Origin of the sequence: Pseudomonas sp. GL-B-19, from assembly GCF_019956415.1 — a bacterium.
GTDB lineage: Bacteria > Pseudomonadota > Gammaproteobacteria > Pseudomonadales > Pseudomonadaceae > Aquipseudomonas.
Window position 1 is genome coordinate 1 of sequence record NZ_JAHBDK010000046.1, and the last position, 43,204, is coordinate 43,204.

42 protein-coding genes and 2 pseudogenes are annotated in these 43,204 nt (G+C 60.4%); 18 read left to right on the plus strand and 26 right to left on the minus strand.

Going from position 1 to position 43,204, the window contains the following annotated elements; all coding sequences use genetic code 11:
- A partial coding sequence (locus tag KGB06_RS18985) for a transposase (RefSeq protein WP_317849395.1) occupies nt 1-200 on the minus strand: 200 nt, incomplete at its 3' end.
- A gap of 137 nt (nt 201-337) precedes the next feature.
- Complete coding sequence (locus KGB06_RS18990; RefSeq protein ID WP_223518502.1) at nt 338-1,087, minus strand: hypothetical protein; 750 nt, start codon at nt 1,085-1,087, stop codon at nt 338-340.
- A gap of 232 nt (nt 1,088-1,319) precedes the next feature.
- Between KGB06_RS18990 and KGB06_RS18995 the strand changes: the two genes are divergently transcribed.
- The gene (locus tag KGB06_RS18995; protein ID WP_223518503.1) at nt 1,320-2,141 is read left to right on the plus strand and encodes an aldo/keto reductase; all 822 of its coding nucleotides are present in this window, start codon (nt 1,320-1,322) and stop codon (nt 2,139-2,141) included.
- A 30-nt stretch (nt 2,142-2,171) separates the two neighbouring features.
- A complete protein-coding gene (locus KGB06_RS19000; protein ID WP_223518504.1) occupies nt 2,172-2,642 on the plus strand; it encodes a DUF1810 domain-containing protein in 471 nt (156 codons plus the stop codon).
- On the opposite strand, the gene KGB06_RS19005 is transcribed toward KGB06_RS19000, so the two are convergent.
- A complete protein-coding gene (locus KGB06_RS19005; protein ID WP_223518506.1) occupies nt 2,607-4,967 on the minus strand; it encodes a DNA polymerase II in 2,361 nt (786 codons plus the stop codon). The two genes, KGB06_RS19000 and KGB06_RS19005, sit on opposite strands and share 36 nt — an antisense overlap.
- 222 nt (nt 4,968-5,189) lie before the next feature.
- Here KGB06_RS19005 and KGB06_RS19010 point away from each other — a divergent pair, with 222 nt between their 5' ends.
- A complete protein-coding gene (locus tag KGB06_RS19010; protein ID WP_007944798.1) occupies nt 5,190-5,630 on the plus strand; it encodes a CBS domain-containing protein in 441 nt (146 codons plus the stop codon).
- Nucleotides 5,631-5,750: 120 nt separating this feature from the next.
- Here KGB06_RS19010 and KGB06_RS19015 read toward each other — a convergent pair whose 3' ends face one another.
- On the minus strand, nt 5,751-6,374 hold the full coding sequence (locus tag KGB06_RS19015) for a glutathione S-transferase (protein WP_223518508.1): 624 nt from the start codon (nt 6,372-6,374) through the stop codon (nt 5,751-5,753).
- Nucleotides 6,375-6,624: 250 nt separating this feature from the next.
- On the opposite strand from KGB06_RS19015, the gene KGB06_RS19020 reads away from it, so the two are divergent.
- Nucleotides 6,625-6,948: a hypothetical protein gene (locus tag KGB06_RS19020; RefSeq protein ID WP_223518510.1), complete on the plus strand. Its 324-nt coding sequence runs from the start codon at nt 6,625-6,627 to the stop codon at nt 6,946-6,948.
- Nucleotides 6,949-7,028: 80 nt separating this feature from the next.
- Here KGB06_RS19020 and KGB06_RS19025 read toward each other — a convergent pair whose 3' ends face one another.
- A complete protein-coding gene (locus KGB06_RS19025) occupies nt 7,029-8,123 on the minus strand; it encodes a DUF1615 domain-containing protein (protein WP_223518511.1) in 1,095 nt (364 codons plus the stop codon).
- A gap of 186 nt (nt 8,124-8,309) precedes the next feature.
- On the opposite strand from KGB06_RS19025, the gene KGB06_RS19030 reads away from it, so the two are divergent.
- The gene (locus tag KGB06_RS19030) at nt 8,310-9,845 is read left to right on the plus strand and encodes an FAD-dependent oxidoreductase (protein ID WP_223518512.1); all 1,536 of its coding nucleotides are present in this window, start codon (nt 8,310-8,312) and stop codon (nt 9,843-9,845) included.
- Nucleotides 9,846-9,967: 122 nt separating this feature from the next.
- Here KGB06_RS19030 and hemB read toward each other — a convergent pair whose 3' ends face one another.
- The 3 genes from hemB to KGB06_RS19045 all read right to left on the minus strand — a co-directional run bounded on the left by hemB (nt 9,968) and on the right by KGB06_RS19045 (nt 12,757).
- Nucleotides 9,968-10,942: a porphobilinogen synthase gene (gene hemB / locus KGB06_RS19035; RefSeq protein ID WP_223518514.1), complete on the minus strand. Its 975-nt coding sequence runs from the start codon at nt 10,940-10,942 to the stop codon at nt 9,968-9,970.
- Between the two features lie 249 nt (nt 10,943-11,191).
- Nucleotides 11,192-12,034, minus strand: a complete 843-nt coding sequence (locus KGB06_RS19040) for a PhzF family phenazine biosynthesis protein (RefSeq protein ID WP_223518515.1) — start codon at nt 12,032-12,034, stop codon at nt 11,192-11,194.
- 24 nt (nt 12,035-12,058) lie between these two features.
- A complete protein-coding gene (locus tag KGB06_RS19045; protein WP_223518516.1) occupies nt 12,059-12,757 on the minus strand; it encodes a glutathione binding-like protein in 699 nt (232 codons plus the stop codon).
- Between the two features lie 365 nt (nt 12,758-13,122).
- Between KGB06_RS19045 and KGB06_RS19050 the strand changes: the two genes are divergently transcribed.
- Nucleotides 13,123-13,797 (plus strand): histidine phosphatase family protein, encoded by a 675-nt coding sequence (locus tag KGB06_RS19050; protein WP_223518518.1) that lies wholly within the window; start codon nt 13,123-13,125, stop codon nt 13,795-13,797.
- 91 nt (nt 13,798-13,888) lie between these two features.
- The gene (locus KGB06_RS19055) at nt 13,889-14,944 is read left to right on the plus strand and encodes a permease (RefSeq protein ID WP_223518519.1); all 1,056 of its coding nucleotides are present in this window, start codon (nt 13,889-13,891) and stop codon (nt 14,942-14,944) included.
- A gap of 137 nt (nt 14,945-15,081) precedes the next feature.
- Here KGB06_RS19055 and mnmH read toward each other — a convergent pair whose 3' ends face one another.
- The 5 genes from mnmH to KGB06_RS19080 all read right to left on the minus strand — a co-directional run bounded on the left by mnmH (nt 15,082) and on the right by KGB06_RS19080 (nt 19,602).
- Complete coding sequence (gene mnmH, locus KGB06_RS19060; protein WP_223518520.1) at nt 15,082-16,185, minus strand: tRNA 2-selenouridine(34) synthase MnmH; 1,104 nt, start codon at nt 16,183-16,185, stop codon at nt 15,082-15,084.
- On the minus strand, nt 16,185-17,219 hold the full coding sequence (gene selD, locus KGB06_RS19065) for a selenide, water dikinase SelD (protein ID WP_223518521.1): 1,035 nt from the start codon (nt 17,217-17,219) through the stop codon (nt 16,185-16,187). The genes mnmH and selD overlap by 1 nt, the downstream gene beginning before the upstream one ends.
- A gap of 211 nt (nt 17,220-17,430) precedes the next feature.
- On the minus strand, nt 17,431-18,387 hold the full coding sequence (locus KGB06_RS19070) for a zinc-binding alcohol dehydrogenase family protein (protein WP_223518522.1): 957 nt from the start codon (nt 18,385-18,387) through the stop codon (nt 17,431-17,433).
- A gap of 28 nt (nt 18,388-18,415) precedes the next feature.
- Nucleotides 18,416-18,589 (minus strand): DUF1427 family protein, encoded by a 174-nt coding sequence (locus KGB06_RS19075; RefSeq protein WP_223518524.1) that lies wholly within the window; start codon nt 18,587-18,589, stop codon nt 18,416-18,418.
- A 233-nt stretch (nt 18,590-18,822) separates the two neighbouring features.
- A complete protein-coding gene (locus KGB06_RS19080; protein ID WP_223518525.1) occupies nt 18,823-19,602 on the minus strand; it encodes an AraC family transcriptional regulator in 780 nt (259 codons plus the stop codon).
- 146 nt (nt 19,603-19,748) lie between these two features.
- Here KGB06_RS19080 and KGB06_RS19085 point away from each other — a divergent pair, with 146 nt between their 5' ends.
- On the plus strand, nt 19,749-19,976 hold the full coding sequence (locus tag KGB06_RS19085) for a DUF6555 family protein (protein WP_223518526.1): 228 nt from the start codon (nt 19,749-19,751) through the stop codon (nt 19,974-19,976).
- 111 nt (nt 19,977-20,087) lie between these two features.
- On the opposite strand, the gene KGB06_RS19090 is transcribed toward KGB06_RS19085, so the two are convergent.
- The 3 genes and pseudogenes from KGB06_RS19090 to KGB06_RS19100 form a co-directional block, all read right to left on the minus strand.
- Entirely contained in the window at nt 20,088-20,255 is a 168-nt protein-coding gene (locus KGB06_RS19090; RefSeq protein WP_223518529.1) for a metallothionein, read from the minus strand.
- A 72-nt stretch (nt 20,256-20,327) separates the two neighbouring features.
- Nucleotides 20,328-20,447: pseudogene (locus KGB06_RS19095) on the minus strand (EamA-like transporter family protein); the annotation flags it as partial.
- 153 nt (nt 20,448-20,600) lie between these two features.
- Nucleotides 20,601-21,917, minus strand: coding sequence for a Na+/H+ antiporter family protein (locus tag KGB06_RS19100; protein ID WP_223518554.1), 1,317 nt, complete (start codon nt 21,915-21,917; stop codon nt 20,601-20,603).
- Nucleotides 21,918-23,408: 1,491 nt separating this feature from the next.
- Between KGB06_RS19100 and KGB06_RS30150 the strand changes: the two are divergent.
- Together KGB06_RS30150 and KGB06_RS30155 are read left to right on the plus strand one after the other, a co-directional pair.
- Nucleotides 23,409-23,555, plus strand: a pseudogene (locus KGB06_RS30150) (HAMP domain-containing protein); the annotation flags it as partial.
- Nucleotides 23,556-23,657: 102 nt separating this feature from the next.
- Nucleotides 23,658-24,413, plus strand: coding sequence for a methyl-accepting chemotaxis protein (locus KGB06_RS30155; RefSeq protein ID WP_411741858.1), 756 nt, complete (start codon nt 23,658-23,660; stop codon nt 24,411-24,413).
- Nucleotides 24,414-24,558: 145 nt separating this feature from the next.
- On the opposite strand, the gene KGB06_RS19110 is transcribed toward KGB06_RS30155, so the two are convergent.
- From KGB06_RS19110 to KGB06_RS19125, 4 genes are read right to left on the minus strand one after another with little or no spacing between them, the layout of a single operon-like run.
- Nucleotides 24,559-25,872, minus strand: coding sequence for a sensor histidine kinase (locus KGB06_RS19110; RefSeq protein ID WP_223518533.1), 1,314 nt, complete (start codon nt 25,870-25,872; stop codon nt 24,559-24,561).
- Nucleotides 25,869-26,537, minus strand: a complete 669-nt coding sequence (locus KGB06_RS19115) for a response regulator transcription factor (protein WP_223518535.1) — start codon at nt 26,535-26,537, stop codon at nt 25,869-25,871. The genes KGB06_RS19110 and KGB06_RS19115 overlap by 4 nt, the downstream gene beginning before the upstream one ends.
- 3 nt (nt 26,538-26,540) lie before the next feature.
- Complete coding sequence (locus KGB06_RS19120; protein WP_223518537.1) at nt 26,541-26,846, minus strand: PepSY domain-containing protein; 306 nt, start codon at nt 26,844-26,846, stop codon at nt 26,541-26,543.
- Entirely contained in the window at nt 26,846-27,154 is a 309-nt protein-coding gene (locus tag KGB06_RS19125; protein ID WP_223518538.1) for a PepSY domain-containing protein, read from the minus strand. The genes KGB06_RS19120 and KGB06_RS19125 overlap by 1 nt, the downstream gene beginning before the upstream one ends.
- 264 nt (nt 27,155-27,418) lie before the next feature.
- Here KGB06_RS19125 and KGB06_RS19130 point away from each other — a divergent pair, with 264 nt between their 5' ends.
- The 5 genes from KGB06_RS19130 (at nt 27,419) to codA (ending at nt 32,703) form a co-directional block, all read left to right on the plus strand.
- Nucleotides 27,419-28,498, plus strand: coding sequence for a patatin-like phospholipase family protein (locus KGB06_RS19130; protein ID WP_223518539.1), 1,080 nt, complete (start codon nt 27,419-27,421; stop codon nt 28,496-28,498).
- A gap of 84 nt (nt 28,499-28,582) precedes the next feature.
- The gene (gene queD, locus KGB06_RS19135; protein WP_095078867.1) at nt 28,583-28,939 is read left to right on the plus strand and encodes a 6-carboxytetrahydropterin synthase QueD; all 357 of its coding nucleotides are present in this window, start codon (nt 28,583-28,585) and stop codon (nt 28,937-28,939) included.
- Nucleotides 28,940-29,152: 213 nt separating this feature from the next.
- Nucleotides 29,153-29,983 carry an alpha/beta fold hydrolase gene (locus tag KGB06_RS19140; protein ID WP_223518540.1) on the plus strand — a complete coding sequence of 277 codons (831 nt, stop codon included), beginning with the start codon at nt 29,153-29,155 and terminating at the stop codon, nt 29,981-29,983.
- Between the two features lie 190 nt (nt 29,984-30,173).
- Complete coding sequence (gene codB / locus KGB06_RS19145; RefSeq protein WP_223518541.1) at nt 30,174-31,445, plus strand: cytosine permease; 1,272 nt, start codon at nt 30,174-30,176, stop codon at nt 31,443-31,445.
- Between the two features lie 13 nt (nt 31,446-31,458).
- Nucleotides 31,459-32,703, plus strand: coding sequence for a cytosine deaminase (gene codA, locus KGB06_RS19150; protein ID WP_223518542.1), 1,245 nt, complete (start codon nt 31,459-31,461; stop codon nt 32,701-32,703).
- Between the two features lie 111 nt (nt 32,704-32,814).
- Here codA and KGB06_RS19155 read toward each other — a convergent pair whose 3' ends face one another.
- Nucleotides 32,815-33,807 carry a diaminopimelate epimerase gene (locus KGB06_RS19155; protein WP_223518543.1) on the minus strand — a complete coding sequence of 331 codons (993 nt, stop codon included), beginning with the start codon at nt 33,805-33,807 and terminating at the stop codon, nt 32,815-32,817.
- Between the two features lie 165 nt (nt 33,808-33,972).
- Between KGB06_RS19155 and KGB06_RS19160 the strand changes: the two genes are divergently transcribed.
- The gene (locus tag KGB06_RS19160; RefSeq protein ID WP_223518544.1) at nt 33,973-35,124 is read left to right on the plus strand and encodes an MFS transporter; all 1,152 of its coding nucleotides are present in this window, start codon (nt 33,973-33,975) and stop codon (nt 35,122-35,124) included.
- A gap of 116 nt (nt 35,125-35,240) precedes the next feature.
- Here the strand turns inward: KGB06_RS19160 and KGB06_RS19165 are convergent, their stop codons facing one another.
- The 5 genes from KGB06_RS19165 to KGB06_RS19185 form a co-directional block, all read right to left on the minus strand.
- A complete protein-coding gene (locus KGB06_RS19165) occupies nt 35,241-37,664 on the minus strand; it encodes a TonB-dependent siderophore receptor (protein WP_223518545.1) in 2,424 nt (807 codons plus the stop codon).
- Between the two features lie 97 nt (nt 37,665-37,761).
- Complete coding sequence (locus tag KGB06_RS19170; protein WP_223518546.1) at nt 37,762-38,736, minus strand: FecR family protein; 975 nt, start codon at nt 38,734-38,736, stop codon at nt 37,762-37,764.
- Between the two features lie 40 nt (nt 38,737-38,776).
- Nucleotides 38,777-39,277, minus strand: coding sequence for a sigma-70 family RNA polymerase sigma factor (locus tag KGB06_RS19175; RefSeq protein WP_223518548.1), 501 nt, complete (start codon nt 39,275-39,277; stop codon nt 38,777-38,779).
- Between the two features lie 137 nt (nt 39,278-39,414).
- Nucleotides 39,415-40,905 (minus strand): aldehyde dehydrogenase family protein, encoded by a 1,491-nt coding sequence (locus KGB06_RS19180; protein WP_223518549.1) that lies wholly within the window; start codon nt 40,903-40,905, stop codon nt 39,415-39,417.
- Nucleotides 40,906-40,953: 48 nt separating this feature from the next.
- On the minus strand, nt 40,954-41,343 hold the full coding sequence (locus KGB06_RS19185) for a c-type cytochrome (RefSeq protein WP_223518551.1): 390 nt from the start codon (nt 41,341-41,343) through the stop codon (nt 40,954-40,956).
- 242 nt (nt 41,344-41,585) lie between these two features.
- Between KGB06_RS19185 and KGB06_RS19190 the strand changes: the two genes are divergently transcribed.
- Both KGB06_RS19190 and KGB06_RS19195 read left to right on the plus strand, forming a co-directional pair.
- Entirely contained in the window at nt 41,586-42,908 is a 1,323-nt protein-coding gene (locus KGB06_RS19190) for an alginate export family protein (protein WP_223518553.1), read from the plus strand.
- Nucleotides 42,909-43,037: 129 nt separating this feature from the next.
- The coding region (locus KGB06_RS19195) for a transposase (RefSeq protein WP_223511913.1) at nt 43,038-43,204 on the plus strand (167 nt) is incomplete at its 3' end.

Consider the following 43,204-nt stretch of genomic DNA (forward strand, 5'->3'; position numbering starts at 1 on the left):
CCCGCTAGCGTCGAGCCTGCACGTTCTTTCCTGACCTGCTCGACCCAGCGGCGCAACGCAGTAGGGCCGATATCGAAGTTGGCGCAGACCTCAAGAATGGGCTGGTCTTCATCAAGCACCATGCTTGCAGCATTGAGCTTGAACTCGCTGGAATAGGACTTTCGCATCATCATGCACACCTTAGATTTGGGCGCCATCATAGCGCCCTATTGATGTGTCCAATTTCATTAGGCCAGATCAAGCTTGCTCGCGATGGCGGACTGTGAGCCAACACATAGGTTGAATGCTATACCGCTATCGCGAGCAAGCTCGGCTCCTACAAGGTCTGCATTGGGGCTTATTGCACCGGCAGGAAGTTCAGGAACAGCAGGCTCTGCGCGTAGTTCAAGCCGATGCGTCGGTAGCGCTCGTCCAGCATCTGCGTCAGCAAGTCCAGCCGGGCAACGATTTTGCCGAATTCCACGGCAAAACTCAGGTTGCTGCCCTCCTCCGAGATCTCATTGGAGAACAGCAACGGTTCGCCTTGTTTGTTTTGCCGTTGACTGAGAATCCACGTGGCTATCTCGATGTTACGCGCGGCATTGCTGACGAACGTCGGGTTGAGCGCATCCGTCATGTAGAACTCCAGACGATTGCCGTGAGCGGTCACCAACATGCTACCGATGGCATAAATGAAGGCACCGACCCGGTCACCGAGAAACTCCGGGCTCATGGCATACCTGAGCGCCGCCAGGTCTTTTTTGCCGCCGAGGGTGGGCAGTGGCTGTTGCTCTTCGATGGCCATACGCACTTGCTTTCCGGCCGTTCGGGCGTCGAGGAAGCCGGATTTTTTCAGCTCATCGGGGTTGCGCAGGTAGAGCTTGCTCATCAGCAAGTAGAGGCTGTCGAGGTTGTCACGCATCGCCAGCGTGGCCATGCGATCAACGCTGGTCTGGAGAAATTCCTGGGGGCGGCCTTCGCGGAACTGGCTGACGATGTCGCTGCCCTGCTGCTGACTGCAACCGGTGACAAAGAGCATCGCCAGACAAGCCAGGAGCAAGCAACGGCGGAGAATCGGTGGGGGGATTCGGGGTAAAACTCGAGCCATGGGTTCTTGAACTTGGGCATGGGCCAACGGTGGGGATCGCCGCCGGCTGCCCAAGCATAGAGCCACCAAAGCCAAAAAAGTGCGGTGCCGGTGGTCCGTGAACACGCAGACCAAGCCCTGAAAGCTGATATTTTGTCTTGTTTGCTATCATCAGGTATCTGCCGCTCCGAGGAACAACGACGTAATTTTGCTGCCAATCCAGTATTCACCGAGTCACAGGGAGGAGGTTTGCATGCGCACGCTCGAATTGGCTGGCGTCACCGTACCGGTCATCGGCCAGGGCACTTGGCGTATGGGTGAGGATCCCTCGGCGTACGCGCGTGAAGTCTCGGCCCTGCGCCTTGGCATCGAGTTGGGCATGACGCTGATCGATACGGCTGAAATGTACGCAGAAGGCGGCGCCGAGGAAGTCGTCGCTGAAGCCATTACCGGTCTGCGCGACAAGGTCTTTCTGGTCAGCAAGGTCTACCCTCACAACGCCAGCTGCCAAGGTATTCCCCAGGCCTGCGAGCGCAGCCTTCGGCGTTTGAAGACCGATTACATCGATTTGTACCTGCTGCACTGGCGCGGCCAGTATCCCCTGGAGGAAACCATTGAAGCCTTCGAGCGCCTGCGTGAAGATGGCAAGATTGGCCGTTGGGGCGTGTCCAATTTTGATATGGACGACCTGCACGAACTGAACTCACCGGCCTGCGCCACCAATCAGGTGATGTATAACCTGGAAGAGCGCGGCATCGAATTTGATTTGCTGCCCTGGAGTCAACAGCATCGGCAGCCATTAATGGCGTATTGTCCAATCGGTCAGGGCGGAGAAATGCTCGCCCATCCAGCGCTTGAAAAGATTGCCGCCCGTCACGGGGTGACACCGGCTCAGGTCGCGCTGGCATGGATTCTGCGGCAGGCAGGTGTGATTGCCATCCCCAAAGCGGTCAAACCTGAACATCTACAATTGAATGCACAATCCCCGCAGCTGCAGCTCGATCCCGGGGATCTGGAGGCGCTGGACCACGCGTTTCACGCGCCACAACGCAAACAGCGATTGGCCATGGTCTGAGCCATCGCCGTATTGGCAGAGGGTTTCTGCATGAGAAGCACCGATCAGCTCGATGCTTTTAACTTGCCACGTTTCGTTCAGGCTCAAGAACCGGTCTTTGAGTGGGTCCAGGAAGAACTGATTGCCGGTAAAAAACGCCGCCACTGGATGTGGTTCATCTTTCCGCAACTCGCCGGCTTGGGCGGGAGCGAGATGTCCCGATACTTTGCCATACGCTCCAAAGAGGAAGCCGCGGCGTATCTGGAGCATCCGCTGCTGGGTCCACGGCTGCACACGTGCACGCAATTGGTCCTGAACGTCAAACAGCGCTCGATCGCCGAGATTTTCGGTCATCCCGATGACCTCAAGTTTCACTCGTCAATGACGCTGTTTGCCCAGGTCTCCCCCGAAAACAGCCTTTTCCATCGAGCCCTTGAGCAGTATTTCCACGGCATACGGGATGACTGGACGCTGTCGTTGCTGGACTTAAAACAGGCCCAATTGCCCACCAATCAGGGTTGAGAAATCGTCGTCCACAAACGGCAAGATCGCGTCCGCCACCGGTTGCAGTTGCCGGGTGACATAGTGGTCGTAGTCGATGGGGGCGCTGCGAATCTCCAGCGGCTCGGGGCCGGCGACGGTGATCACGTAGCTGATCCAGCCGCCGTTCTGGTACTGACGCGGACGGCCCTGCCGGTCGTTGAACTCATCGGCGATGCGCGCGGCACGCACGTGGGGCGGTACGTTGCGCTCGTAGTCGTCGAGGGTGCGGCGCAGACGCTTGCGGTAGATCAGACGGTCGTCGAACTCGCCGGCCAGGGTCTTTTGCACGTAATCGCGTACGTAATCCAGATAAGGCTTGCGGTGGAAGATCCGCGAGTACAGCTCTTGCTGAAATTGCCGGGCCAGCGGTGACCAATCGGTGCGCACGGTTTCCAGGCCTTTGTAGACCATTTCATCAGTGCCATCGGCGCGGGTGACCAGGCCGGCGTAACGCTTCTTGCTGCCCTCCTCCGCGCCACGGATGGTCGGCATCAGGAAGCGTTTGTAGTGGGTTTCGAACTGCAACTCCAAGGCGCTTTCCAGCCCGTATTCCTCTCGCACGTGTTCGCGCCACCATTGGTTGACGTGGTCCACCAATGCATGACCGATCCGCGCGGCCTCCTCTTGACCGTGGGCACGGCGCAGCCAGACGAACGTGGAGTCGGTATCGCCGTAAATCACCGTGTGGCCCTGGGCTTCGATCAGCTGTCGGGTGCGCAGCATGATTTCGTGGCCGCGCAAGGTGATGGACGATGCCAAACGTGTGTCGAAGAAACGACAGCCGCTGGAGCCAAGTACGCCGTAGAAGGCATTCATGATGATCTTCAGCGCCTGTGACAGCGGCGCGTTGTGTTCGCGCTTGGCGGTTTCGCGGCCTTCGGCGACCCGGGCGACAATGGCCGGCAGGCAATGCCGGGTTCTGGAAAAGCGTGCCCCGCGAAAACCCGGAACAGAGTCGCTGTCGTCGGGATGCTGCAAGCCTTCGATCAATCCCACCGGGTCGATCAGAAAGGTGCGGATGATCGAGGGATAAAGGCTTTTGTAGTCGAGTACCAGCACCGACTCGTACAGGCCCGGTTGCGAGTCCATGACAAACCCGCCGGGGCTGGCCTGCGGTGACTTGCCGCCCAGGTTCGGCGCCACAAAGCCCTGGCGGTGCATCAGCGGCATGTAAAGGTGGGTGAACGCCGCCACCGACCCACCGCTGCGATCCGCCGGTAAACCAGTGACGCTGGCGCGTTCCAGCAAAAATTTCAGCAGTTCGGTCTTGGCGAAAATCCGTGTCACCAGCTCGCAATCTTTGAGGTTGTACGTGGCGAGTGCCGGTTTGTCTTCGGCGAACATGCGGTTGATTTCGTCCATGCGCTGGTACGGCGTGCTGATGGCCTTGCCCTCGCCCAACAAGGTTTGCGCGACGTTTTCCAGACTGAACGAGGGAAAGTTCCAGGTCGCCGAACGCAAGGATTCAATGCCGTCGATGATCAATCGCCCCGCTGCGGCAGCGAAGTAATGAGTGCGGCTACCGTGTTCGCGCCACTGCATCTCTTCACCACCGCGCCCAAGCTTGAGCGGTACCGCCAGGCGCCGGGCGTGTTCATGCAGTACGCGCAGGTCGAACTGCACGACGTTCCAGCCGATGATCGCGTCGGGGTCGTGGCGGGCAAACCATTCGTTGAGTTTTTTCAGCAGCACGGTTCGCGAGTCGCAGTATTCGAGCTGGAAATCCACCTCGCTGGCGTCGCCATTGGGTGGCCCGAGCATGTACACCTGGCGCTCGCCGCAGCCTTCCAGGGCGATGGAGTACAACTCGCCCTGAGCGGTGGTTTCGATGTCCAGCGAGACCAGCCGCAGGTTGGGCCGATAGGCTGGATCGGGTTTCATCTGCGCGTCTAGCAGCAGCCCCTCGCCATTGGGCGTACCGCCAAAGATCACCGGCGCCGTGATGAACCGCTCCATCATGTAGCGCTCCGGTGGGCGAACGTCGCCCTCGAACATCTCGACCCCGGCCTTGCGCAGCGCGGTTTCCAGGCGCATCAACTGACCGTGCTGCTGGCAATACAGGCCGAGCACCGGGCGGTGCTCGAAATCCACAAGGGCCAAGGGCTTGAGCTCGACGTTTTTCTCGCCGTGCAACACCTGTTGCGCTTGCTCGCGCTGGACCGCCGGAATGAACGCCACCGACGGTTGATGAGGCAGGCGGATACGCCGGGGACCGGTGTCAGTCGCCAGCCAGAACTCGACTTCCGTACCGGCCGGGGTGTCGCGCCAATGCCGGGTCAGGACGAAGCCCTGCTGTAAATCCACCACTGCAACCTCACGTATTGATTCAGGCCGCAATTCTACGCGTCATCAAGGGTCAGCGGGTCATGCACGCCACTTTCGACTTCTCTGTGCGGTTTCCACGCGGTTTACTAAAGAAAAACCGCTGAATGGCGTTTTTTGAGTGTTATCTGCCGCTTTCTCCCTTGCCCTCAGCGCTTGGGTCTACGATTCTTCAAGAACAACGACAACACCCGAGAAGCCACCATGAAAACCGTCGCCCAACTGCTCAAGCTCAAAGATCAGAAGAATCAGGAAGTGCACCAGATCAAGCCTGATCACATGGTGCTGGAAGCGCTGATGAAGATGGCCGAGAAAAACGTCGGCGCCTTGCTGGTGGTGGAAAATGATGAAGTGCTGGGCATCATCAGTGAACGCGACTACGCACGCAAACTGGTGCTGCATGGCCGTTCTTCGGTGGGCACGCCCGTTCGCGACATCATGGTGTCCCCGGTCATCACCGTGGACACCCATCAAACCGTCGATACGTGCCTGGGCATCATGTCCGATCGCCGCCTGCGCCACCTGCCGGTGGTGGAAAACGGCAAGTTGATTGGCTTACTGTCCATCGGCGACCTGGTCAAGGAAGCCATTGCCGAACAGGCGGAATTGATTCGACAACTGGAGCAGTACATCCGCGGCGAATAACCCGTCCCCCCTGTAGGAGCCGGGCTTGCCCGCGATGGATTCAACTCGGTTCGACGTTTAACCGAGTCGCCTGCATCGCGGGCAAGCCCGGCTCCTACAAAAGCTTGTGATATTCGTTGTTCAGGCGGGCCAATGCCGGGCGAAGACCGGTGCCAATGTCGGGTGCCGGTCGATGCGTTCCAGCCACGCGAAAAAACCGGGTCGGGCGCTGCGTAAATGCTCCCGACTACCGGCCCATCTGGACACCACCGCCGCCAGCACATCCAGTGCGCCCGGCGCCTCATCGCCCAGATACAGCTCACCGGAAAACTGATCGGCAAACACCTCCCAGCTCCAGTGCAATCGCGCGCGGGCGCCGGCCATGAGATTTTGCCTGGAAACCTCATCTGTCTCGGCCAGCCAGCGTTCGGGGTAATCGATAATGCCGATGGCCACGTAGCAATTGCTGACGATGTACGCCAGGCCCCGGATCGCCTGATCGCGGTCAGCGGGCAGTTTCGGTAACAGATTCGACTTGGGAAAGGTCAACCCGAGATGAATCAGAATCGCCGCGCTTTCCGTGAGGACGCTGCCATCGGGCAGTTGCAGCGTCGGAATCTGCTTGAGCCGGTTGAGTTTCTCCAGTGTCTGGGCTGCCTCCGAGGACAACTCGACGTCGATAAAGCGGTAAGGGATGTCACACAGCTCCAGCGCCGCTTCTATCGCCGCCGCGCCAGAGTTCTGGTGTCCATAAAGCTGATACATGGTGCGGCCTCCTGGCGAGACAAGAATGGGGTCATTAGCGGCGTCATCTGCTGGTTACGCTCCCAGTGTAGAAGCGCCGGCTGACCCCATCCGTGCCATCCGACGACTGAACCATCACGCCCGCGTGGGGCAACTCACATCGTCTATCAATACCGTCGATGTTCACCATCACATCAATGAAGTTCTCATAAAAAATCCTCGGCGTAACATCCGCTCCATACCAACCCATAACACCCCGGAGCACACCATCATGAAACGCCAAACCCTTCTCAGCATTGCTTTCTCGGTTTTCGCAGTTAACGCTTTTGCCGCTACCTCTGCTCAGCCTGTGGTCGCTGAAGGCGGCTCGGATCGTCTGATTGAAAGCCGTGTGGCTGAAGGGGGTTCGGATCGTCTGATCGAGAATCGCGTAGCCGCTGATGGTTCCGACCGACTGATCGAAAACCGTGTCGCCGCTGATGGTTCCGACCGACTGATCGAAAACCGTGTAGCCGCTGATGGCTCTGACCGACTGATGCAGAACCGCGTTGCCGAAGGTGGCTCCGACCGTCTGATCGAAAGCCGCGCGGTATAAATGAAGGGTTCTACTGCAGTACTCAATGAAAAACCCGGCCTGACCCGCCGGGTTTTTTTATGCCTGTTTTTTGAATCGGGTCACTTGCCAGCCCGCACCATGCAACGCTGATAACGCTCATCGACCCGTTTGGCGAACCACGCGGTGGTGAGTTTGCGGGTGATTTTCGGGCTTTGCAGTTCGATTCCCGGCAACACTGCACGAGGCAATGGCCGGCCCTCGGCTTGATCGGCCAACGTGAACACTCGCTGGTAGAGCTCGGTCTCCTCGAACTTGAGACTTTTGCCCTCCTCCAATTGATTGCGAATGGTGATATTGCGCAGGCCCAGCTGCTTGCCAAGGCTTCGCACTGCCAGTTCGGTGGTGCCGGGCATAATCGAGTCATAGCGCACCAGATCGCCATCCAGCGCCAACGGAATGCCTGATACCCGACTCAGCGCATTCTGAAACGCCGCATTGCGGCTGGCATACCAACCGGCATTGAAATCAGCGAAGCGATACAGCGGTTCTGTGTAGCTCACCGGGTAACCGAGCAAGTGGGCAATGCCGAAGTACATGCCGCCGCGTCGAGTGAACACTTCATGACGGATTGAACCGTTCACCGGATACGGGTAACTGCGCGTTTGCAGTTCGGCAAAATCGATGCTGACCTGCATAGGCCCACCGGTGTGCACCGGGTTGAAGCCACCGAACAGGGTCTTGCCCATCGGCACCATGCCAATGAAGTCATCGAAAATCGCGCTGAGTTCCTTTTCGCTGCGCGCCGCATTGAGACGGTCGCTGTAACTTTTGCCATTGGGTGATTTCACCTGGAGCGCACCACTGATCAACAGGCTGGGGATGTGGACTTTCGCGGCACGGCGGTCGATTTCCTCCCGAGCGATCTTGCCCAGGCCCGCCACAGGTGGGTCGACCTGGAACGTGGATTCCTGCTCGGTAACGGCGAGTACCGAGCACAGGTTTTGCGTGGATGGGTAAATGTTCTGCGCGGCGAATGCGGCGTAGATGTCCGTGGCCCAGCCTTGGCGATCCGTGGTGTTGGCCGGCAGCAGGCGCACGATCTCGGCCTTGACCTCGGCGGGCTTGCGCTCGGGCGGTTCCTGCGTGCGCTGAGTGCCGCAACCGGCCAGCAGCAACAGCGCCGCGACGCCGGTGATCAATTGATTGGCTTGCATGGTGCTCCATCAAATCCGTTGAGCCGGGTTAACCATACGACCAATGGCATGGCGCAGGCTATGACTCCGGTCGCCGCGCCCTGTTCCATCATCCCGCCTGCCGGGTGCATTTTCCGTTGGGCAGTCAGCCTGCCTGTGCTTTGCGACTGGACCATACTTGAGCCAGGCACCGAGGAGGACAGGCTGATGAATCGAAGCGACGTACTGATCGTCGGCGCCGGCCCGACCGGGCTGGTACTGGCGCTGTGGTTGAGCAAACTGGGGATCCGCGTGCGGATTCTCGACAAGACCTCAGCCCCCGGCACCACCTCGCGGGCACTCGCGGTCCAGGCGCGGACGCTGGAGCTGTATCGCCAGCTCGACCTCAGCGAGGCCGTGGTGCAAAACGGTCATCGCGTGGCGGCGGCAAATTTCTGGGTCAAAGGCGAACCAGTGGCGCGTTTGCCCCTGAGCCGCATTGGCGAGGGTCTGACGCCTTACGCCTTCCTCGAAATCTACCCACAGGACGAGCACGAACGGCTGCTGATAACACGCCTTGAAGCGTTCGGCATCCATGTGGAGCGCAACACTGAGCTGGAGTATTTCGAAGACACCGGCGCTGGCATCACCGTCCAACTGCGCTTGCCCGACGGTCAACAGGAAATCTGCCAGACCTGCTACCTGGCGGGTTGCGACGGCGCCCGGTCAGTCGTGCGCAAGACACTGGACACCGGGTTCCCTGGTGGGACCTATCAGCAGATTTTCTATGTTGCCGACGTACAAGCCAGCGGGCCGACCTTCAATGGCGAATTGCACGTGGACCTTGATGAAGCAGACTTCCTCGCCGTGTTTCCACTCGGCGATACGGGCCGCGCCCGGTTGATCGGCACGGTGCGCGACGAGCGCGCAGACCAGGCTGAAACCCTGCGCTTTGAAGATGTCAGCAGCCGGGCCATTGAACACTTGAACGTGCAGATCGAACAGGTGAACTGGTTCTCGACCTATCGCGTGCATCACCGGGTCGCCGATCACTTTCGCACCGGGCGAGCATTTTTATTGGGCGACGCGGCGCACGTTCACAGCCCGGCCGGTGGTCAGGGCATGAACACCGGGATTGGTGACGCCATTAACCTTGCGTGGAAATTCGCGGCGGTGTTGAGTGGTGGCGCCGAAGAGAGACTGCTCGACACCTACGAAACCGAACGCATCGCCTTTGCCCGCAAACTGGTCGCCACCACCGACCGGGTGTTCACCTTCGTCACCGCCGAAGGGCGCATGGCCGATGTGTTGCGTACACGGCTGGCACCGTTTTTGATCCCAAAAATGGCTTCGTTCGAGACGTCCCGCGAGTTCCTGTTTCGCACTGTCTCGCAGATCACCCTGAACTACCGTGGCATGCCATTGAGCACGGGCGTCGCCGGGCACGTTCACGGCGGCGATCGCCTGCCCTGGGCGCATGACGGCGAAGGCGACAACTTTGAATCGCTGAGGAATCCGAACTGGCAGGTGCACGTCTATGGCGACACAAGCGACGAAATGATCGCCTGGTGCGCCGAGCATCACCTGCCGTTGCAGGTGTTCGAATGGCGGCCGGCGTTTGAAGCGGCGGGGTTGGGTCGTAACGGGTTTTACCTGTTGCGACCGGATACATATGTGGCGATTGCCGAGACGTGTTCCGATCCGAAAGTGATTGAGCGGTATTTCAGGGATCACGGGATTCGGCCCTACTTCGGCGCTCCCTGACTCAACACGGTGAAGTGTAGGAGCTGGCTTGCCAGCGAAGACGGCGGCACAGTCAACATTTTTGTGGCTGACCCACCGTCTTCGCGGGCAAGCCCGCTCCTACAGGGATTATGTGTTGGGGGTTAGATCCCGGCCAGGGCCAGGTCCATCGCGAAGTAGGTGAAGATCAAATCCGCCCCCGCCCGCTTGATCGCCCCGAGGCTTTCACGCACCACTCGATCCTCATCAATCGCCCCCGCTTGCGCTGCGAATTTGATCATCGCGTACTCGCCGCTGACCTGATACGCCGACAGCGGCAAACGCGAAACCTCGCGGATGTCGCGGATGATGTCCAGGTACGCGCCGGCCGGCTTGACCATCAGCGCGTCAGCGCCTTCCTGTTCGTCCATCAGCGATTCGCGGACCGCTTCGCGGCGATTCATCGGGTTCATTTGATAGCTTTTGCGATCGCCCTTGAGCGCGCTGCCGCCGGCTTCACGGAACGGGCCGTAGAGCGCCGAAGCGAACTTGGTCGAATAGGCCATGATCGCCGTCTGACTGAAACCTGCGTCATCCAGCGCCCGACGAATCGCCTGGACCTGCCCGTCCATGGCCGCCGACGGGGCAATCACATCGGCGCCCGCCCGCGCCGCCGCCACGGCTTGTTTGCCGAGGTTGATCAGGGTCTGGTCGTTATCGACTTCGTGGTTGTGCATTACGCCGCAATGACCGTGGTCGGTGTATTCGCAGAAGCAGGTATCGGACATCACTATCATCTCCGGCACGGCATCCTTGGCGATTCGCGACATGCGCGACACCAGCCCGTTGTCGCTCCAGGTGTCGCTACCGCTGCTGTCCAGATGATGCGACACGCCGAAAGTCATCACCGACTTGATCCCGGCGCGGGCGTAGCGCTCGATCTCGCCGGCCAGTTTCGACTCTGGAATGCGCATCACGCCGGGCATGCTGTTGATCGGCACGAAATCGTCGATCTCTTCCTCGACAAAAATCGGCAGCACCAGATCGTTCAGGCTGAACTCGGTTTCCTGGAACAGGCTGCGCAGGCTCGCATTGCGGCGCAGACGGCGTGGACGTGCTTCGGGGAACTGACTGGACATGGGCATTCCTGAAAAACGGAGGACAAGACGAACGTTGTAGGAGGCGAAGCTTATGCCCTGCAAGGCGTAAGGCACAAACCTCAAGCGCGGAAAAAACCCTTACCGGCTCGGCAATAATCCCCAGCCCCAACACAGAATCCTGTGGGAGCGAGCCTGCTCGCGATAGCGGTGTGTCTGTCACGTTGATGGTGGATGTGCTACCGCCATCGCGAGCAGGCTCGCTCCCACAGGTTTAGATCTCACACAGGCTTAAAGCGTCAGGGTGCCGCTGATGCAGGTCACCACTGAGCCGCCAATCCAGATTTCATCGCCCACTTGATCCACCTGAATGCGCCCCGCCCGGCCCATCGTCAGGCCCTGGCTGACCACATAGGACGCTGGCGCCAGCCCCTCAGCGAGCAACCATTGCGCAATCCCGGCGTTCAAACTGCCGGTGGCCGGGTCTTCCGGCATGCCGTCCCCGGAGATGAAGGCCCGTACTTCGAACTGTGCGTCATCGCCATCACGCTCGGGATTCCACGGCGCGATCACGCCGACCGCCAGGCCAAGCATCTGCGAATGATCCGGTTGCAAGTCCAACACCTGCTGGCGGTCCTCGACCATGACCGCCAACCAGCCAGCACCGTTATCAACCCACTGCGCCCGGACAATCGCGCCGACCTGCAGACCAAGCCCGCGTCGCACGCGTTCCACCAATTCGACGTCCACCGGCCCGTTGTTGATCAGGGGTGGCGCGAGAAACGCCAGTTCCGCGCCTTGTCGGCGGACCCGTACCAGCCCGACGCCGCACTCCTGAATGATCTCTTCGCCCTTGGGCACACCACCCGCCTCAAGCCATGCATGGCAGGTGCCCAGCGTCGGATGACCGGCGAACGGCAACTCGTTCAGGGTGGTGAAGATCCGCACGCGGTAATCGGCGCGCGGATCGCGCGGCTCCAGCACAAACGTGGTTTCACTGAGGTTGGTCCAGGTGGCGAACGCGGCCATGCGTTCGTCACTGAGCTCGTCCGCGCCGAACACCACCGCCAATGGATTGCCCTTGAGGGCGACGCGACTGAAGACATCTACTTGTTTGAAATCAAATGAACGCATGATCTTCCTTGTTCGTGAAGCAATCTATTTAGGAATTTCCAGACCGCGCATCACCGCCGCTCGCGCCAGGAAGCGCTCCAGCACGCGCGTGACGTTCTTGAAGTCCTTGATGCCCACCAGATCGCCGGCCTCATAGAAGCCGATCAGGTTACGCACCCACGGGAACGTCGCGATGTCGGCGATGGTGTAGCGCTCGCCCATGATCCAGTCGCGCCCTTCAAGGCGTCCATCCAAAACCTTTAACAAACGTTTACTTTCATCGACGTAACGGTCGCGGGGCCGTTTGTCCTCGTAGTCCTTGCCGGCAAATTTGTTGAAAAAACCGAGCTGACCGAACATCGGCCCGATGCCGCCCATTTGAAACATCAGCCATTGAATCGTCTCGTAACGCGCTGCCGACTCCTGAGCCAGCAGTTGCCCGCTCTTGTCGGCGAGGTAAATCAGAATCGCCCCGGACTCGAACAATGGCAGGGGTTTGTCGTCAGGACCGTGGGGGTCGAGGATCGCCGGGATTTTGTTGTTGGGGTTCAGTGACAGAAATTCGGGCGACATCTGGTCATTGGTATCGAAGCCTACCCGATGCGATTCGTAGGGCAGTCCGATCTCTTCAAGCATGATCGACACCTTGACGCCATTGGGGGTCGGCAAGGAGTAAAGCTGGATCCAGTCAGGGTATTGAGCCGGCCATTTTTGGGTAATCGGGAACGCAGACAGATCGGTCATCGGGAACATCCATCGCCAAAAGAAAGGGTTGAGCATAATCCAGGATCGCCGGTTTCAGGTTGCTATCTTTGGGGGCTATCGAAACCGCTGATGAACACGATCAATAGATCTCAGCCTTTTCCAGTGCCTTAAAGTGTAATGTGTCCACAAAGTCGCAACATTTTGTCGATAACCTGGGCTGCAACCCGTTCAAGGTTGTCGATACAGTGCTGCTCACTCGTCGGACGCGAACCAAATGGGCTTCAGAGGACTCTGAGCAATGCCCTTTCGGACACGGACCGGCTCAACGACATGGAAAACACCCGAAGCAGAGAGCTTGTGGTGTAAAGGTTTGTCAGCCTTAACTAATGCGCTGAAGATCACCAATGACCAACCTTTTGAGATTCGCTAAACGCTTCAAGCACCATGCGTTTGTACTTCTGCCCGCGGTGCTGGTGGCGAGCGCATTGTTTGTGACGCTGCAGTCCCGCGAAAGCCGCGCCCAACAGGTAAACGGCACTCAGACACTGGTGTTCCTGCGTCACGCGGAAAAACCCGCCGGCGGTCTGGGCCAGCTCAATTGCCAGGGCCTCAACCGCGCCATCGACCTGGCCACCTTGTTGCCGGAAAAATTCGGCAAGGCCAACTACGTGTTTGCCGCCAACCCGACGCGCAATGTCGAGGAAGGCGAACTGGACAATTCGTACAGCTACATCCGCCCCTTGATGACCATCAGCCCCAGCGCGATCAAGCTCGGTTTGCCGGTGAACATCAACTTCTCGGTCAACGACACCAGCGACCTGGCGGACGAATTGCTGCAGGACAAGTACCACAACTCCGTTATCTACACCGCCTGGTCCCATGGCTACCTGCCAGAGTTGATCAACGAGGTCGCTGGAGAAGCCGTCGGCAAGAAACAGAGCATCACCGAGGACTGGGAGTCCAGCGACTACGATTCGGTGTACGTGCTGACCCTGACCTGGCGCAACGGCAAGGCCAGCCTCGTCAGTCATAGTTACAAGCAAGGGCTGGATAACGGATCGCAGACGTGTCCGACCTAAGCGGTCGGCAACATCCCACAAGCGGTGAGGACCACGGCAGTCGAGGGGCGGGCTATCATGTATCCATCTTTCCCTTGTCTGGACACTTTCCATGTCACTCTCTTCCGCAGCTGTCCCCGCCCGGGGTTGGTCGTTCTGGTGGAAACCCGCCCTGTTCGTCCTGGTCGCCTGTATCGGCCTCTATTACGTCAAGTGGTCGCCCTACTACCTGAAAGCCTTCATCGCCGCTGACAACCACAGCATCGGCGCCTCCATCCTCAACGACGAACAAACCGCCCCGCTGGCCGCCGCCCTGACGTACGCCAAGGTGTATTTCCTGGCGATCTGGAAAGCGGCCGTACTGGCGGTGATTCTCGGCTCCCTCCTGCAAGTACTGATTCCTCGAGACTGGCTGTTGCGTCTGTTCGGTCGCGCCAGCTTCGCTTCGACTTTGCGCGGCGGCCTGTTCGCCCTGCCGGGGATGATGTGCTCATGCTGCGCCGCCCCGGTGGCTGCCAGCATGCGTCGCTCGAATGTCTCGGTCGGCGCGGCGCTGGCCTTCTGGATCGGCAACCCTGTGCTCAACCCGGCGACCCTGGTGTTCATGGGGTTCGTGCTGGGCTGGGGGTTCACCGCGTTGCGCCTGGTCGCCGGGATAGTGCTGGTGTTCGGCGTGTCGATGGTCGCCCAGCGTATATCCGGTCCGGAAATATTGCCTGAAGCCGCCGTCGAGGCGGTGGCCGAAGTCAGTGAAAAGGATACGCAGCCGTTCCTGACTCGCTGGGCCAAAACCCTGTGGCAATTGTTCTGGAGCACCATCCCGATCTACATCCTGGCGGTATTGGTGCTGGGCGCAGTGCGGGTCTGGGTGTTCCCGCATATTGACGGGGCCATGGCCAACGGCTTGTTGTGGCTGGTGCCGCTGGCGATCATCGGTACGCTATTTGTGATTCCTACCGCCGCTGAAATCCCGATCGTGCAAACCATGATGACCCTGGGCATGGGTACCGCCCCGGCCGTGGCGTTGCTGATGACCCTGCCGAGTATCAGCCTGCCGTCGCTGCTGATGCTGCGCAAGGATTTCGATGCTCGGGTGCTGGTGAGCGTGGCGCTGATGACCATGGGGGTTGGTGTGGTTAGTGGGTTGGTCGGGGCTGCTTTGCTCTAGGATTTGTAGCGCCTGTAAGGGCCCCTTCGCGAGCAGGCTCGCTCCCACAGTTGATCTTCAGTGAACACAGTTTTTGTGTACTACCAAGATCCAGTGTGGGAGCGAGCCTCCTCGCGAAGGGGCCGGCAAAGACAACCTCATTCCCGCTGGTTGACCCGCGCCCGCAGGTATTCAAGGACAGCCGCCTTCTCCCCGGCAAACTCAATCCGCGTACCTTTCTTCTCCCGCTGAAACGCATACATCGGGTCGTAATACTCGCGAAGCAGCCCTTCGATCCAGCCACGGTGCAAGTCCACCGCACCGCTTCGGCCCTGCTCTGCCAAGGCCTCTTCCATCAAGATCAGCATCCGCCGATGGCGTTCACCGCCCAGACGCTTCTGAACGTTGTTCAGGCTTTCCAGCAAGCGCTCGGAAAACCGCGCAAATCCTTCCTCGCCATGCACACCAATGAATTCGGCACACAGGTCCACCACGTAGTCGCGCAGAATCCTCTCGACGCGTCCTTCAAGGCTGTCTTCCAGCCAAACCATCGGAAACTGCTGCATGCCCTGATACAGCGGCAACGGCAAGGCGCAACTGCCGACTGCCCGGCTCTCGTCTTCCAGCACAAACTGCTCGATGCCGTGGGCGCGTTTCTTCAGTACATCCACTGCCAAACGGTTTTCAAAATCGATGTTGGTCGGTTGCCCCGTCGCGCGTTTGCCAAAGCTGGAGCCGCGATGATTGGCGTGGCCTTCAAGGTCGATTCCGTTGTTCAACTGCGTGAGCACTTCGGTCTTGCCGGTGCCGGTCATGCCGCCCAGCAAGACAAAATCGCACTGGGTGACCGCTTGATCGAGCGTGTCGAGCAAGAACGTGCGCATGGCCTTGTAGCCGCCACCGACCCGGGGATAGTCAATGCCGGCCTCGTCCTTGAGCCATTGCTGGACGATCTGCGAACGCAAACCGCCGCGAAAACAATACAAATAACCCTCGGGGTGCGCCCGGGCAAAATCGGCCCAGGCCTGGATGCGCTCAGCCTTGATCTCGCCGGACACCAGTTGATGCCCCAGCGTGATGGCCGCCTGCTGACCTTGTTGCTTGTAGCAGGTGCCGATGCGCTGGCGCTCGCTGTCATTCATCAGCGGCAAGTTGACCACGCCGGGGAATGAACCCTTGCTGAATTCCACCGGGGCGCGGGCGTCCAACATCGGCCGGTCGTTGAGAAAGATGTCGCGGTAATCGGTGAAGTCGATCGACATCAAAGCACCTCAACCGCGTGTGTCTGTCGCTCAACCAGTTCACCGATCGGTTCAAGTGTCAGACCCAGTTCGGCCGCCACGGCGAGGAACTGTTCATTGCCCTCGGGCGTGACCGCAATCAGCAGACCACCACTGGTCTGCGGATCGCACAGCACGCGCTTGTGCAGTTCCTGAAGCCGCCCCAGTTTGCTGGCGTAGCTGTCGAAGTTGCGCAGCGTCCCGCCCGGCACGCAGCCTTGGTCAAGGTAGTACTCGACACCCGGCAGACGCGGTACGCGGTTGTATTCGATGCGGGCGGTCAGTTTGCTGCCGTCGGCCATTTCCACCAGATGCCCCAGCAGACCAAACCCGGTGACATCAGTCATCGCAGTCACGCCGTCGAGCTTGCCGAAACTGCTGCCGGGTTTGTTCAGGGTACACATCCAGTCGCGGGCCAGGCCGATGTCGGCAGTGCGCAACTTGCCTTTCTTCTCGGCGGTGGTGAGGATGCCGATGCCCAGCGGCTTGGTCAGATAGAGCAGGCAACCGGCCGTGGCTGTGTCATTGCGCTTCATGTGGCGCTTTTCCACCAGCCCGGTCACCGCCAGGCCGAAGATCGGCTCCGGCGCATCGATGGAGTGCCCACCCGCCAGTGGAATCCCGGCCTCATCGCAGACCGAACGTCCGCCGCGAATCACTTCCCGGGCAACTTCCGGCGCCAGCACATTGACCGGCCAGCCGAGGATCGCAATCGCCATCAGCGGATCGCCGCCCATGGCGTAGATATCGCTGATGGCATTGGTGGCGGCGATGCGGCCGAAATCGAACGGGTCGTCGACGATGGGCATAAAGAAGTCCGTGGTCGAGACCACGCCGCGCTCTCCATCAATGGCGTACACCGCCGCGTCATCGCGCGAGGCATTGCCCACCCAGAGTTTCGGGTCCAGGTTCTGCGCCCCGCTACCGGCCAGAATCACCTCCAGCACCTGGGGGGAAATCTTGCAGCCACAACCTGCGCCGTGGCTGTATTGGGTCAGACGAATCGGCTCGCTCATGGGGTGCACCTTATGGGATCAATGCGGCCGATTCTAGCAGAGCATGGCCGGTGCAAGGCGCGGGCTTTGCGGGTTGCTGACAGTCCGCCATCGCGAGCAGGCTCACTCCCACATTGGATTTCGGTCATACACAAAATCTGTGTTCACTGAAGATCCAATGTGGGAGTGAGCCTGCTCGCGATGGGGCCGGCACAACCAACATCAGTGTCAGCTATGGCAATAGAATCACCTTGTCACCGGCCCCCTGATTCACTTCGGCATAACGCTCCAGGCCTTCCGCCAACGGCGATTCAAACAACCCCTCGGGCAACGGCAACAAGCCCTGATCGAAGAACTGGCCAAACTGATCAAGCATCGCCGCGCACGCTTGAACCCCGTACAGCAACGAGTTGATCCCCACCACCGAGCCACCCTTGCGATACAGCGCCAGTGCCGGCAGTTGCACCATGCCGTCCACCGGCGCGGCGATGATGGCGATGCGGCCGAAGGTTGCCAGTGCCGGGACCGAGGCCGGCAGCCAGAACCCGGTGGTGTCGAAGATCACGTCAGCGCCGCCGGCATAAACAGCGTTCACCTGGACGCCCAAATCCTCAGGCTTATCCAGCTGCAATGTCTGATAGCCCTGAGCCTGCAACGCCTTGACCTGCTCCGGTCGCCGCGCCGCCGCCAGCACCTGAGCACCGCGAACCTTGGCCAGCGCCAACGCCGCACTGCCCACCGCCCCGCCGCCGATCACCAACAGTCGCGTTTGCGCGGTCACCAGGCTGCGCTCCAACGCATCCCACGCCGTGGTGTAGGGCACGCCGAGGCTGGCGGCCTGGGCGAAACTCAGATGGGTCGGTTTGAGCGCCACGCCGTTGGCCGGCAGTTTGACGAATTGCGCATGGGAGCCGTCGGCAAAGAACCCCAGTTCACGCCCGGTGCCCCAGACTTCCTGGCCGATCAATGCCTGCGGGCCTTCAACCACGATACCGGCAAAATCCCGACCGGGGATCCGTGGCAACGTGGTGTAGGGAAAACGTCCCAGCACGTTCTTCACATCGCTGGGGTTGAGGCCGGCGGCCTTGATCTGCACCAACACTTCATCAGCGCCGGGAACGGGGGTGGGCACGTCAACGTAGCGCAAGGCCGAGAGGTCGCCGGTTTGGTCGAACTGCAATGCTTTCATGAGCGTTTCCAATGAATAAATAAACGGTTCAGGAGATCCAGCCAGCCACCAGTTGCCGGCCCATGGGCCACAACTGTTCGCCGGACAGCATGCCGAGCAGCCCGACCAGCGCAATGGCCGGTGGTGCGGGGGAACGAAAATCCAGCGCGCCGTAGAGCAAACCGACGCCCAGACCGATAACCAGCGAGATGAAGTAGCTCATGGCGGACTCCGTGGGGATTTAGGGTAGGCCCAGAGTCTAGTGGGAGGTCGCGCCGGGCATCGGCCAAGTGCTTCTGAATATCGGCCAAACCGCCAATGCCGGACGCAAGGCATCCTGTGCCGCTGACGAAGCCCTGTAGGAGCAAGCTTGCTCGCGAAGAGGCCGTCATGTTCAGCATCAATGTTGAATGAAAGACCGCCTTCGTCGGAACGCCGCCCGGAGCAAGCTCGCTCCTACAGGGTTTCGTTATGGCTGGGAAACTGCGAAGGCGCGACGCCCAGCTCACGGCGAAACATGTCACTGAAGCTGCTCGGCGAATAGCCCAGCTCGCGGGCGATCGCGCTGACCGGCACGCCCTGAATCAACTCAGCCACCGCCGTCGCCAGTTGCACCTGTCGCCGCCACTCGGCGAAGCCCATGCCCAGACCGTCCTTGAACAACCGCGCCAGGGTACGCACGCTGGCACCGGCGTTTTGCGCGTGTTGTTCGAAGGGAATGTCCAGTGATGGCGCGGCCATGACCGCCTGACACAGGTTCATCAGGCGTCGGTCGGAATCATCCGGCAGGGGGATTTTCAGCTCGGATCGCTTGGCACGCCGCAGCTCCAGCAGTGCCAGGCCGACCAGCGCTTCGTAATACTCGGGCGCGCCGTCGTTGCCCTGTTCGACCAAGCCGACGATCAATTCACGCAGCAAGCCGCCGACTTCGATGACTTGGACCGTGTCGTCCAACGTCGCGGCAAGGGACGGCCGCAGGTAGATGTTGCGCATCTGCAAGTCCGAGACCACGCGAATCCCATGCGGTACGCCCGGTGGCAGCCACACCGCCCGTTGCGGCGGCACCACCAGTGCCTCATGGGGCGTTTCGACCCACATCACCCCGCTCATCGCATACAGCAACTGGCCCCAGACATGCTCGTGCGGTTCAATAAACAGACCGCGCGGATAGGTGCGCGCCAGCGGTTGCACGGGCACATCGGTGTCACTCAGGTCGGGAGGCGCGGCAAGGGCCATGGGGCAGCAATCATTGAGGTTGACAGGCCTTGCATGGTAACCAGCCGAACGCCTTGTCGCCACTGGCCGCCACCGCCTGAAAATCAGAGTGAATTTTCCGCGCCCCCAACGATCCCTCTATTACCACAGGGAGGAATACGGGTTTTATGAACAACGCAAAACTTTTCGTCATTGAATACACCCTTCGTGGCGTTCCCAAGTCATTCATCATCCGCCTGGACAAGATGGACAACGCGCAGGCTTGGCATTGGGCGAGTTGCGACGCCGGAGTGGGCAGGATCCCGCGATTTGGCCGGGAGAAGGTGCAAAAGACCAGCAAACCGATGGCGGAAAAGTTCGGCGTCGAAAATGTGACGTGGCGACCGGCGAGTTAAAAAAGTCGAGTCCGATCATTTAAGAAACAACACGATCCGTAGCAGCTGGCGCAGCCTGCGCCAGCTGCTACAAAGTGCGTGCCCGATCAGGCTCCACTTGGTCGCGATGCACTACTTGGTATCAGCACACTTGCAGCCCTTGCTGGAGCATTCTTCGCCATGTTCATGGTGCTTGGCGCAGGCTTCGCAGCAATAGTGTTTGCCGTGGCGCGCGATGGGATGCTCGCCCAGCTTGCATGAGCATTTGGGGCAATCGCAGATACTGTCACTGCTGATCATGGGTCAGACTCCATTGGTGTGGTCGTCGGGGTGCCGCTAACGCGGCCCGTCTTACCAGTGTAGGAGTTTGTTTCAAGCCTGCCGGGTGCTGTTGCGATACATAAACACCAACGCCAACCCCAGGCACACCATCGCCACGATCCGGTTGTTCGACAAGTCGATGGCCGGATTGCCCAGCCAGCCGAAATTGTCGCTTTGGCGCGGTGCCGTACCGGGACAGCCGTAGCGGCAGGTTATCCCTGTGTGAGATTACCCTGTGGGAGCGAGCTTGCTCGCGATGAGGGTGGCACATTCAACAGTGAGGTTGGCTGTAACTCCGCTATCGCGAGCAGGCTCGCTCCCACATTAGAGAATCATCGCCGCCACCCAACCAAACGCCAGCAGCGGCAGGTTGTAGTGCAGGAAGGTCGGGACCACGGTGTCCCAGATGTGGTGGTGTTGGCCGTCGATGTTCAAACCCGAGGTCGGGCCCAGGGTGGAGTCGGAGGCTGGCGAACCGGCGTCACCCAAGGCGCCGGCCGTGCCGACGATGCAGACGATAGCGAGCGGGCTGAACCCCAACTGCACGCACAGCGGCACGAAAATCGCCGCCAGGATCGGCACGGTGGAGAACGACGAACCAATGCCCATGGTCACCAGCAAGCCCACCAGCAACATCAACAGTGCGCCGATGCCTTTGCTGTGGTTGATCCACGAGGCCGAGGACTCCACCAGCGTCTGTACCTGACCGGTGGCTTTCATCACTTCGGCGAACCCGGATGCGGCGATCATGATGAAGCCGATCATCGCCATCATCTTCATGCCTTCGGTGAACAGGTCGTCGGTTTCACGCCATTTCACAATGCCCGACACCGAGAAGATCAGGAACCCGACCAAGGCACCGATGATCATCGAGTCCAGCAGCAACTGAATAATGAAGGCCGCCACGATGGCCACACCAGCAACTATCAGGCTCAGCGGGTTGTACTGCACCGCGACCTGTTCGACTTGTTCGATTTTTTCCAGGTCGTAGACGCGTTTCTTGCGGTAGCTGAAAAACGCCACCGCCAAGCCGAACACCATGCCCAGCGCCGGGATGCCCATGGCGTGGGTGACGTTGATGCCGCTGATGTCCACACCGCTGCGGGCAACGTTGGCCAGCAGAATTTCGTTGAGGAAGATGTTGCCAAACCCCACCGGCAGGAACATGTACGGGGTGATCAGACCGAAGGTCATGACGCAGGCAATCAACCGGCGATCCAGTTGCAGCTTGGTCAGCACGTATAAAAGCGGCGGCACCAGCAACGGGATGAACGCGATATGTATCGGCAGAATGTTCTGCGAAGCGATGGCCACCACCCAGAGCAAGCCAATCAACAGCCACTTGACCTGACTGCCACCGCTGGCGTGTTGGCGATCAACCATCGCCAGGGCCTTGTCCGCCAGGGCATGGGCCATGCCGGATTTGGCAATTGCCACCGCGAACGCCCCGAGCAAGGCATAGGACAATGCTACCGTTGCCCCACCGCCTAGCCCACTGTTGAAAGCTTTAAGCGTGGCGTCAATGCCCAGGCCGCCGGTCAGGCCACCCACTAGCGCACCGACAATCAGCGCGATCACTACATGCACGCGGGACAGGCTGAGAATCAGCATGATGCCGACCGCAGCAATTACAGCATTAATCATCGTTACCTCAGGCACGCGAAATGAGCTCAGCCGGCAGTCTGCGAAGCGCCGCCAGCGGAGTAGAGAATTGGTTTTATTAGAGGGCGCGCACTGTGCCGCAGCGTCATGGCCTTGTCAAAGCTGGCGATGCCCCTGTGGGAGCGAGCCTGCTCGCGATGGCGGCGTATCAGGCAACACAAATATCGACTGACACGACGCCATCGCGAGCAGGCTCGCTCCCACAGGGGCTTCGCCAGCTGCTGCAAGTTTTGTTTCGATTCTTATTTGAGCGCATGGATAAAGAAACCGGATTCACGGCCGTTACAGTGCGAAGTCTCAGATATTTATCGAATAAAGGACGTCTCCATGTCACTAAGACAACTTTCCATTCAATGGAAAATCACCCTGCTGGCCGGGCTTTGCCTGGCCGGTATCGTGACCCTGCTGGTCGGTCTTTCGCTGTACCGCATGGAGCACAGCTCCGAGATGGTGAAAGCCTCAAGCATGGAGATGCTCACCGAAGCCGCCCAGGCGCGGATCGAATCCCAGGGTGAAAACCAGGCGCTGCTGATTCGTCAGCAGTTCATGGACGCCTATCAATACGGCCATGGCTTTTCGCGTCAGGTATTGTTCTTGCGCGATCAGGCGGAAAAACGCTTTCTGGATGCGTTCGACCTGCGTGAAGACCTGACCCGCCAGGTCAAGTCCGCGCTGCAAGCCAACCCGGAGCTGCTCGGCCTGTCGCTGGTGTTCGAAGCCAATGCGCTGGACGGCAAGGACGACCTGTTCACCGGCCAGGTGGAATTGGGCAGCAACGAAAAGGGGCGTTTCGCTCTGTACTGGTCGCAGCCGACGCCGGGCAAGATCACGTCCATGGCGCTGCCGGAAAGTGACATGGCCGACACCAGCACCGGCCCGAGCGGCGAACCGGCCAACGCCTGGTTCACCTGCCCGCGCACCTCGCTCAAGCCGTGCGTGATCGAACCGTACTTCTACATGATCGACGGCCAGAACGTACTGATGACCAGCATCGTGTTTCCGCTGATGGTCAACGGCAAAGTCATCGCCTCGCTGTCGGTGGACCTCAACCTCAACAGCCTGCAAGCGATGAGTCAGGGCGCGAGCAAAAAGCTCTATGACGGCCAGACCAATGTCAGCATCCTCAGCCCGGTCGGTCTGCTTGCCGGCTACAGCGCCGACGCCAGCAAACTCAGCCAGCGCCTGGACGCCGTGGACAAAGCCAACGGTGCCGAATTGATCCGTATGCTCGCCAGCAGCAGCAAAACCGAAAGCCTGCACAACGATCACCAATTGAAAGTGCTGTCGCCGTTCCAGCCGATTCCCGGGGGTAAATCCTGGGGTGTGCTGCTCGACGTGCCGCAGAAAGTCCTGGTCAGCCGGGCTGAGACGCTGAAAAAACAACTCGATGACAGCAACCGGAGCGGCACGCTGGTCGAACTCGGCCTCGGCGTGCTGGCCGCGTTGATCGGCCTGATGCTGGTGTGGCTGATGGCCCGCAGCGTGACCAAACCGATCCTCGGCGTGGCCCACATGCTCGAAGACATTGCCAGCGGCGAAGGCGACCTGACCCGGCGCCTGGCCTATGACAAAAAGGACGAACTGGGCCAGTTGGCCGGTTGGTTCAACCGCTTCCTCGACAAGCTGCAACCGATCATCGCAGAGGTCAAACGCTCGGTGCAGGACGCGCGCAACACCGCGGATCAGTCGTCGGCCATCGCGACCCAGACCAGCGCCGGCATGGAGCAGCAATACCGTCAGGTCGATCAGGTTGCCACCGCGTCCCACGAAATGAGCGCCACCGCCCAGGACGTCGCCCGCAGCGCCGCACAAGCGGCTCACGCGGCCAAGGATGCCGATCAGGCGACGCGTCGTGGGTTGACCGTGATCGACCAGACCACCACCAGCATCGACAACCTCGCCGCCGATATGAGCGCGGCCATGGTGCAGGTCGAAGGGCTGGCGGCGAACAGCGAGAAAATCGGTTCGGTACTGGAAGTGATCCGCGCGATTGCCGAACAGACCAACCTGCTGGCACTCAATGCCGCCATCGAAGCGGCCCGTGCCGGTGAAGCCGGACGCGGTTTCGCCGTAGTTGCCGATGAAGTACGCAACCTGGCGCGACGCACGCAGGAGTCGGTCGAAGAAACCCGCTTGGTGATCGAGCAACTGCAGAGCGGCACCCAGGACGTGGTCGGTTCGATGAACAACAGCCATCGGCAGGCTCAGGGCAGTGTCGAACAGGTCAGCCAGGCCGTGACCGCGCTGCGCCAGATCGGCGATGCGGTGACGGTGATCAGCGACATGAACTTGCAGATTGCTTCAGCGGCGGAAGAACAGAGCGCGGTGGCTGAAGAGATCAACAACAACGTGGCGACGATTCGCGACGTGACCGAGTCGTTGTCGGGGCAGGCGAATGAATCGGCGCGGGTGAGTCAGTCGCTGAACAGCCTGGCGAACCAGCAGCAGAGTCTGATGGATCAGTTCCGGGTCTGACCTGGATCCCCCATCCACCGAAGATCCCCTGTGGGAGCGAGCCTGCTCGCGATAGCGTCGGCACACACGACATCCATGTGACTGAGAAATAGCTATCGCGAGCAGGCTCACTCCCACAGGTTTGGTGACTGGCTGTAGATTGGGGTCAGCGTTTGGGAAGTTCGATCAGGACCTTCAACCCGCCCCACTCGCTCTCTTCCAACCGCAGTACCCCGCCCCAGCTGTCGACGATGTCGCGCACAATCCCCAGCCCCAACCCGTGCCCATCCGTCTGTTCATCCAGCCGCGTACCGCGACTGAACACTTGCGCCCGCTGGTCTTCGGGAATTCCCGGTCCATCGTCTTCAACGCTCAACTCAAACCCGTCCACCGCCTCGACCACGCTCAAGCGAACCTCGGCATCTGCCCATTTACAGGCGTTGTCCAGTAAGTTACCAAGCAGTTCAAGCAAGTCCTCACGGTCCCACGGTAACTGCAAACCGGGCGATGCACGGTAGCTGAGCGCCAGGTGCTCGCCATGAATCATGTTCAACGTCGCCAATAACCCTGGCAGTTCTTCATCGCAATCAAACAACGCCCCGGGCAGCGCGTCACCGGACAATCGGGCGCGGTTGAGTTCGCGATTGAGGCGTTGCTGGACCTGCTCCAGTTGCGCCTGAATCACCTTGCGCAGCTGCGGGTGGGCGTCGAGTTTTTCGCCGGAAGCCAGGCTCAACAACACTGCCAGCGGGGTTTTCAATGCGTGGCCGAGGTTGCCCAACGCATTGCGCGAACGCTTGAGGCTATCTTCGGTGTGAGCGAGCAAATGGTTGATCTGCGCCACCAGCGGCTCAAGCTCGATCGGCACCTGATCATCCAGTTGCGAGCGCTGGCCTTGCTGCAACTGGGCGATCTGCTCGCGAGCCTTTTCCAGCGGACGCAAGGCGCGGCGCACGGTGATGCGTTGCAGCAGCAAAATCAGCAGCAGCCCAGCCAATCCCAGTCCCAGCCCCACTTGCTGCATGCGCTTGAAGCTCTCGCGCACCGGCGTGTAGTCCTGCGCAACGCTGATGGAAATCGACTGGCCGAGGCGTCGATAGTCTGAACGCAACACCAGTAATTGCTGCCCTTCCGGCCCCAGTTGCAGGTTGCTGTGCAAGCCGGGCTGCTCCAGCCGTGGCAGTTCCTGATCCCACAGCGAACGGGAGCGCCAATGGTGATCGTCGAAATCGATGCGAAAGTAGTGCCCGGAAAACGGGCGCTGGTAAGCCGGCGACAAGTGCCGCTCCTCCAGTTGCAACCCTTGCGGCCCGCGCACCAGTGCCATCAGCAGGTTCTCGCTATCGTTGCGCAAACCCGCTTCGAGGTAGCGCTGCAAACCCATTTCGAACAACCACAAACTGGTTTGCGCCAGCACCAGGCCGACGACGACCATGACGCTGATCAGCCCCAGGCTCAAACGGCGCTGGATTGATCTCACTGAGCGGCCCCGCCGAACAGGTAACCCTGACCGCGACGGGTTTCGATCACGCTGCGCCCCAGTTTTCGTCGCAGGTGGTTGACGTGAACTTCCAGCACGTTGGAATCGCGCTCGGTTTCGCCGTCATAGAGGTGTTCGGCGAGGTGGCTTTTGGAGAGGATCTGTTCGGGGTGCAGCATGAAATAGCGCAGCAGGCGAAATTCGGCGGCGGTGAGCTGGATGTCGGCGCCGTCGCGGGTCACGCATTGGCGACCTTCGTCCAGGTGCAGCCCGGCAGCCTTGAGCGTCGGTTGATTCGCCTGGCCGTGGGAGCGACGCAGCAGCGCCTGAACCCGCAGGTGCAATTCTTCCGGATGGAAAGGCTTGGTCAGGTAATCGTCGGCGCCGGCCTTGAGGCCTTCGATGCGTTCGGCCCAGGAACCCCGCGCGGTGAGGATCAGCACGGGCGTCATCAGGCCACCCGCGCGCCATTGCGCCAGTACTTCAAGCCCCGGCAAACCGGGCAAGCCGAGGTCGAGGATGATCAGGTCATACGGTTCGCTGCTGCCCTGATACGCCGCGTCGCGACCGTCGGCCAGCCAATCCACGGCGTAACCCTGCCGGTTGAGGCCGGCCATCAATTCGTCGGCCAGCGGCACGTGGTCTTCCACCAGCAGCAATCGCATCGGTCAATCTTCCTTGTCTTTCAGTAAACGGCCGGTGGCGGCCTCAATGTCCAGTTCACGAACCACGCCTTCGGGGGTCAGCAGCTCGACTTCATAAATGTAGACGTCGTGCTTTTCTTCAAGCTCGGCTTCCAGCAGCTTGGCGCCGGGATAGCGATCCAGCGCCTGTTGCAGCAATTGCTCCAGCGGCAGGATTATCCCCTGTTGGCGCAGGCGCAGGGCTTCGTCCTGATCCAGGTCGCGGGCCAGGACCGCCGAGCAAAACGCCAGAAGCACCAGCGCCATGCGTGAGAATGAACGCACCTTCATTACGTATCCTGATGATCCTTGAGAACCTGGCCGCTGACAGCGTCTAATTCCACGTCCCACTCGATGTCCTGTGGATCGCGTAGCTCAACCTGATAGATGTACTTGCCGTACTCTTCTTCCAGTTCGGTTTGGGTCACCGTCGAACCGGGGTGCTTGGCCAGAGCGGTGGCATTGAGCTTCTCGAAAGACGCAATGGTACCAGCGTCACGCAGCCTCAGGGCTTCATCGGGGCCAAGGTCGCGAGCGTGGGCGAGGCTGGCGGTCATGGCGATGATCGAGGCGCTGAACAGGGCAGTCAGGGTGTTCATGGGTGTCTCCGGATTTTTTATGTGTTGCTTACGGGAGGCACCTTAGCGAGCTGAACTTAATTGAAACTGAATTGCCATCATTGAAGACGACTCCACGGAATTGCAGCCCCTCCAAAAAGCCCTGTAGGAGTGAGCCTGCTCGCGATGGCTGCCTGATATTCAACATTTACGGTGACTGATACACCGCTATCGCGAGCAGGCTCACTCCTACAATGACCGTGTTGCATGTTTATAATCTTGCGCTTGCCAAACATCGAGACTGGTATGACCGCTATCCACATCAAGTTCCCTTCCCTGACCCTCAAGGCCGGCCCGCGTGCGTTCGCGCGCATCCGTAAAGATGGCTTGAGCGCCGCCGATGTCGGGACGCTGCCGGGTGCCGCCGGCGGGCCGAAGGCCTTGGGGATTCAAGGTCTGGACCTGGCGTTGTTTGGCGAATGGCTGCCGGCCGCACCGCGCGAGCGTTCACTGATTGGCGCCTCGGTCGGTTCCTGGCGCTTCGCCAGCGCCTGCCTGCCGGACGCCGCCGAAGGCATCCGGCGCCTCGGGCATTTGTACACGGAGCAGAATTTCGCCAAGGGCGTGACCATGGCGCAGATCAGCCAGAGCTCGCAGCGCATGCTCGATGAACTGCTGAACGGTCGCGATGCCTCGATCTTGAGCAACGTGCATTACCGACTGAACATCATGGTGGTCAAAAGCCACGGCCTGTTGGCACACGACCATCGTGGCCGACTCGGGCTGGCGCTGGGATCCGTGATCGCCGACAACCTGCGCGGGCGCGCTCGGCTGTCGCGGCATTTCGAACGGCTGATCATCCACGACCCGCGCCTGGCGCCGCCGGTCAATGCGCTGAATGACTTCCCCTCGCGCTTCGTCGCGCTGAACGCCGGCAATCTGCGCCAGGCGCTGCTGGCTTCGGGCTCGATCCCGATGGTGATGGAAGGCGTGCGCGACTTGCCCGGTGCGGGCGCGGGAACGTTCCGCGATGGCGGTTTGCTCGACTATCACCTGGATCTGCCCTACAGCGGCGACGACATCGTGCTGTATCCGCATTTCACCGACCGGGTGATTCCCGGCTGGTTCGACAAGGCCCTGCCATGGCGCCGTGCCTGCACCGCGCGCTTGCAGGATGTTCTGCTGCTGGCACCGTCCAAGGAGTATCTGGCGCGCTTGCCCTACGGCAAACTGCCGGACCGTAACGATTTCAAGCGCTTCATGGGAGACGCGCCGACCCGGCAGAAATACTGGCGCGCCACGATGGATGAAAGCCGTCGCCTCGGTGACGAATTCCTCGAACTGGCCGCCAATGGTCGCCTCGGCGAGCGCTTGCTGACCCTTTAGTCAGTGTTTCGCCCGCAGCTCTGTTAAACTCGCCACCTGCCCACATCGCCGCGGCGATCGCCACCTGACAGAGCTGAAATCACTGTGGAAATCTTCAAAGAGTTTACGTTCGAATCCGCCCACCGCCTGCCCCACGTACCGGAAGGCCACAAGTGCGGCCGCCTCCACGGTCACTCGTTCAAAGTGGCGATCCACTTGAGCGGCGACCTCGATCCGCACACCGGCTGGATCCGCGACTTCTCGGAAATCAAGGCGATCTTCAAGCCGCTTTACGAGCGTCTGGACCACAACTACCTGAACGACATTCCCGGCCTGGAAAACCCGACCAGTGAAGTGCTGGCCAAATTCATCTGGAATGAAATGAAGCCCCTGCTGCCGGAGCTCAGCGCGATCCGTATCCACGAGACGTGCACCAGCGGCTGCATCTATCACGGCGAGTAACCCGCCCTTGTAGGAGCTGCGGTGCGGCGATCCGACTTGCCAGCGAAGGCGGCGTGTCAGGTAACGATGATGTCGACTGACACACCGCTTTCGCTGGCAAGCCAGCTCCTACAATGAAGACTGCGTTTCGTCAGTGAATAATCAAGCCACCCTCAGCGGTGGCTTTTTTATGCCTATGCTTTTTGCCTCGCACCCTGCCAAGAGGACAAGCAAATGGCTGACTGGCTGCTGGACCGCCAATACCGCTTCAACGGGCACCGGATTTACTACGCCGTGCACGGCGAAGGTCCGCCACTGGTGTTCGTGCATGGCACGCCCTTCTCTTCTTATGTGTGGCACCGCATCGCCCCGCACTTCATTGCCACGCACCGCGTGCATTATTTCGACCTGCTGGGCTATGGCCAATCGGAGAAAATCGACGGTGACGTTTCGCTGGGTGTGCAGAACGAGTTGCTGGCGCATTTGCTCGATCACTGGGCAATCGAGCGGCCAGACGTGGTGGCTCACGATTTCGGCGGCGCTACCGCCCTGCGCACTCATCTGCTGAACGGCAAGGATTACCGCAGCCTGACGCTGATCGACCCGGTGGCGCTGACACCCTGGGGTTCACCGTTCGTGCAGCATGTGCGCCAGCATGAAGCCGCGTTCAGTGGCGTGCCGGATTACATCCAGCGAGCCATCGTGCCGGCCTACATTCGCGGGGCGATCAAACGCGACATCCCCGATGAAGAACTCGCACCGTACGTGCAGCCGTGGCTGGGGGAGCCGGGGCAAGCAGCGTTCTACCGGCAGATTGCGCAGATGGACGAGCGCTATACCCGCGAGGCTGAAGGTTTGTACCCGACCATTCGGTGCCCGGTGCAGATTCTGTGGGGCGAGGACGATCAGTGGATCCCCATCGAACGCGGACGGGCCTTGCACCAGATGATTGCCGGCTCGCAATTTCACCCGGTCCCCAATGCAGGGCATCTGGTTCAGGAAGATGCACCGGAAGCGATTGTTGCCGCGTTGCTGAAATTCTTACCCCTACACTTTTCCCCCTGAACCCCCCAACCCCCTTGTGGGAGCGAGCAGACTTGCTCCCACAAGGGGAATGTGTTGCTTCAGGTACTCCGATTTCGGGCCACATTCCCGGCCAAATACTGGCGTTCGTCTATAAATAACCACATCCACACCCTTGGCACGACCACTGCAACCCTCACCGCGTCCTCCCCCATTTTGCAAGGAACGCCACATGACGCAGAACGACCCGGGCAACGACTACCCCCTCAGCGAAGTCCCGATGCATGCCCGCAAAGGCCTCGCCTCCACGGCCATGGTGCTGCTGGGTTTCACCTTCTTCACCGCCACCATGTTTGCCGGCGGCAAGCTCGGTGTGGCGTTCGACTTTGCCGAGATGATGGCGGTGATTATTGTCGGCAATCTGTTGCTGGGAATCTATGCCGCCGCGCTGGGCTTTATTGCGTTCAAAAGCGGACTCAACTCGGTGCTGATGGGCCGTTTCTGCTTCGGTGAAGTGGGCAGCAAGCTCAGTGACCTGATCCTCGGTTTTACCCAAATCGGCTGGTACGCCTGGGGTACGGCCACTGCCGCTGTGGTGTTGGGCAAGTATTTCGAATTGAGCGAGGGCACGGTTCTCGGGCTGATGGTGCTGTTCGGGATGATATTTTGTGCGACCGCCTATGTCGGTTATCGCGGGCTGGAAATTCTTTCTTACATCGCTGTTCCGGCAATGATGCTGCTGCTGACGCTGTCGATGTGGGTGGCGACGGTAAAAATCGGCGGGCTCGATGGTTTGCTCGCCGTAGTGCCCACGGAAACGCTGGATTGGTCGACCGCCGTGACCCTGGTGTTCGGCACGTTTGTCAGCGGTGCGACCCAGGCCACCAACTGGACGCGCTTCTCGCGCTCGGCACGGGTCGCGGTGCTGGCGAGCCTGATCGGGTTCTTCTTCGGTAACGGATTGATGGTGGTGATCGGCGCCTACGGGGCCATCGTCTACCAACAACCGGACGTGGTCGAGGTGCTGCTATTGCAAGGTTTTGCGATGGCCGCGATGGCGATGTTGCTGATCAACATCTGGAGCACCCAGGACAACACCATCTACAACTTCGCCGTCGCAGGATGCAACCTGCTGCGCACCGGCCGGCGCAAAACCGTGACCTTGGGCGGCGCGGTTATCGGCACGCTGCTGGCACTACTGGGCATGTACGACATGCTGGTGCCGTACCTGATTCTGCTGGGCACGGTGATTCCGCCAATAGGTGGCGTGATCATGGCGGACTTTTTCTTTCGCTATCGAGGTCATTATCCCAAGTTGGCCAACGCACGGTTGCCCGCATTCAACTGGTCGGGTTTGACGGCCTATGCCGTCGGCACCGTGGCCGCTTTCAGTTCGCCATGGGTCGCGCCGCTGGTAGGGATTGCCGCTGCCGCGCTAACGTATATGTTATTGACCGCCGTGCTCGGTGTTCGAACCGTCCATGCCCCCCAGCAAGATTTATAAAAGGACTCGCCTGATGCATATCATCAACGCCCGCCTGCGCAACCAAGAAGGCCTGCATGAGTTGCACCTGGAAAACGGCCTGATCCGCACCATCGCCCGGCAGACCGAAGCCCCGACCCTGGGTCCCGACGACCTGGACGCCGGCGGCAACCTGGTGGTGCCTCCCTTCGTCGAGCCACACATTCACCTCGACGCTACGCTGACCGCCGGCCAGCCGCGCTGGAACATGAGCGGCACGCTGTTCGAAGGCATCGAGTGCTGGGGCGAGCGCAAGGTGACGATCACCGAGGAAGACACCAAAACCCGCGCCAAGAAGACCATCCAGACCCTCGCCGCCCACGGCATCCAGCATGTGCGCACCCATGTCGACGTCACCGACCCGCAGCTCACCGCGCTCAAGGCGATGCTGGAGGTGCGCGAGGAAAGCCGTCACCTGATCGACCTGCAAATCGTCGCGTTCCCGCAGGAAGGCATCGAGTCGTACCGCAATGGCCGGGAGCTGATGGAGGAAGCGATCCGCATGGGCGCCGATGTGGTCGGCGGCATTCCGCACTTCGAGTACACCCGCGATCAGGGTGTCAGTTCGGTGAAGTTCCTGATGGACCTGGCCGAGCGCACCGGTTGTCTGGTAGACGTGCACTGCGACGAAACCGACGACCCGCATTCGCGCTTCCTCGAAGTGCTTGCCGAAGAGGCCCGCAGTCGCGACATGGGTTCGCGGGTCACCGCCAGCCACACCACCGCGATGGGCTCTTACGACAACGCTTACTGCGCCAAACTCTTTCGCCTGCTTGGGCATTCGGGGATCAGTTTTGTCTCCTGCCCCACTGAAAGCATTCACCTGCAAGGACGCTTCGACACCTTCCCGAAACGCCGTGGCGTGACCCGCGTCAACGAGTTGCTCGAAGCGGGGATGAACGTGTGTTTCGGCCAGGACTCGATCGTTGACCCGTGGTATCCGCTGGGCAATGGCAACATCCTGCGGGTGCTCGAAGCCGGGTTGCACATCTGCCACATGCTTGGGTATCGGAACCTGCAAAGCGCGCTGGACCTGGTGACGGACAACAGCGCCAAGGCGATGAACCTCGGCGAGCGATATGGCCTGGAAGCGGGACGGCCGGCGAATTTGCTGGTGCTGTCGGCGGACAGTGACTATGAGGTAATTCGCAGCCAGGGCTTGCCGCTGTATTCAGTTCGCGGGGGCAAGTTGCTGATGAAGCGGACGATGCCGGTGGTGGAATGGCCAAATCAGTTTTGAATTTTCGCTGAATGCCAGGGCCCCATCGCCAGCAGGCTGGCTCCCACAGGGATGTGTGAACGACACAGAACCAATGTGGGAGCCAGCCTGCTGGCGATTGCTTTCTTGACTTCACCCCATCAACCGAGCCGTGCCAAACAGCCTGACCCGACTCAATTCCCCTTCCACTTCTTCCAGCAAAATCGGCGCCGTGCCGCCCGGCATCACCACTTTCACTTCACCTGCCGCCACCCAACCCACCCGCCACGCCGCGCAAGCCACGGCACTGGCGCTAGTGCCCGACGACGCCGTCGGCCCTTCCCCGCGCTCAAACACCCGCGCTACGACCTGGCCTTCAGATTCAAGCGTCGCCCACTGCACATTCACCCCTGCCGGACACGGTTCACCGGCTCCGGTCGGCATGGCATAAGCAATCCGCATCAATCCTTCTGCCAACGGTGATTCACGCATTTGCTCATTGCTCGGTAATGCAGCGGCGCTCGCCACCAGCGTCACGCAATGCGGATTGCCGATGCGCACAAACTGGCTGCGATTCCAGGCTGGTTCAAGCGCGGACAATGGCCGCACATGGCTGACTTCTCGCTCATTCAACAGCACGCTTTCAACCCCTTGCGCGCCCACCGCTTGTGGCCCTAACGAAGGTTTCCCCAAATCCAGCCAGAATCCTTGCACACCATCGACCTCGGCCGGTTTGACTGACGTCTCCCCCGGCGAAACCGCGTCCGTCTTGTCGTGATGAACCCGCAACAGGCACCCATCCTCCATCGGCATCAATCCGTGCTCACTAAGCGCCTGAGAAAAAATTGTCAGCCCATTGCCACTGCGTTCGGCTAACGTGCCGTCGGTGTTGACGATCAGCAAGTCATAAGGCGGCACCGATTGAAACGGCCCGACCAGCAAGCCGTCACTGCGATGGTCTTTGCTGCCGGGCGGCTGAGTGCCGGAGGCCCAACCACAAAACGCCTCGATGGCCGCCAACGCCCAGTTCTCTCGGGTTTGTGCGGCAAAGTCGGCCTGTTCGGGCAGATCGATTCCGCTATCACGCACGGCATCAGGTGCCACGACGATATAAATATTGCCCCGTGCATCGTACATCTGCGTCATGTCGCCTCCTGTCTGAACACTCAATTTATCGACGATATCGCGAAACAGCGACAGGCTGTGCAAGGATGTGGACCTGTCGGGCCGCGAACTGCTGCGGACACTGATCGAACCCGCGGGATCAGTCAGTGTCCCTTGGGGATGCGACGTTTTTTGCCAAGGATTGATATGACCCATTTCCACACCCAAACCCCACTGGTTCCCGGCCGACTGGAGCAGATGTCCACCCGCGTGGCGTTCTTCATTGCCGGTCTCGGCATCGCCGCCTGGGCGCCGCTGGTGCCTTATGCCAAGGCGCGGGCCGGGCTGGATGAAGGGACGCTCGGTGTGTTGCTGTTGTGCCTCGGGGTGGGGTCGATTCTGGCGATGCCGTTGGCCGGGATGTTGGCCGCGCGGTTCGGTTGCCGGCGCGTGACGGCGGGCGGAACGTTGCTGATTTGCGCGGCCTTGCCGTTGCTGGCGACGGTGTCGACCGTGCCGGCGTTGATCGCCACGCTGTTCATGTTCGGCGCCGGGCTGGGCACGGTGGATTCGACGGTCAACCTGCAAGCGGTGATCGTCGAACGGGCCAGTGGCAAGAACATGATGTCCGGCTTTCACGGGATGTTCAGCCTGGGCGGGATCGTCGGTGCGGCGGGCGTCAGCGGCCTGCTCGGCTTTGGAATGTCACCGCTGGGCGCGATGTTGGTAGTGATTACGGTGCTGGTGCTGGCCTTGCTGAAAGCTGCGCCGCACCTGTTGCCTTACGCCAGCGAAAGCACTGGGCCGGTGTTTGCCGTGCCCCATGGCATCGTGCTGTTTATTGGCGGGATGTGCTTCATCGTGTTCCTGGCCGAAGGCGCAGCGCTCGACTGGAGCGCGGTGTTCCTGGCACAAGAGCGCGGGATCGACACGGCGTATGCGGGCCTGGGGTATGCGGCCTTTGCGTTGACCATGACAGCCGGGCGCTTGACCGGTGACCGGATTGTCCGGCGTCTGGGTGCTACGCGGGTAATTGTGTTCGGTGGGCTGACGGCCGCAGCGGGCCTGGCGCTGGCCACGTTCGCACCGGCCTGGGAGGCGGCGCTGGCGGGTTATGCACTACTGGGCGCGGGGTGTTCGAACATTGTGCCGGTGCTGTACACCGCCGTCGGCAAACAGACTGTCATGCCCGAGCACATCGCCGTGCCGGCCATCACCACGCTGGGCTACGCCGGCATCCTCGCCGGCCCGGCGGTGATCGGGTTTGTCGCCCATGGCAGCAGTTTGAGTTTTGCCTTTGGGTTGATGGCGTTGCTGCTGGTGGCGGTGGCCATCGGCGGCAAGGTGTTGAAAGCCTGATAAAGCAATCGCCAGCAGGCTGGCTCCCACAGGGGATCTTCAGCAAACACAATATCTGTGTATGAAGGAGATCAATGTGGGAGCCAGCCTGCTGGCGATGGGGTCACCTCGGTCTTTTAGAACCCCACACTGGCCTGCACAAAGAACGTACGCGGTGCACCCACATACATCCCCGAGTTGTTGTCGCTGGACCGGGTGAAGTATTGCTTGTCGAAGATGTTTTTCACCCCGGCGCCGAGCTTCAGGTTTGACAGCTGCGAACCGAAGTCATACCCACCGCGCACGTTCCAGGTCATGTAACCCGGAATGTCGCCAAACTGGCCGTCCGCTGATCCTTCGGTAATGTAATTGCCGTTGAAGCTGCCATCTGCGTTCACGCCTGTGCCCGGCGAACGCTGCTTGGACTGGGCATACGCATCGAGGTTGTAGGTCCAGCGATTGATATCGTAACGCAGCCCGGCGGTGGCCACCTGACGCGAATAGAACGGCAAATCCCGGCCCTTGAAGCCTGGAATATCGCCTTCATAAGTCGCACGGGTGTAGGTGAAACCGCTGTAGGCAGTCAGGCCGTCGAGCATCGGGTTGAGCGCGGACAGGTCGTAATGCACCGACGCTTCCAGGCCCTGGTGCTTGGTCGCGCCGAGGTTGGTCCAGCCCACGTCGTTGCTGATGTATTGCAGCTCGTCATCGAAGTCGATGTAGAACAGCGTCACTTCCCCGCCCCATACTTCATCGTTGTAGCGCGTGCCGACCTCGTAAGTCTTGGCTTTTTCCGGCTCCAGGCCATTGGCGGTGCTGTCACCTATACCGCCCTGGCCGAGCTGGAAATATTGCAGGCTGCCGAACGAGGTTTCGTAGTTGGCGAACAGCTTCCACTCTTCGGACAGGTGATACATCACGCTCAGGGCCGGCAGCGGTTCGTTGCTTTCGATGCTGCGGTTCTTCTCCGGCACGCGCTTGCCGGCAGTGTCGAGCACCGGGCGGTCATGCCAGTCCGTGCTGATGTGTTCGAAGCGAATGCCCGGGGTCACGGTCCAGTTGCCGACGTCGATTTTATTGTCGAGGTACACCGAGTTGGCTTCGGTGCCGCCGGTACGGTCCTGGAACACGTGGCCGTCAGAGGTCGGGGTCAGCACCGGCTGATTGTTCACCAGGGCGACACGGCTCGTCTCTTCGTGCATGGCTTCTTTGAGGTAGCGATAGCCGACGCTGACTTCCTGAGTGGTCGGGCCCGCCTCAAACACATGGGACACCCGTGGTTCGATGCCAAAGGTGTAGTAAGTGCGCGGGTAAGAACTCAGGGTTTTCTGGTCGCGGGCAGCGATGTTGCTGCCACGAAAACTGTCGGTGTAGTACGTCAGTACTTCGGCTTGGGTACGGTCGTCGATCTGCCGTGCCCACCGGAACGACACGTCCTTGCGGCGGCCGCTGAAGTTGTCGTTGTCGCGCACGGACTGGAACGGGTCAGCGTCGTACTGCTGTTGCGTCAGGCCGCCGGGCATGTCGGCGTTGGCGTCGTAGTAGTGAAAGTTGAGGCTGAAATAGTCGACATCGGTCGGTGCCCACTGGGTCTTGAGGAGCACATCGGAGATGTCGTTGCCGTTGTTGCTTTCGCGGTAACCGTTGCCGTTCACCCCGGAATACAACAACGCCATGCCGATGCCGTTATCCGCAGTGCCGCCGAGGAACGCGGTGTCGAGGTGTTTCCAGCCACCGTACTGCGAAGTTTCCAGGGTGGTGCCAATTTCACCGGTGGCTTCTTGCGGGATCGCGCGCGTCACGAAGTTGATCACGCCACCGACGTTTTGTGGCCCGTAACGCACAGATCCGGCGCCACGCACCACGTCGATGCTGTCAAGGTTGCCCGAGGAAATCGGTGCCATCGACAGCTGCGGTTGACCATACGGCGCAAACGCGGCCGGCACGCCGTCGATCAATACGGTGGAGCGTGGCGACAGGCGCGAGGTCAGGCCGCGCACCCCGACGTTCAGGGAAATATCGCTGCCACCGGTGCCGTTGGCGTCCTGCACTTGCACGCCGGGGACGCGCTTGAGCACCTCGCCAACGTTCATCGCGCCTTGCTCGACCATCGCTTCGCGGCGAACCACCGTACGCGCGCCGGGATGGTTCTGCACCAAGGCCACGTCGGCATCGCCGAGCCAGTCGCCGACCACTTTGATATCGGTCACGTCCAACTCCAGCGGCCCGTTCGAAGCGGACGTCGGCGCGGGCGTCAACGTGACCGAGCCTTGATCGATCTGGTATTGCAGACCGCTACCTTGCAGCAATTGGCGCAAGGCCTGTTCCGGCGAGATGTCGCCGTCGACAGCTGGGGCTTGTTTGCCGGCGACCAGTTCAGGATTGAAAAAAACCTGCAACGACGTTTGCTGGCCCAACTGGCTCAGGGCCTGGCCCAACGGCTGTGCCTGAATATGGATACCACCGGCGGCGAACGCCTGGGGCAGCGCGGCGCTGACCGTCAAGGCGAGCGCCAGCGGCAACCAATGGGATTGTTTGGGGTTGGCAGAGGTGTTTTTCACGTCGAACAGTGTCCTGTGGATCGCAAGCGCATGCGTTTGTTAATGCAAACCAGTTGCAGTTGGACAAGAAGACGATGAACTCGAAAAAAACCTGAATTTATTTTGAAATTATTTCCTGACTGCCGTCATCGAGGGTGCGTACGGCCACCGGCAGGATGCTCGGCAAGGCCTTGATGAGTGCGTCGGTGTTGTCGGAATTGGATACGCTGGTCATGCGCAGATTGCCGACTTTGTCGTTGCCGACGGTGAGCGGTTTCTCGCGGTAACGCGACACTTCGGCAGCCACCTCGCTGAGGCTGGCGTTGTTGAACACCAGTTTGCCGCTACGCCACGCGGCCAGCTCGGCCGGGTTGACCGCATAAGCCGCCGCGACAACCCCTTGGGCATCGATGCGAGTGCCGAGGCCGGCAGTGAGACTAATGACATCGGCGCCCTGCCCCCGAACCTTGACCGTACCCTGCTCCACTGCCACCCGGGTTTGCGACGGATCGCGGCGCACATCGAAGCGCGTGCCGGTGACCGTCACCTGGCCGTTGCCCGCTTCGACCACAAACGGTCGGCTGGTGTCGTGCTCGACGCTGAACATCGCTTCGCCCTCAGTCAGCTCGATGCCACGCCGGTCTTTTTCAAAGCGCACCTGAATACGGCTACGGCTGTTCATGTCTACCAACGAACCGTCCGGCAATACCACATGGCGACGTTCACCCAGCTCCGTGGAATATTCGGCGGTAAAAGGCGCCGGTCGATGCAATCCGCTGAACCATCCCACGCCCAGCGCCACGGCCACCACACTGGCCGCCACCGCATACCGCGCCCACGGCTGACGTGCGCGGTGAGTCGGCGCGGTTTCACACAAGGCTTGCAGGCGCGCGGCCGGCACCAGGTCAGCCGCCATCCACAAGCCCTGAAGCATTTCGTATTCGTCTTGATGTTGAGGATGTTCGTTCAGCCAGGCCTCGAAGCGCCGATACTCCCCAACGTCCACGGACGGTTCCTGCAAACGCACAAACCACCGCGCAGCATCGTCGCGAACCGTTGTTTGCCCGCACGCACAATCACGAGTATCCATCATGGAAGTTCCTGCTTGGCTGGGGGTGAGAAGGCGCGGCCGCTCATGGTTGCGATCCGTCGAGGCGGTCACGCAGATGCCGCAGGGTGCGGATCATATACTTTTCCACCATGTTCTTGGACAGACCCAGGCGTTCGGCGATTTCAGCCTGGGTCAGGCCTTCGATCTTTTGCCATACAAACACCTTGCGGCAATTGACCGGCAACTCGGTGAGCGCCCGTTCGATGGAATCAGCCAACTGGATCGCCTGCATGTAGTGCTCCGGGTCGCCGGACGACGACACACTGAGATCAATCGCCTCCGACTCCATGGCGCCCCGCCGATCCTCACGCCGATAACCGTCCACCGCGATGTTGCGCGCGGTCTGGTGCAGATACGCCCGAGGTTGTTCCACCCCCGCCGAATTCGACTCAAGCACCCGCACGAAGGTGTCGTGGGCCAGGTCCTCGGCCTGCTGACGATTTCTCAGGCGACGGGTCCAGGTGCCAACCAACTCTTCGTAATACTCGAAAAAGCCATGTCTGCGGGGCAGCTTGGGGGTCATTGCGGTGTGCTGTGGAGACGGGGTGCGAATAGTAATGCTTCCTATTAACTGGAAGCAATGGATTCCACGTCGCCCGTGTCTCCATTTGTCAGTCAAGCCAACGGCCCCCGTTGCAGGGGCCGTTGCAAATCACTCAATCAATGCGCGATGCACACCGATTTCAGCTCGGTATACGCCTCGATCACCGCGCGACCAAACTCACGGCCCATGCCCGATTGCTTAACGCCACCAAACGGCATCGCCGGGTCCAGCAACACGTGGGCGTTGACCCACACCGTGCCGGCCTCGATACGCGGCACCAGGTTCATGGCTTTGCCAAGGTCGTTGGTCCACAGGCTGGCGGCCAGGCCGTAGCGGTTGTCGTTGGCCAGCGCGATCACGGCGTCTTCGTCGTCGAACGGCATCACGCCCAGCACCGGGCCGAACACTTCTTCACGGGCCACGGCCATGCTGTGGTCGATGTCGGCCAGAATGGTCGGCTGCACGTAGAAGCCCTCGCCTTCCACCAACTCACCGCCCGACACCACTCGCGCGCCTTCGCTGCGAGCCAGTTCGATGTGTTTGAGCACGCTTTGTTGTTGCTTGCGCGACACCAGCGGATTGATCGCGGCATTGCAGTTCATGCCGGCACCGATAGGCATGGCGGATACCGCCGCCGCTAGCGCTTCGACGAATTGGTCGTGGATCGAACGGTGCACATAGAAGCGCGAAGCTGCCGCGCAGACCTGGCCGTTGTTCAGCAGGCCGCCGAGGATCGCGCCTTGAACGGCTTTTTCGATGTCGGCATCGGCCAACACGATCATCGGGTTTTTGCCGCCCAGTTCCAGCGAGAAGCGCGTCATGTTTTCCATGCACGCCACGCCGACACTTTTGCCCACGGCGGTGGAGCCGGTGAACGACACTTTGCTCACCAACGGATGCGCCGTCAGCACGCCACCGACCGAGGCGCCGCCACCAGTGACGACGTTGAACACGCCGGCCGGAATACCCGCTTCCAACGCCAGTTCAGCGAGGCGCATGGCGGTCAACGGGGTTTCCATCGCCGGTTTGATGATCACGGTGCAACCGGTGGCCAGCGCCGGCATCAGCTTCCAGGCGGCGATCAATAGCGGGAAGTTCCACGGCACAATCCCGACCACCACGCCCACCGGCTCACGCTTGGTGAACGCAGTGAATTTGGCGCCCGGTGGCAGCGGGATCGACACGTCGAAGGTCTGGCCTTCGATCTTGGTCGCCCAGCCGGACATGTAGCGCATGAACTCCACGGTGGCGTTCAAGTCGAGGGCGCGGGCCATGTTGATCGACTTGCCCTGACTCAAGGTTTCCAGTTGCGCCAGCTCTTCGGCGTGCGCCTCCACCAGTGCGGTGAAGTTCAGCAGAATGCGTTCGCGGTCGGCCGGACGCAAACCGGACCACACGCCGGATTTGAACGCGGCGTGGGACGACTGCACAGCGCGCTCGACCACGTCCAGCGGCGCGTCCAGGGTTTCGCAAAGGGTTTGCCCGGTGGCCGGGTTGACCACGGAGATAGTCGGGCCATCCGCCAACACCCATTGCCCGTCAATGAAGCAGCCATGGCGGCGCTCAAGGAAGGCAGCTACCTGCGGCAGAATTTCAACGTTGCTCATAATTCACCTGTCGTTCGAACGTGGGGTTCAGCCTGGAAGTCCGGCTGATTAGCGTTGTTCTTTGAGATAGCAAACGACCGCCTGACGGTCGTCGGCGGAGGCCAGCCCCATGTAGGGCATGTAGGTCCCGGGCACATAGGCCTGGGGTTGGGTGATCAATTGGCTGATGGTTTCGGCTTGCCAGGTCACATCTTTGCTGCGCATCGCCTGGGAGTAGCTGAAGCCTTCGAGCGAGCCGGACTTGCGCCCGACCACGCCCGACAGGTTCGGCCCCATCATCCCGGCCATGCCTTTGCTCACGGAGTGGCAGACCCCGCACTCATTGGCGAACACCTGGGCGCCGTGGCCCTGGTCGGGCGCGCAGTCGGCGGCAACCACGGTTTGTGCCAACACCAGTGACAGCAAACCCATGAGGGAGAATTTCTGTGAAGTGAACATAAGAATGCGACCTTGAGAATCCGTGAGGGGAAGCAACAGCAGGGTTGATACGGATTGTCAGCGGTCAGTGACGCGCAGGTTTTGCCCTGCGTGCCAGTCGTGTTGGCGGGGCTGCCAAACCGGGCATTTTGGCAAGCACAGGCAACTCTTTGGCAACCACACAAAAGGGCGAAAAAGTTCCGGGCCTTAGTATCGAAAAAGACCTCAACCCTGTGGTCATGAACAAGAATGGATGCCACACCATGCTCAAGTCCCCCTTGCTTCGTCTCTCGACGCTCGCGCTGATGATCAGTGCCGCCCAGGCCAACGCCTACGAACTTTATGCCAATGACGACACTCACCTGAACGCCACGCTGGAAGCGGTATTCGGCATGTTCCACAGCCAGGAAAACTACGCGTTGTCCGGCCGTCTCGACGAAGGTTCCTCGTCGTGGCGCGAGGGCTACATCAAATACGGCCTGAGCTTCGACAAAGGCCTGGCCGACTTCGGCACCGCTTACGGCGCTGGCAATATGCTCAGTTCCGGCACCTGGGGTGACGGCGATGCCGCCGGTTTCACCGACGGTACGGAACGCACCACCAAGTACGAAGACGCTTACCTCGGCTGGCGCTCGGGCAAGCTGTTTGAAGCGCTGGGGGATGACGGTGTCGACCTGTCTTTCGGTCGCCAGAACATCGTGGTCGGCGACGGTTTCCTGATCGATGGCGACGCGCTGAACCTGGGCAAAGGCCTGGCCGACGGCGAGTTCAATCGCGGCGGCGCCTACTACCTCGCCGCCCGTAAAGCCTTCGACGAAACCGCCGTTTTGCGCCTCGGTGGCAAGCAAGGCTGGCGCAGCGACTTGATGTGGCTGAAGTCGGATAACCGAGGCCAGGCCAAAACCGAAATGTACGTCGGCACCCTCGAACACGTCACCGACGCAGGCACGGTCGGTCTGACCTACATCGATACCAACGATGTCGACAAGCAGTTTGCCTCGCCGTTGCAGCTTGAGCGCGATGGCATGAAGACCTACGCCTTGCGTGCGACGGGCAACGCCGGGGTGAAAGACCTGTTCCTGTCCGGTGAATACGCCAAAGAGGATAAACCGCACACCAGCAGCGAAGACGCCTGGTACCTGGAAGCTGGCTGGACCTTTTCCGACGCGATCTGGACACCGTATGTCGGCTACCGCTACAGCCGTTTCTCGGAAAATTACGACACGTTGTTCTACGGCTTCAGTCGCGGTTACGGCACCTGGTTCCAGGGTGAAGTGGCCGGTAACTATGCCGGTCCGTTCAACACCAACTCCCGTATCCAGAACGTCTCGCTGAAAGTCTCGCCACTGCAAAACCTCAACGTCGGCGTGTTGTTATTCAACTTCGACACCATCGACCGCAACCTGGGCAACACCGATGGCCAAGAGGTTGATTTGTACGCCGAATGGCACGTCAACGATCACCTGACCGTCATGCCGCTGCTCGGTCTTTACCAGCCGGACAAGAGCGCCGCCCAGGGTGGCACCCAGTTGGGCAACACCGACAACAACCTCTACAGCCAAGTGGTGTTTGCCACCACGTTCTAAGTTTTGTCCGACGCAAATCTTGTAGCAACGGCGATCCCCCCCTGTAGGAGCCGAGCTGATCTGGCCTAATGAAATTGGACACCTCAATAGGGCGCTATGATGGCGCCCAAATCTAAGGTGTGCATGATGATGCGAAAGTCCTATTCCAGCGAGTTCAAGCTCAATGCTGCAAGCATGGTGCTTGATGAAGACCAGCCCATTCTTGAGGTCTGCGCCAACTTCGATATCGGCCCTACTGCGTTGCGCCGCTGGGTCGAGCAGGTCAGGAAAGAACGTGCAGGCTCGACGCTAGCGGG

Bases quoted from the DNA above. Each gene is read 5' to 3' on its own strand.
- codB (WP_223518541.1), top strand. From the start codon at position 30,174: ATGACGCAGAACGACCCGGGCAACGACTACCCCCTCAGCGAAGTCCCG.
- KGB06_RS19190 (WP_223518553.1), top strand. From the start codon at position 41,586: ATGCTCAAGTCCCCCTTGCTTCGTCTCTCGACGCTCGCGCTGATGATC.
- KGB06_RS19020 (WP_223518510.1), top strand. From the start codon at position 6,625: ATGAAACGCCAAACCCTTCTCAGCATTGCTTTCTCGGTTTTCGCAGTT.
- KGB06_RS19185 (WP_223518551.1), bottom strand. From the start codon at position 41,343: ATGTTCACTTCACAGAAATTCTCCCTCATGGGTTTGCTGTCACTGGTG.
- KGB06_RS19115 (WP_223518535.1), bottom strand. From the start codon at position 26,537: ATGCGATTGCTGCTGGTGGAAGACCACGTGCCGCTGGCCGACGAATTG.
- KGB06_RS19075 (WP_223518524.1), bottom strand. From the start codon at position 18,589: ATGAGCTACTTCATCTCGCTGGTTATCGGTCTGGGCGTCGGTTTGCTC.
- KGB06_RS19045 (WP_223518516.1), bottom strand. From the start codon at position 12,757: ATGACCGATCTGTCTGCGTTCCCGATTACCCAAAAATGGCCGGCTCAA.
- KGB06_RS19000 (WP_223518504.1), top strand. From the start codon at position 2,172: ATGAGAAGCACCGATCAGCTCGATGCTTTTAACTTGCCACGTTTCGTT.
- KGB06_RS19085 (WP_223518526.1), top strand. From the start codon at position 19,749: ATGAACAACGCAAAACTTTTCGTCATTGAATACACCCTTCGTGGCGTT.
- KGB06_RS19070 (WP_223518522.1), bottom strand. From the start codon at position 18,387: ATGAAAGCATTGCAGTTCGACCAAACCGGCGACCTCTCGGCCTTGCGC.
- KGB06_RS19025 (WP_223518511.1), bottom strand. From the start codon at position 8,123: ATGCAAGCCAATCAATTGATCACCGGCGTCGCGGCGCTGTTGCTGCTG.
- KGB06_RS19130 (WP_223518539.1), top strand. From the start codon at position 27,419: ATGACCGCTATCCACATCAAGTTCCCTTCCCTGACCCTCAAGGCCGGC.
- KGB06_RS19030 (WP_223518512.1), top strand. From the start codon at position 8,310: ATGAATCGAAGCGACGTACTGATCGTCGGCGCCGGCCCGACCGGGCTG.
- KGB06_RS19010 (WP_007944798.1), top strand. From the start codon at position 5,190: ATGAAAACCGTCGCCCAACTGCTCAAGCTCAAAGATCAGAAGAATCAG.
- mnmH (WP_223518520.1), bottom strand. From the start codon at position 16,185: ATGTCGATCGACTTCACCGATTACCGCGACATCTTTCTCAACGACCGG.
- selD (WP_223518521.1), bottom strand. From the start codon at position 17,219: ATGAGCGAGCCGATTCGTCTGACCCAATACAGCCACGGCGCAGGTTGT.
- hemB (WP_223518514.1), bottom strand. From the start codon at position 10,942: ATGTCCAGTCAGTTCCCCGAAGCACGTCCACGCCGTCTGCGCCGCAAT.
- KGB06_RS19180 (WP_223518549.1), bottom strand. From the start codon at position 40,905: ATGAGCAACGTTGAAATTCTGCCGCAGGTAGCTGCCTTCCTTGAGCGC.
- KGB06_RS19155 (WP_223518543.1), bottom strand. From the start codon at position 33,807: ATGACGCAGATGTACGATGCACGGGGCAATATTTATATCGTCGTGGCA.
- KGB06_RS19090 (WP_223518529.1), bottom strand. From the start codon at position 20,255: ATGATCAGCAGTGACAGTATCTGCGATTGCCCCAAATGCTCATGCAAG.
- KGB06_RS18995 (WP_223518503.1), top strand. From the start codon at position 1,320: ATGCGCACGCTCGAATTGGCTGGCGTCACCGTACCGGTCATCGGCCAG.
- KGB06_RS19015 (WP_223518508.1), bottom strand. From the start codon at position 6,374: ATGTATCAGCTTTATGGACACCAGAACTCTGGCGCGGCGGCGATAGAA.
- KGB06_RS19080 (WP_223518525.1), bottom strand. From the start codon at position 19,602: ATGGCCCTTGCCGCGCCTCCCGACCTGAGTGACACCGATGTGCCCGTG.
- KGB06_RS19040 (WP_223518515.1), bottom strand. From the start codon at position 12,034: ATGCGTTCATTTGATTTCAAACAAGTAGATGTCTTCAGTCGCGTCGCC.
- KGB06_RS19140 (WP_223518540.1), top strand. From the start codon at position 29,153: ATGGCTGACTGGCTGCTGGACCGCCAATACCGCTTCAACGGGCACCGG.
- KGB06_RS19050 (WP_223518518.1), top strand. From the start codon at position 13,123: ATGACCAACCTTTTGAGATTCGCTAAACGCTTCAAGCACCATGCGTTT.
- KGB06_RS19175 (WP_223518548.1), bottom strand. From the start codon at position 39,277: ATGACCCCCAAGCTGCCCCGCAGACATGGCTTTTTCGAGTATTACGAA.
- KGB06_RS19170 (WP_223518546.1), bottom strand. From the start codon at position 38,736: ATGATGGATACTCGTGATTGTGCGTGCGGGCAAACAACGGTTCGCGAC.
- KGB06_RS19160 (WP_223518544.1), top strand. From the start codon at position 33,973: ATGACCCATTTCCACACCCAAACCCCACTGGTTCCCGGCCGACTGGAG.
- KGB06_RS19120 (WP_223518537.1), bottom strand. From the start codon at position 26,846: ATGAAGGTGCGTTCATTCTCACGCATGGCGCTGGTGCTTCTGGCGTTT.
- KGB06_RS18990 (WP_223518502.1), bottom strand. From the start codon at position 1,087: ATGGCTCGAGTTTTACCCCGAATCCCCCCACCGATTCTCCGCCGTTGC.
- codA (WP_223518542.1), top strand. From the start codon at position 31,459: ATGCATATCATCAACGCCCGCCTGCGCAACCAAGAAGGCCTGCATGAG.
- KGB06_RS19125 (WP_223518538.1), bottom strand. From the start codon at position 27,154: ATGAACACCCTGACTGCCCTGTTCAGCGCCTCGATCATCGCCATGACC.
- KGB06_RS19055 (WP_223518519.1), top strand. From the start codon at position 13,889: ATGTCACTCTCTTCCGCAGCTGTCCCCGCCCGGGGTTGGTCGTTCTGG.
- KGB06_RS30155 (WP_411741858.1), top strand. From the start codon at position 23,658: ATGGAGCAGCAATACCGTCAGGTCGATCAGGTTGCCACCGCGTCCCAC.